Below are 57,671 nucleotides of genomic sequence, written 5' to 3'. Positions count from 1 at the left end.
CTCCGCGGCGGCTTCTTTCGGCACCACCAGCAAATGCCCGTCGGCTTGCGGCATCAGATCCATGAAGGCGAGGGCGGCATCGGTTTCGGCCACCTTGATGCAGGGCAGTTCGCCACGCAGAATCCTTGCGAAGGGATTGCTGTCGTCGTAGTTCATCGCGTTCCTCTTATCGTGGAAGGTCATATCGGGTAAGGCGCTGTTGCCGACATTGTCCATCACCTGTGTTACAGCACGCCCACGCGCGCTGCGCGTTTGATCGCCTGTGGCGGCTGGCCGAATGCGCGCAGAAACGCGCGCCGCATCCGTTCGGTATCGACGAAACCCGTTTCCACGGCCACCGCCTCCATGGAGTGGCGGCCCGCTTCCAGCATGGCGCGCGCGGCCTCGACGCGCAATGCCTCGATGGCTTTGGCCGGCGATTGGCGGGTTTCGTCGCGAAACGCGCGGCTGAACTGGCGCGGGCTGAGATGCGCGACGTCGGCGAGTTGCTCGACAGTCAACGGTTCGCGCAGATGGCTTTTGGCGTATGAAAGCGCGTTCTGAATGCGGTCGGATTTCGGCTCCAGGTCCAGCATGGCCGAGAACTGCGACTGGCCGCCGGTGCGACGATGGTACACAACGAGCTTTTTGGCGATTGCGCGCGACACTTCCACGCCGAGATCGTTTTCAACCAGCGCCAGACATAGATCGATGCACGCGGTCATGCCCGCCGACGTCCACACCGAACCGTCGACGATAAAGATGCGGTCTTCATCCACGCGCGTTTGCGGAAAGCGTTGTTGCAGATCGCGGGCGTGAAACCAGTGGGTCGTCGCGTGGCGGCCGTCGAGAATCCCGGCCTCGGCCAGCACGAATGCACCCGTGCAAATGCTCGTGGTGCGCCGCGCCGCACCGAGCACCTCGTTCAGAAACGCCAGCAATCCCGGCGATGACGGCGCGATCTGCATCGCGCCGGTGACCACCACGGTGTCGTACGCCGGATCGCCGAACGGCCGGGTGGCGATCTCGACGCCCGCCGAACTGCGCACCATGCCGCCGTGCTCGGAAATGATCTCCACCTCGTACTCAGGCTGGCCGGCCTCGAGGTTCGCCAGCTCGAAGATCGAGACCGCCACCATATCGAGAATCTGGAAGCCCGGAAAAACCACCACGCCGACGTGTCTCATCGCAATGTCCTAAAACGAGGTAAATACGACATTTGAGACGACAGGCTACGCGCCTAGACTTGCCTCGTCAACACCGCAATGCCGCACAACAGATCGGCGGCGGCGGAGTTTCCCGGGTTTTCCCATTCGCTTATCGGACAGGGCACAGGCGCGAAGCGTCACGCCCGCAAGGAGAGATTCAAATGGCAACGCAAACAGGCAAGGGCACGGCATTGGTGACGGGCGCATCGTCGGGTATCGGCGCGGTGTATGCGGATCGCCTCGCGCGGCGCGGCTACGACCTGATTCTGGTGGCGCGCGACGTGCAGCGGCTGAACGGTCTGGCCGAGCGTCTGACGACGGAAACCGGCCGCCACGTCGAAACGATTGGCGCGGACCTGACCGTCAAGGCCGACGTGCGCCGCATCGAAGAAAGACTGCGTGCGGATCGTGACATCACGATGCTGGTCAACAACGCCGGCGTCGGCGCGACCGCGTCGCTGATCGATTCGGACGTCGATGCGCTCGAAAAAATGATCGACCTGAACGTGACCGCGCTCACGCGCCTGACGGCGGCGGTCCTGCCGGGCCTGGTGGAGCGGGGCAACGGCATCGTGATCAATATTGCGTCGATCGTCGCGCTATCGCCGGAACTGTTGAACGGCACGTACAGCGGCACCAAGGCCTACGTGCTCAACCTGACGCAGTCGCTGCATCACGAAGTGGGCGGCAAGGGCGTGCAATTGCAGGCTGTGTTGCCGGGCGCCACCAGCACGGCGTTCTGGGACCGCGCGGGTCTCGCGGTCGAACATCTGCCGCAGCAGATCGTGATGACCGCCGAAGACATGGTGGACGCCGCGCTCGTCGGCCTCGACGAGGGCGAACTGGTGACCATTCCGTCTTTGCCGGATGCGGCGGATTGGGAGCGCTTCAACAGCGCGCGTCAGCATCTGCAGCCGAACCTGTCGCATAAGCTGCCGGCCGCACGCTACACGCGCGGCGCCGCGGCGGCATAACGCCAGGACGGACTCAAAAGCGTCTTCAGCGCCAGTCAGTCGACACGTCGTCGGGATCGATCAACGTCAGTCCCGACGACGGCAACGGCAGCGCAGTCTTGTAACGCACCTGCTTGAGCGCGAAGCTCGAGCGGATATTGGAGATGCCCGGAATCTTCGTCAGATGATCGACGATGAAGCGCTCCAGCGTCTGCATGTCCGGCATCACCACGCGCAGCAGATAGTCGGCGTCGCCCGTCATCAGATAGCACTCCATCACCTCGGGGCGCTCCGAAATCGCCTGCTCGAAACGCTGCAGCGCGTCTTCCACCTGCTTTTCCAGACTCACCTGAATGAACACGTTGATGCGCAGCCCGAGCGGCTCCGGGTTCAGCAACGTGACCTGCTGCTTGAACAGACCGAGCTTTTCGAGCGCCCGCACGCGGTTGAAGCACGGCGTGGGCGACAGGTTCACCGAGCGCGCCAGATCTGCATTGGTGATGCGCGCGTTCTGCTGCAACTGGCTGAGGATGCCGATGTCGATGCGGTCCAGCCGTCTGGGTGGCGTGGTCATAGATGAAATATTCTGTCGTGGTGGCGAAATCTGGAATAAATAGCCTATCGCAGCACGGGATCACAAGCAAATGAGACGCTCATTTTGTGAGCACATGGTTACCATTGACTCACTCGATCTTGAACCGAACGCGTTGATGCGGGAGTGGTGCCATGACGGATTTGTCCAGCGGTAGCGAGCAGTTGCGGTTATCCAATCCACAACGCGTTGAAAGCGCGGAGCGCGCGGATACGGATCCGCAGGAAACCGCCGAATGGCTGGAAGCGCTCGATGCGGTCGTCGCGCATGTCGGCCGCGACCGCGCGCAGTTCCTGTTCGACAAGCTTGCAAGCCATGCACTGTCGCTGGGTGTCGAATCGGCGCGCACCAACGTCACGCCGTACCAGAACACGATCCCGTTCGAGCAGCAACCGCGCTATCCGGGCAATCTCGAACTCGAAGAACGGCTCGCCGCCGCGCTGCGCTGGAATGCTTTGGCGATGGTGGTGCGCGCGAACCAGGCCTACGGCGAACTCGGCGGCCATATCGCGAGCTACGCGTCTGCGGCGGATCTGTTCGAGGTCGGCTTCAATCATTTCTTTCGCGCGGCCGCGCCGGGCGGAGAAGAGGGCACGGGCGACCTCGTGTATTTCCAGCCGCATTCGTCGCCGGGTGTGTACGCGCGGGCTTACCTCGAAGGGTTCTTAAGCGAGCAGCATTTGCAGCACTATCGCCGCGAGATCGGCGGCCCGGGTTTGTGTTCGTATCCGCATCCGTGGCTGATGCCGGACTTCTGGCAGTTCCCGACCGGCTCGATGGGCATCGGCCCGATCAACGCGATTTATCAAGCGCGTTTCATGCGCTATCTGGCCAATCGCGGTCTCGTGCAAACGGAAGGCCGCAAGGTCTGGGGCTTTTTCGGCGACGGCGAAATGGACGAGCCGGAATCGACCGGTGCGCTTTCGATCGCCGCGCGCGAAGGGCTCGACAATCTCGTGTTCGTGATCAACTGCAATCTGCAGCGGCTCGACGGGCCGGTGCGCAGCAACGGCCGCATCATCGATGAACTGGAAGCGCACTTCGTCGGCGCCGGCTGGAATGTGATCAAGGTGGTGTGGGGTTCGGACTGGGACGCGCTGTTCTCGCGCGACCGCACGGGCGCCTTGCTGCGCGCGTTCGCGCATACCGTCGACGGCCAGTTCCAGACCTTCTCGGCCAACGACGGCGCGTACAACCGCGAACGCTTCTTCGGCCAGAACCCGGAGCTTGCCGCGCTCGCCGCGCAATTGAGCGACGACGACATCGACCGCCTGCGCCGCGGTGGCCACGACGTGCGCAAACTGCACGCGGCCTACGCGAAGGCGCTCGAACATCGCGGCCAGCCGACGGTCATTCTTGCGAAGACGATGAAGGGTTTCGGCATGGGCACTTCGGGCCAGGGCCGCATGACCACGCACCAGCAAAAGAAGCTGGGCTTCGACGACCTCAAGGCGTTTCGCGATCGCTTCCGCCTGCCTCTCACGGACGAGGACGTCGAACAGGTGAAGTTTTACAAACCCGCGGAAGACAGCCCGGAAATGCAATACCTGCATGCACGCCGGGCGGCTCTCGGAGGCTATCTGCCCAGAAGGCGGAGAGTTGCATCGAAGGGGCTGACCGTCCCGCCGGTGTCCTCCTGGGGGCAATTTTCGCTGGACTCGAACGGCCGCGAGATGTCCACGACCATGGCGCTCGTCCGCATGCTGACCGCGCTGCTCAAGGATCAGGAAGTTGGCCCACGCGTGGTGCCGATCGTCGCCGACGAAGCACGCACTTTCGGCATGGCGAACATGTTCCGCCAGGTCGGGATCTATTCGCCGCTCGGCCAGTTGTACGAGCCTGAAGATCTCGGCTCGATGCTGTACTACCGCGAGGACACGAAAGGCCAGATTCTGGAGGAGGGCATTTCGGAAGCAGGCGCCGTGTCGTCGTGGATCGCGGCGGCGACGTCGTACAGCGTGCACGATCTGCCGATGCTGCCGTTCTACATCTACTATTCGATGTTCGGCTTCCAGCGCATCGGCGACCTGATCTGGGCCGCGGCGGATCAGCGTGCGCGCGGCTTCCTGATTGGCGCGACTTCGGGCAAGACGACGCTCGGCGGCGAGGGCTTGCAGCACCAGGACGGCTCGAGCCATCTCGCGGCATCGACGATTCCGAATTGCCGCGCGTACGACCCGGCGTTCGCGTACGAAGTTGCCGCGATCGTCGACGAGGGCATGCGTGAAATGGTCGAGCAGCAGCGCGACGTGTTCTATTACGTCACGGTGATGAACGAGAACTACGCGCAGCCTTCAGTGCCGGGCGGCGACTTGCAGGCGCTGCGTGAAGGGATTCTCAAGGGCATCTATCCGCTGACGGCGCGAGTGCCAGTGCAGGATCAGGAGAGCAAGCAAGCTCAGGTGCAATTGCTCGGCGCGGGCGCGATTCTCGGCGAAGTGATCGCGGCGCAGCAGATGTTGAAGGGCGATTGGCAAATCGACGCCGCCGTATGGAGCGTAACGAGCTTCACCGAGTTGCAGCGCGATGGGATGGCGGCGGAACGTCTCGCGCGTCTCGGCGAAGCGAGCGCGGCGCCGTATGTCACGCAAGCGCTCGATGCATCGCAAGGTCCGATCGTCGCCGCGACCGACTATGTACGCGCCGTGCCGGAACTGATTCGCGCGTATGTGCCGCGCCGATACGTGACGCTCGGCACGGATGGTTTCGGCCGCAGCGATACACGTCAGGCCTTGCGCGAGTTTTTCGAAGTGGACCGCAAGTCGATTGTGATCGCCGCGCTGAAGGCGTTGGTGGATGAGGGCGCAATCGATGCAAGCGTGCTTGTCGAAGCACGCAACAAGTATCGCGGCGATGAGCCGGTCGGTGCCGCGTCCTGGCAATGCTAAAGAAGCGCACGCGTTAGAAACCGCCGTACGTAGTGCCACTGCCAGTGCTGGTGCTACTGTTACTGCCGCAAATGAAAACCCGCGCTGCAAACCGGCGCGTTTTCATTCCGTGTGAGTAGATCCGCAAGCCGAACAATCAATCACTCACCGCAACCTGATTCTTCCCATCCCGCTTCGCGCGATACAAGCCGACATCAGCCGCTTCGATCAGCTTCGTCACCGGTTCGGTGACCGACGGCACGAGCGTCGCCGCGCCGATGCTGATCGTCACGACGCCGGCTGCGGAGCCCGAATGCGGGATCGCCAGCCCTTCGATTGCAATGCGGATCTTTTCCGCGAGCAGACGCAAGCCGCCCGACGACGTGCCCGGCACCACCACCGCGAACTCTTCGCCACCGAAGCGCGCCGCGAGATCCGCCGAGCGCCCGAGGCACGACTCGACGGTATGCGCGACCGTCTTGAGCACTTCGTCGCCGGCAACGTGCCCGTAGGTATCGTTATAAGCCTTGAAGTTATCCACATCGATCATCAGAAAACCGAGGCCGGTCTTCTCGCGTGTGCTGCGGCGCCATTCGGCGGCCAGATATTGATCGAGGTAGCGGCGATTCGACAGGCCGGTCAGGCCGTCCGAATGCGTGAGCCGCTGCAATTCCAGATTCGTCGCGAGCAATTGCTGTTGCGATTGACGCAGCGCCTGATACGCCTCGTCGCGTTGAATCAGGTTCAGGTACGAACGCGAGTGATAGCGGATGCGCGCAATCAACTCAATGCGGTCCGGCAGCTTCACCAGATAGTCGTTCGCGCCGGCGGCGAAGGCCGCGCTTTTCACGAGCGGTTCTTCCTTGGTCGACAACACGATGATCGGAATGTCGCGCGTCGCCGGATTCTGCCGGTATTGGCGCACGAGGGTGAGGCCGTCGGTGCCCGGCATCACGAGGTCCTGAAGGATCACCGTCGCGCGCGTTTCGGCGGCGGAGCGCAGCGCTTCTTCAGGCGACGCGCAGTAGTGGAAGTCGACGCTCGGTTCGTCGGCCAGCGCCTGGCGAATCGCCTCGGCGATGATCGCCTGATCGTCGACCAGCAACACCATGATCGGGCACTCGGCTGCGGGCGGATTGCCGAGGATGCGCGCCAGGGCATCGTCGATCGCGAGATTGGGGGCGTCCACCGCGTCGGACGCGAAATCCTGCGCGGCGGCGTTCTGATGCGGCTTAGGAGTGTCCATGATGTTCAGCCAGAATGAATGTGAGTGAATCGAAACGGCTCATAAGTGGCGAGTGCGTGTTTAGCGCGCGTTGACCGCTGTCGCGAGCGCGGCGGCGATGCGCGGCAACGGCAGGATCGCGGCGGCGGCGTCGAGTGCCGCGGCCGCTTTCGGCATTCCGTACACGGCGCTGGTCGCCTCGTCTTGCGCGATCGTGTGATAGCCCTTCGTGCGCATCGCCTTAAGTCCGATCGCGCCGTCGCGGCCCATGCCGGTCAGCAGCACGCCGACCGCGCGCGCCGGCCAGCGCGCCACCACGCTATGAAAGAACACGTCGACGGAAGGCCGGTAAGGCGTCTCTTCCGGCACGCGCGTGTAGCCGAGCACATTGGGCAGTTTCAGATGCAGATGATCGTCGGTGGCGGCGAGCAACGCGACGCCCGCTTGCGGGCGGTCGCCTTCGTTAGCGATCCGCACCGGTACCGCCGATTGCTGGTTCAGCCAGTCCGTCATGCCGGCGGCAAACGCCGCGTCGACGTGCTGCACGATCACGATAGCCGCCGCGAAATCCTTCGGCAGGCCGGCGAGCAGTGTCGCAAGCGCCGCCGGTCCGCCCGCCGATGCGCCGATGGCCACCAGCGGCGTGTCGCGATTCGTCGCGCTGGCGGGCGTTGCCGCGGCCGCCGCGCCAGGCGCGTTGCGTTCCTTGACGAGCGCCGCGATGCGGTCGATCTTCGCGATCAACGTGGCGATGCTCTTGTGCGCGTCGGGACCGTTCAGCGAAGGTGTATCGACGGCGTCGAGCGCGCCCGCGCCCATCGCTTCATAGACGCGCCACGCGTTCGCGCCCACGTCGACGGTGACGATCAGGATCGCGCACGGCGCGCGCGCCATGATGCGGCGCGTGGCCTCGATGCCGTCGACGTTCGGCATCACCAGATCCATCAGCACGATGTCAGGCCGCTGCGCGGTGCAGAAATCGACCGCCTGCTGGCCGTCCTGCGCGATCCACAGCACTTCATAGTCGTGGCGCGCCGCAAGCGCGCGGCGCAGCGCCTCGACGGCAAGCGGCATGTCGTTGACGATTCCGATTTTCATCCTTTTCTCCCCGGGACTAACCGTATGCTTCGCCGATCAGATCACGCACCGCATCGAGCAGTGCTTCGTCATGAAAACTGCCTTTCGCCAGATAGTAGTCCGCGCCCGCGTTCAACCCGGCGCGGCGGTCCTCCTCACGATCCTTGTACGAGACGATCATCACCGGCAGCGACTGCAACTGTGGATCGCGCTTGATGAGCGTGACGAGTTCGATGCCGTCCATGCGCGGCATGTCGATGTCGGTGATGACGAGGTCGAAGCGCTCGCCGCGCACGGCGTTCCAGCCGTCCATGCCGTCGACCGCGATCGTCACGTCGTAACCGCGCGTGGCCAGCAGCTTGCGTTCGAGCTCGCGCACGGTGAGCGAATCGTCGACCACCAGCACGCGGCGCGTGGCACGCTGAGCCGCGCGCGCGGCGCCATGTTGCGTGTGCTTGAGATCGCCACCCGCCACGAGCCGTTCGACGGAGCGCAGCCAGTCGTCGACGTCGGCGATCAGCACCGGATCGCCGTTCTCCATCAGCGCGCCGGCGGTGATGTTGCGGATCTTGCCGAGGCGTGGGTCGAGCGGCTGCACCACGAGCATGCGCTCGCCGAGAAAGCGGTCGACCACCACGCCGTAGGTCTGCGAGCCTTCGCCGATGACGATCATGCTGACGGTGCTGCTTTCGTCCGCGGGCGGCGCGGCGTCGAGAATCTGATGCGCGGTAACGACGCCGATACGCCGCCCGGAAAAGGCGATGTGCTGATGCCCTTCGAGCAATTCGATCTCCGCGCGATTCACGTGAAGCGTGCGGTTCACATGCGCGAGCGGCACTGCATATGGCTCGCCCGCGACTTCGATCAGCAGGCTGCGGATCACCGAAAGCGTCAGCGGCAACTGCAACTGCACGCGCGTGCCGAGGCCGGGTTCGTGCGTGATTCGCACCGTGCCACGCACGCGTTTGACGACGTCGTGCACCGCGTCGAGTCCGACGCCGCGGCCCGAGACTTCCGTCACCTGATCGCGTAGCGAGAAGCCAGGCAGCAGCAGGAATTCGAGCAGCTCGGCTTCGGACAGGCGAGCGACCGTTTCCTCGCTCGCGAGTTTCTTGCGCACAATCGACGCGCGCAACGCATCGAGATCGATGCCCGCGCCGTCGTCGGACACGGTGATGAGCAGTGCGCCGGCGGTGTGACGCGCGTCGAGCGTGAGCGTGCCTTCTTCCGGCTTGCCGCGCGCGACGCGCACGGCGGGTGCTTCGATGCCGTGGTCGAGCGCATTGCGCAGCATGTGGCCGAGCGGCGCTTCGAGCAGATCGAGAATGTCGCGGTCTACCTGAGTCGATTCGCCGACCAGTTGCCAGCGCACTTTCTTGCCGAGCGAACGCGCGACGTCGCGCACCATCCGCGCGAGGCCGCTGGTGCCGTCGCCGAACGGGCGCATACGGCATTGCAGGGCGGCGTCGTACAGTTGTTGCGACAGGTGCGTCGAGCGGCGGTCGAAGCTCTCCAGATCGGCGAGACGTTCGGCCAGCAAATGCTGCGATTCGGCGGTCAGGCGGCGCACTTCTTCGAGCGCGGCCTGGGCGCGCGGATCGAGCTTGAGGTCGGCGAGCGTTTCGTGCAGTTGATCTAGCGCGCGAGTGCCGTCGCGCTGGACGCGTTTGATGCGCAGCATCGATTGCGCGAACGGTTTCAGCCAGCGTGATTCGACCAGCGATTCGCCCGATAGCGATAGCAGACGGTCGAGATTGTCGGCACGCACTCGTAGCATGCGGCCGGGTTCGGAGGTGGGTTGGATGGTTGTGCTGTTCGACGCGGACGGGGCTGCGGCCGGGTCGTGCTGCTTCTGCGCGGGTGCGAGGGCAGCGTCGTTGTCTTGGGTGGGGGCCGACGTAGCGTTGGCCGGTGTGGCTTCCGCGCGCAGTGCATTGGCTAGCGAGTTGAATACGGCGTCGGGGTCGGGCTCCGCGCTCGGGATAGCCGGCGTGCCTTCGGCGCGCAGTGCGCGGGCTAAATCGTTGAACGCAGCGTCAGGGTCCGGGTCCGCATTTGCGCCGGGAGCAACGGCAGGCGGTTCGGCGACCGCCGCGGCCGCTGGCGGTGTAGCGTCCCGCCGTATTGCCGCGCCATGCGGCAGCACACCCGCCATCCGCGCCTGCAATGCCGCCACACATGTGCCGACCGCGTCGCGAGCCGACTCGTCTTCATCGTTGCCGATGCGCGCGATGATATCCACCCCGCGCAGCAACTCGTCGATCCAGGCCGCGTCGAGCAACGCACGTCCTTCCTGCGCGGCGACGAAGCAATCCTCCATGGCATGCGCAAGCTCGACACCAACCTGCACGCCGACAATGCGAGCGGCGCCCTTCAACGAATGCGCGGCCCGCATGCAGGCCTCGAGCGCGGCGGCATCGCGCGGCGCGCGGTCGAGTGCGAGCAGGCCGTCGTTGAGCACGCGCGCCTGGGTCCGCGCTTCTTCGCGGAACAGATCGATCAGGGACGGGCGGCGTGGGTCGTCCGTCATCCGAGACTCCGGTTCAAGGTGTCGAAGAGCGCGTCGGCGTCGAGCAGGCCGACGCTCATGCCGCGCCACGGCGCGACCGCTCGCGTATGGGCAGCGGCGGCATGCGAAAGCGTGGCGGGCGGCGCGCAAAAGCTGGCCGTTGCGATCCGGTGCACGCCGTCGACCTGATCCACCGGGAACACCGCGTGTTCTTCAGCGCGCGAGACAACGAGGAAACGCGGCAGATCGTGACGCGCGCGATCGTCGCGTGCGTTGGCGCCAGTTTCGAAACCGAGCAGGTGCGCGAGCGAAAGGCACACCAGCAATTCACCTTGTACATTCACCACGCCCAGCACCGCGCGGTGTTGCCGATGCGGCAACGTATGAATCGGCCGCGTCTGCACGATGCGTTTGAAGATCGGCGTGGGCAGCGCGAGCCATTCGTCGCCGATGCGAAAGACCAGAAACGATTCGCTCGCGCCTTGCGCATTTTGCTGCGGTTGTGCCCGCGCGCGCACGTCGTGTTGCGAGAGGTCCACCAATGGAATCGGCCGTTCCAGCAGTTTGGCCGCGGCCGTTTCGAACACTGGGCAATTGAGGCAGCGCACGTACTCGACAAGACGCTCGCACGACGAATCGCCGCGCACGCCGATGCGATTCCAGCAATCGTCGAAGCTCACCGTTTGCGCATCAGCCACGTTGCGCTCCCTGCGCGCGACGCGCGTTGCATCAACAGGCGCGCGGCATCGCGGTCGCCTTCGAGTTCGAGCAAGGTCGCGAGATGCGCCAGCGCTTCCGCGTGCTGAGGATCGAGATACAGCGCCTTGCGATACTGGCTGCGCGCAAGGTTTGCATCGCCGTTGGCATCGGCGAGCACGCCAAGCAGATAAAACGCGTCGGCATGCGGGGCGTGATGTTCCAGATAGGCGTTGATCGCCTTGGCGGCTTCCGCGAGGCGGCCGGCGTCGGCCAGCGCGTGCGCGGCTTGCAACGTGTCGCGTGCGGCGTTGATCGGCGCGGTGACTGGCGGCAACAACGGGTTGTGTGCCGGCGGCGTGGTGGCGGGCATCGGCGTCTTGCGCGCGTGCGCCGCGATGTTCTCACGGGGGGCGAACTGCGTCGCGCCGCCGAACGGCGTGCGCGCAACCGGATCGGGCCACGCGAAAGGCTCCGCGGAAAACACCTGCGGCGACGAGAGTGCGGGAACCTGCGAATGCGTTATCGCAAGCGCGGCGGCGGTAGCGAGCGGCGCGGTGTGCCAGCTATTCCACTGCGTTTCCTCGGGCGCGCCGTGATGAAACGCGAAGGCCAGCGGGATCTTCGCGGACTGCATGCCGTAGCGCATCAGCAGCCCGGTTTCCGCAGGGCCGACGAACAGCGTGCCGTTTTCGGCCAGCACGCTTGTGAGCGCCTGCAGGGCTTTTTGCTGCGCGTCGCGGTCGAAGTAAATCAGCACATTGCGGCAGAACACGAAGTCGTAGACGCCAAGCGACGACGCGTCGAGTTGCATCAGATTGGCGCGAGAAAAACGCACCGCTTCGACGATGCGCGATGCGAGACGCCAGCCGTCTTCGGTGCGCGTGAAGTGCGCATCGCGAAACGGAAACGCATTGCCGCGAAACGAATTGCGTCCGTAGACAGCGCGTTGCGCGACGGCGAGTGAGCGGTCGCTGATATCCATTGCGTCGATGCGCAACTGCGCGGCGTCAAAGCCTGCGTCGAGCAGCGTCATCGCGATCGTGTAGGGTTCTTCGCCGGTCGAACAGGGCAGGCTCAGGACGCGCAGCGGCAATGCATTGCCGCGCTCGGCGAGACGTTCATGCGCGAGACGCGCCAGTGCCTTGAACGCGTCGGCGTCGCGATAGAACCAGGTTTCGGGCACGACGACTGTTTCGATCAGGGCCTGCACCATCGAAGGTGAACATTGCGCGGCTTCCCAGTAGTCGGCGAGCGTGGCTTCGGCGTGGCCATCGGCGCACCACGCTGCCGCGCGCTGATCGACCGCGCGCTCGATCGCACTATGGCCGAGCGATGCCGCATCGAGCCCGATCGTCCGATGCAACAGCTCGGCGAAGCGTCGATAGAGCGGTGCGTTGTCGTGATGCGCGTTCATGCGTGCGCCTCGGGAAAGAGGAGCGTTTTCACGTCGTCGGGCAGCAGATGCTCGATGTGGATCCACTGCACGAGGCCGCCGGCTTCGCTCGCGACCGGGCCGAGATATCGCGCGTGCGGCATGTCGAGGCCGGCATCGTGAAACGCCGCCACGTCCAGTCGAATCGTGCGTGTTGCGCCTTCGAGCAGGAGCGCGAGCTGGCGCGTCGTCCCCGCGTGCGGATAGCGCACCAGCACAATGCGCGTCGACATCAATTGCGCGGCGGGACGGCCGAGCGCGAGCGCCGGCAGGTCGATCAGCGGCAACGGCGCGCCTTCGTGATCGAGCACGCCCGCGACCCACGACGGCGCGCCGGGAATTGACTTCGGCGGCGACTGCGGCGTGAGCGGCATCAGACGCTCCACCTGCGTCGCATCGATCACGTACCGTTCGCTATCGAGCGTGAAGAGGATGAAGAGCATCGGCGTGTGCGTGGGCGGTGGATGGGCGCGCGGGTGTCGGCGTCGAGCGGCGCGCCGTGGCGCGTCAGGCCGTCACCTTGAAACGCGACACGCCGGTGCGCAGACTGTTGGCGACGTGCGTCAGATCGTCGATCGCCTGGGTCGACTGACGCAGCGACTCCGCCGTCTGCTGCGCGGCCTCCGAGAGTTGCGTCAGCGCCTGGGTGATCTGCTCGGCGCCGGTGGCCTGCGTCTGCATGCCTTCGTTGACCATCGAGAAGCGCGGCGCGAGCTGCTGCACCTGCTGGATGATCTGCGTGAGATGGCCGCCGACGTTCTGCACGTCGAGCATGCCGCGCCGCACTTCTTCGGAGAACTTGTCCATGCCCATCACGCCGGCGGCCACCGCGGACTGAATTTCCTTCACCATCTGTTCGATGTCGTAGGTCGCCACGGCGGTCTGGTCGGCGAGGCGGCGAATCTCGGTTGCCACGACCGCGAAGCCCCGGCCGTATTCGCCGGCTTTTTCCGCTTCGATCGCCGCGTTCAGCGAGAGCAGGTTGGTCTGGTCCGCGACCTTGGTGATGGTGGCGACGACCTGATTGATGTTGCTGGCCTTCTCGTTGAGAATCGCGAGCTTCGCGTTGACGGAGCCGGCCGCTTCCATCACGAGACGCATGGTTTCTTCCATGCGCGCGAGCCCGGCGTGGCCGGTGCCCGCGAGCGCCGCCGACTGGCCGGCCACTTCGGACACTTCGTTCATGGTACGCAGCAGGTCGCGCGAGGTCGCGAAGATTTCACGCGACGTGGCGCCGATCTCGGTGGTGGTGGCGGCGGTCTCGTTCGCGGTGGCTTGCTGTTCGCGCGAGGTCGCGGCGATTTCCGTCACCGATGTGGTGACCTGCACCGCCGATTTCTGCGCCTGGCCGACCAGTGCGGTGAGTTCGTCGGTCATGCGGTTGAAGCCCGCTTCGAGCGCGCCGATTTCGTCCGCGCGATTCAGTTGCAGGCGCTGGGTCAGGTCGCCGGTGCGCATCACGTCGACAACGCGCAGCACTTTGGCCATCGGCGTGGTGACCGCGCGCAGCAGCCAGTACCCGGCCAGCACGGCGACGATCGCGGCGATCAACAGCATGACGAGCAACACGATGCGGGTTGCCTCGACCGAACTGCGGATGCTTTCGGCGGCTTTGTCGGCGTCGGCCTTGTTGTTTTCGACCAGTTTGCGCGCCGAGAGGCGGCCCGCTTCCCAGATCGGCGTCAGTTGCGTGTTGAAGATACGCACGGCGTTCTCTTTCGAGCTCGGCAGGGCGTTCAACAGCGATGCCTGGATCGGCAGGTACTGGGTGTGTTGCTGGCGGAAGTCGTTGAAGAACTCGCGATCGTTGTCGCGGAAGATGGTCGTGCCGTATTCGCCGAGAAGCTTCTGAAGTGTTTGCTCGGTCTCTTGCAAACGTTCGGTGTCGCGCTTGACGGACTCGGGATCCGCGTCCACGTAGACGAGGCGCTGTGTGACGGTGTAGTTCTCGAACCAGGCCGCGCGCATCGCGGTCGCGTAGTAGAGGCCGGGCATCGAATCTACCTGCTGGCTCTTCGCGTCGCGGTCGATGCCGCCGAGTTGTTCGAACGTGACGATTGCCATCGCCAGCATCACGATCAGCACGATTCCGAAGCTGGCCAGAATCCGTTGCCGGATGGTCCATTGTTTCACGCGCACGCCCCTTACTTTTTTCGCTTGTCTCGACCCGTGTTGTCGACGTGGTCCGGTCCTTCAATCGACGGGCTGGAAAAGCTTTGCGGGTTGTCAGAACTATCCGACAGGTTATGCGGCGAATTTTACATTGATCGGTGGAATGGGGAAGCGGGGTAATCACTTCGATGCACGGCTGGCCGTGCGACCCGCCGCGTTACACGGGTAATGTCCCGTTACCACTTGCAGCATCTATTTCTACGCGCGCCCGCCACAATCTGTTCCATGCCTGAACGGCGGGGAGTCAAACATGAACAAGATCGCAGTGGCGTTGGTGATGGTGGGAAGTCTGAGCGTGGCCGGGCAAGCATCGGCGCACGGTAATGGCGGCGATGTCGTTGGTGCGCTGATCGGCGGGGCCGTGCTCGGGGCGGTGGTGACCTCCGTGCTGAATCCGGCGCCGGTAGTGGCTTACCAGCAGCCCGTGTATGCGCAGCCGGCGTATCAACCCGCGCCTGTCTATGCGCAAGCGCCACCGGGATACTGCTATGACCAGTACCAACGTGCCTATGTGGCGTGCGGCGCGCCGCCGCCGTCGGCTCAATACGGATATCCGCAGCCTCAGCAGGGTTGGTAATCAATCGCGGGGCGCGCGTATCGTTGCGCGCGCCGCAGACAAAAAGGCCGTCGTGTTACGCGACGGCCTTTTCATTTCAAGCGCGACTCAGTGCCTGTGATGCAGCCACTCCGCATAGTGCGTGTCGAGCCAGCGCTCGAGTCTTTGCGGCTTCGTCTTCTGGTGGTAATGGGACGCGGCCCAAATAGCAACGCCGACCAGCAGCATGACAGCAGGCCCCAACAAATAAGCGATCAACGATTCAGACATGGGAGCCTCCGTATCGGGTTGCGTCCACCATTCAGTTTAGGCGATGAAACGCGGGAGAAAAGCTCCGTGTGATGCGATTCTGGCGGGCAGTTCGGTGGCGTCTTGTTCCTCACCTTTGAAACCTAGCGGAAGATATGATTTCTTATTTTTAACAGTGAGTTGGGTTAGATGCGGCGGGGTTTGTGTACCATTGAAATACCTTATTTCAAATGCTTGGTGCCCGACGAGGCCCGTTCAAGGCGCACTGGTCGAGGCTTTACGCGTGCCTTCGATCTGCGCATCCACAAAATCCGCCCACCGCTGCATGACCCATCGCTGCTTAGCGGCATTTTCCGCGCTCGCATCTTGCTCGGTACGCTCGGGCGTCGTCACCATGTTCTGGTCGAGCGCGTCTGACGGCTGCGTCAGCTCGCGCAGATGCGCCGTTGCGGTGCGCCGGAAGTCATGCAGGACGAAATGCCCCACGTCCAGACCGAGTGCCTTGACCGCCTGATTCAGCGTACTTTTGGCAATCGGCCGATCGTCGCCTCTGACGCTCGGGAATACGAACTTTCGGCTGGCCTTGCCGTGGTCGAGTTCGCGCAGCATCGAGACGGCCTGCTGGGAGAGCGGCACGCGCTGATCGCGGTCTTTTTTCAGGCGCGCAGCGGGGATCGTCCACATCGCCTTGTCCAAGTTGAATTCGGCCCACGTCGATTCGACCAGGTCCGACTTGCGCACCATCGTCAGCACCAGCAGGTGCAGCGCCAGCTTCAAAGGTCGGCGAATGCTCGACGCATCGATCGAGCGGAACATGGCGCCGATCTCGTCGCCGGATAGCACGCGGGTGCGGCTGTCGAACGTAGCTATGGAGCGCGCCGGCACGACCTCCGCCGGATTGCTGGATGCGAGTTGCCGGGCAATCAGATATTCGTAGAGACGCTTCACCACGTTGCGCGTATGCAGCGCCATTTTCGGCGAGCCGCGACTCTTGATTCTGTCGCATATCGCGACGATGTCGTCGGCGGTCACCGCTTTGATCTGCATGTGGCCGATGGCGGGCAAGACGTCTTTGTCGAGCGCCCGCCGCGTGGTGCGACGGTATTCCTCCGACTTGCCGGCCATTTCCGTTGCGAGATAAAGCTCGGCGGCTTCGCGCAGGACATCGGCCTTGCTTTCCGCGCCGCGGTCGCGCCGCGCCGTGGCGACCGGCGAGATGCCTTGCGCGACCATCTCCGCATACTTCTGCGCCTTGGCGCGCGCGACACGCAGCGAGATCATCCGGTAGTCGCCGATGGTGGCGAGCGGTTGGCGTTTGCCGTTCAATGTGTAGCGGAAGCGCCAGATCTTGGTGCCGGTCGTCATGATTTCGATGACGAGACCATTGCCGTCAGCGACGCAATAACGGGTGTCGCGCGGTTCGAGCGCGCGGACTTGGGCTTCGGTGAGCGGGACGGCCAGGCGGGGCATGTTCGGATCGCGGGTGCTCGGACAGCAGCGATTTTAAACCTTATGGTGGCTGTGTACCAAAGATTTGGCGATTTTTGGGTCAACGGAGTAGGCGTCGTCGTCGGTTAGGCTGCGCTTGGAATCATAAGAGATGCCTTTGTAATGGGATCGAATAGCCCGGCCTCGATCCTCGCTCACTTCCCAATACAAAACCTGCTAAAAATCACTCCGAGCAAGTCGTCCGAACTGAACTCGCCGGTGATTGAATTCAACTGATCCTGCGCGAGCCTGAGTTCCTCGGCGAACAAATCAAGCGCCTGCGAGTTCTGATCGGCGTGCGCGGCCGCAGTCGCCAGATGTTCCTCGGCCGCGCGCAATGCAATCAGATGCCGCTCGCGCGCCAGGTACACGCTTTCCGCGCCCGCCTGCCAGCCGGCGATCCGCAACAGTTCGTCGCGCAACAGCGCAACGCCGTCGCCCTGCTTGGCCGACAGCCGCACTTCGCTCAGTTCGAGGTCCGCGTCGAGCGCTTGCGTCGCGGGCGCGAGGCCGGTCAAGTCCGTCTTGTTCAGCACGCGTACCACCGGCACGCCGCCCGGAAAGCGTCCGGCAATCGCATCGTCTTCAGCCGTCATGCCGGTGCGCGCGTCGAGCAAATGCAGCACCACATCCGCGCGCTCAATTTCGCTCCATGTACGCGCGATGCCGATCTTTTCAACTTCGTCCTCGGTATCGCGCAGGCCGGCTGTGTCGATCACGTGCAGCGGAATGCCTTCGATCTGAATCGTCTGCGCGACCTTGTCGCGCGTCGTGCCGGCGATCGGCGTGACGATCGCCAGCTCTGCGCCGGCCAGCGCGTTCAGCAGCGACGATTTGCCGACGTTCGGCTGCCCGGCCAGCACCACCGAGAGCCCTTCGCGCAACAACGCGCCTTGCCGCGCTTCGCTCAGCACGTGCGCGAGACGCTCGCGTATGCGCGTGAGCTTGCCTCGGGCGTCGGCGGCTTCGAGGAAGTCGATCTCTTCTTCGGGGAAGTCCAGCGTCGCTTCGACCAGCATGCGCAGCGTGATCACGTCTTCGACCAACGCGTGAATGTCGCGCGAGAACGCGCCGTCGAGCGAGCGGCCCGCTGAGCGCGCGGCGGCCTCGGTGCTGGCCTCGATCAGATCGGCGACCGCTTCGGCTTGCGCCAGATCCAGCTTGTCGTTGAGGAAGGCGCGGCGCGTGAATTCGCCGGGCTCGGCGAGGCGCAGACCGAACGCGCGGCCCGCGTCGATGCAACGCTGCAGCACCAGTTGCAGCACCACCGGACCGCCGTGACCTTGCAGTTCGAGCACATGCTCGCCCGTGTAGGAATGCGGCGCCGGGAAGTACAGCGCGATGCCGCGGTCGAGCGCGTTGCCGCTGGCGTCGAGGAACGGGACGTAGCTGGCGTGGCGCGGCGCCAATGTCTGGCCAGTGAGCGCCTGCATCAGTGGCTGGGCTGCCGCCTCTCCCTCGCGGCCGAACGAAATTCGCACGACACCGATGCCTCCCCGACCGGGCGCGGTGGCAATGGCGACGATCGGATCGGAATCGGTGGTGAGCATAGAGAGCGTGGCAAAAAACGGAGAGGAGGGGAGGGCGGCGCCGGTCAACGCGGCGCGAGGCATTGTAACGCGGGCGCTTTCGGTGCCCGTGTCGCGGCGCTCTTGTTGATGGCGGAAGCCGACTTATTCGGGCGGTTGGGATTTATCTCAAACGGGCTAGGATTGCTACTGCGCTTCTTAAGAATAAATGAGAAGTTATAGGACGACGAAGTCGCAGACAGGCAAGCCAGACAAGGAAAAACACCAAAATTCTACAAATTCGGCAGACCCATTGCCTGAAGCGCCTCGCAAGCTAAAAGTATCTCAAATACGCTAAAACTAAACTCGCCCGGTTGTCAACTGTTTGAACGTTGAATTGCACAATCCGGCCCATGCCGACCAATAAAGAAAAAGCCGCCTTCGCCAAACGGTTGAAGGACTTACTGGAGCCGCTGAAGATTCGCGGCGGGACCAAGCTCGCCGAGCAATTCAACCTTCGCTATCGAGGCGAGCGGGAGGTTACGCCGCAAACCGCTCATAAGTGGTTATCCGGTACGACGATTCCCAAGCCGGATAAGTTGCGTACGTTGGCCGAATGGCTGAACGTGAAGGAGCATTGGCTGCACTACGGCCCGTCGCCGGGCGTGAACGCGAGGCCGCTGGCACGTGGCGAGAAATATCCACCGTCGCCCGAAACAATCGAGCTCGCTTCCAAGATCGCGTCGCTCACGCCGAAGGACCGCTTTCTGGTCGAAGAGATGATCGTGCGCTTTTACGGTGAAGACGCGGACCCGGAAGAGGAATAAGCGCGGCATCGCGTGGCGTGTTTTGCCGCAAGCATGAAAAAAGCCGCCCGGTTTTGCGCCGGGCGGCTTTTTTTTTCTACTGCTGCTATCTGAGCTTCAGCCGAGGGTGGGCGCTTCCGCCCACCTCAGGCAAATATCATCAAGCCGCTTTGGCCTTCGTCTGCCCCATCATCCGCGTGATGTAGTACTGCTGGGCGATCGACAGCACGTTGTTCACGACGTAGTACAGCACCAGACCGGCCGGGAAGAAGAAGAACATGACCGAGAACGCGATCGGCATGAACATCATCATCTTGGCTTGAACCGGGTCCGGCGGCGTCGGGTTCAGCTTGGTCTGCAGGAACATCGAGACGGCCATCAGCACCGGCAGGATGAAGAACGGATCCTGCTGCGACAGATCGTGAATCCACAGAATCCACGGCGCGCCGCGCATTTCCACCGACGAAAGCAGCACCCAGTACAGCGAGATGAACACCGGAATCTGAATCACGACCGGCAGACAGCCGCCGAACGGATTGACCTTCTCGGTCTTGTACAACTCCATCAGCGCCGAGTTCATCTTCTGCGGATCGCCCTTGAAGCGTTCGCGCAGCGCTTGCATGCGCGGCGTGATCGCCTTCATGCGCGCCATCGACTTGTAGCTCGCAGCCGAGAGCGGGAAGAACACCGCCTTGATCAGCAGCGTGAGCAGCACGATCGACCAGCCCCAGTTGCCGACATAGCTGTGGATCTTCTCGAGCAGCCAGAACAGCGGCTTGGCGATGATCGTCACCCAGCCGTAGTCCTTCACCAGTTCCAGACCCGGTGCGATACCTTCGAGCATGCGCTCTTCTTCCGGACCCGCGAACAGACGCGCGGACACGTCGACGGTTTGACCCGGGGCGATGGTCGGCACCGGCTCCTTCACGCCGACGCGATACAGCGTCGGATCGATCTTCTCGACGTAAATGTCGCGCTTCGCACCTTGCTGCGGAATCCAGGCCGACGCGAAGTAATGCTGGACCATCGCAATCCAGCCGTTGTCCGCCGAGGTCGCGTAATCCTGCTTGTTCTTGTCGATGTCGCCGAACGTCATCTTCTGGAAGTGATGCTGGTCGGTGTAGACAGCCGGTCCGATAAACGTGTGCGAGAAGCGCGGCGTTTCCACCGGCTGATCGTCACGCACCAGTTCCATATAGACCGACGGGCTCACCGGCGTGGTGCCGACGTTCTGGATCTTCGTGTCGACGCCGATCACATAGCTGCCACGCGTGAACGTGTAGGTCTTGATGACCTTCACGCCACCCTTCACCGGCGATTCGAAGCTGAGCTGGAACGACTTTTCGTTGCCCGTCAGATCGTGTTGCTGGTTCGGCAACGGCGTGTAGATGTCGTTGTGATTCGGGAAATCGCCGCCGAGCAGGCCCGTGCGCGCCAGATACGTGTGGTTCGCGGTGCGGTCGAACAGCGTGATGACGAGATCCGGCTGCTTGCCGTCGCCTTGCTTGACGAGCGACAGCTTGGACAGCGTGCCGCCGCGAGTGTCGATTTCGCCGCTATAGACGTCGGTGTTGAACTTGATCAGTTGCGATTGCGTGGCCGCCGGCGCGTTGCCCGGTGCGGCTGCGTTCGTGGCCGGCAGATCGGCGGGCTGGGTTCCCGGCGTCGTGGTTCCCGGTGCGGCGCTACCGACGGTCTTGGTCGGCGTGGCGCTCGGGAAGAACATCGACGGGCGTCCGTGGTCGCGTTGCCAGTTGTCGAACAGCATGACCGCTGACATGAAAAAGATGACCCATAGGACGGTGCGTTTGATATCCATGCGTTGTCTCAGTGTCGATGGAACGGCGCGTCAGCGCTTTTCAGAAGTGGGAGGCGGGACGAGATCGATGCCGCCCGCGGAAAACGGGTGGCAGCGGCAAATACGCCTGGCGGCGAGATAAGTCCCGCGCGCGGCGCCATGATACTGGATTGCTTCGCGCGCGTAATCAGAGCAGGAAGGGTAAAAACGGCATCGGTTGCCGAGCATTGGGCTCACGGCAACCTTGTAGAAACGCAATAAAGCGATGAGTACCGTTTGCATGGCTGGTGCGGCCGGACGGCGCCGCGCAACGTGGAGTACCGGGCGACGCCCGCGCAGCACGGCCGCCGGAGCGGTCTGAACTGCAAAGCGGGCGGTCACTTGAGCGTCATTCCGTCTTGGGCGCTTCCGCGGGCGGCGCTTGGCGACGGTTCACTTCGCGCGCTGCCTTGTCGAGCAGCGCCTCGATTTCGCTGCGGCACAGCGCCCTCAACGGCGGCGACGAGGCGCTCGGCAAAGCTTTCTTGTCGAAGCGCGTGTGCAAACGCAGCAGCACATCCCAACCGCCGAATTCCGCGCGACGCAGCCGGAAGGCTTCACGCGCGATTCGACGTACCAGATTACGCGTAGCCGCGCGCGGCGCATACTTCTTGCCGATCACGAGGCCTAGGCGAGCTTCGTTGCCGGTGGGCCGGCCGTACACCACGAAGTGAGCGGTGCGGCGCCACGGGCGCAAACGAAAAACGGATGAAAATTCATCCGTTTTCAGCAGCCTTGCGGCTTTGGGGAAGGCGGCTTGCGCTCGCAACGGAACCGAGCCCAGTTGCTGCGCCTCAGCCGTTCCCGCTTCACCGCGGGCTTCACTACCCGGCATAAGCGTCGCGTGCAACGCCTGCCTTAGATGGCGAGGCGCTTGCGGCCCTTCGCGCGGCGTGCGTTGATGACCTTGCGGCCACCTGCGGTCTTCATGCGAACGCGGAAGCCGTGGGTGCGCTTGCGACGGGTAACGGAAGGTTGGTAAGTACGTTTCATGTTGCTCTCACTTGATCGAAAAATAACCGCGCGATCATCGCTGAAAGCGCAATGGCCGGTGGTTCACTGAATTGGTTTTCGCGGAACCCGCTATTTAAACCGGTTTTTCGTTGACCGTCAATAGTTTAGCCTGGTTCGGGCCGGCCCCACGAGGAGCAAGCCTTGTGATCCGTCCCTGTGGATAACTCCCTTGCGGGTCCGTTTTGGCGTTAGAATCTCGCCTTACTTCCCAAAAATCCTGCACGCCGCTCCGGCTCGCTCGTCCCGCAAACCCTTGTGGCACAAGCGCCTGGGGCCATTGCGCCTGGTTAGCCTGGCTGCTCAGGGCCTTGTTGCGTGCGCGCGACAGGGGCAGCGGCAACCGCCGTGCACACCATAACGACAGCAACTCGATGAACGATTTCTGGCAACACTGTTCCGCATTGCTGGAGCGCGAGCTGACGCCCCAGCAGTACGTGACGTGGATCAAACCGTTGGCCCCGGTCGCCTTCGACGCCGCTGCGAACACGCTTAGCATCGCTGCGCCGAACCGTTTCAAGCTCGACTGGGTCAAGAGCCAGTTTTCCGGGCGCATCGCGGATATGGCCCGCGATTTCTGGCAGGCTCCCGTCGACGTTCAATTCGTGCTCGACCCGAAGGCCGGCATGCGCGCCCCTGCCGCAGCCGCGCCGGCCCCGGCTTCTGCGCGTCCGGCTTCCGCGCCTGGCTCGATGGGCGGCAGCGCCGGCAATGGTGCTGCGGTGGACGCAGCCGTCGGCGCCGTGCAAGCGGCGCAGGCCGCGCGCACCGCTGGTACGAACGGCGCGAACAACGCGATGGCCAATCTCAACGCCAATGCCCGCGCCGCAGCCGAACAAAACGCGAACGCACGCGCCGCGGCGGCAGAAGATTCCGCCGACCTCGATCTGCCAAGCCTCGACGCGAACGAAGCCGCAGCCGCCCGCCGCACGTGGCGTCCCGGCCAAAGCGCCGGCTCGAGCGGCAACGGCGACACCGACTCGATGTACGAGCGCTCCAAGCTGAATCCGGTTCTGACCTTCGACAACTTCGTGACCGGTAAGGCCAACCAGTTGGCGCGCGCCGCGGCGATTCAGGTCGCGGACAATCCTGGCATCTCGTACAACCCGCTGTTTCTGTATGGCGGCGTGGGCCTCGGCAAGACTCACCTGATCCACGCGATCGGCAACCAGCTTCTAATGGATAAGGCCGGCGCGCGGATTCGCTACATCCACGCGGAGCAGTACGTGTCCGACGTGGTGAAGGCCTACCAGCGCAAGGCGTTCGACGATTTCAAGCGCTACTACCACTCGCTCGACCTGCTGCTGATCGACGATATTCAATTCTTTTCAGGCAAGTCGCGCACACAAGAGGAATTCTTCTACGCGTTCGAAGCGCTGGTCGCGAACAAGGCGCAGGTGATCATCACCAGCGACACGTATCCGAAGGAAATTTCGGGTATCGACGACCGGCTGATCTCGCGCTTCGACTCCGGCCTGACCGTGGCGATCGAGCCGCCCGAGCTGGAAATGCGCGTCGCGATTCTGATGCGCAAGGCGCAATCCGAGTTCGTGAGCCTGAATGAAGACGTCGCGTTCTTCGTCGCGAAACACTTGCGTTCGAACGTGCGTGAACTCGAAGGCGCGCTGCGCAAGATCCTCGCGTATTCGAAGTTTCACGGCCGCGAAATCACGATCGAAGTGACGAAAGAAGCGCTGAAAGACCTGCTGACGGTGCAGAACCGGCAGATTTCGGTGGAAAACATCCAGAAGACCACGGCTGACTTCTACAGCATCAAGGTCGCGGACATGTATTCGAAGAAGCGCCCCGCGAACATCGCGCGGCCGCGGCAGATCGCCATGTATCTGGCGAAAGAGCTGACCCAGAAGAGCTTGCCGGAAATCGGCGAACTGTTCGGCGGACGCGACCACACCACCGTGCTGCACGCGGTGCGCAAAATTGCCGATGAGCGCAGCAAGGACGCGCAACTGAACCACGAACTGCACGTGCTGGAGCAGACGCTGAAGGGCTGAGCGGTCTGTCTGGAAAAAACGACCTGTTTATTTCCAAACTCGCCCCCATTTTAGTGAGGCGGTTCCGTTTTCAGGCACAATACAGGTTTAACCGCCCGGCGGCCGCGGGCGGATTTCACGCCGTGACAGGCGCAGCGTGGCGCCGGCGGGGAGTCGTGGCTGCGCGCGGAAAAGCTTGCCTGGCAAGGCGCGCAGGCCGTTATATCAACGAAGGAACTCTATGCAACTGGTCAAGACCGAACGCGATAACCTCCTCAGGCCGCTGCAAACTGTGAGCGGCATCGTCGAACGCCGCCATACGTTGCCGATCCTCGCCAATTTGCTGATTACCAAGAACGGCCCCGATGTGTCGTTCCTGTCGACCGACCTCGAGTTGCAGATCACCACGCGCGCCGATTTCGGTGTGGGCGGCGATTCGGTGGCGACCACGGTGGCAGCGAGAAAGCTCCTCGACATTCTGCGCGCCATGCCCGACGGGCAGGTCACGCTCACGCTGAACGACAAGCGTCTGACCGTGCAATCCGGCAAGAGCCGCTTTGCGCTGCAAACGCTCGCCGCGGACGAATTCCCGACGGTCGCGCAAGCTAAAGACTACGGCGCGAACCTCGTGGTTCCCCAAAAGACGTTCCGCCAGTTGCTCGGCATGGTCCATTTTTCGATGGCCCAGCAGGACATCCGCTACTACCTGAACGGCATGCTGCTGGTAGTGGACGGCGACCAGCTGATGGCGGTCGCAACGGACGGCCACCGTCTGGCGTTCTCGTCCATGAAGATCGAAGGCTCGTTCCAGCGTCAGGAAGTGATCATCCCGCGCAAGACGATTCTGGAACTCCAGCGCCTGCTGGAAGATATCGACGACACGCTGAAGATCGACATCGCGCAGACGCAGGTCAAGTTCACGTTCGGCCAGGTCGAACTGGTGTCGAAGCTGGTGGAAGGCAAATTCCCCGACTTCCAGCGCGTGATTCCGAAGTCGCACAAGAATCAGTTCGTGATCGGCCGTGAAGAACTGCAGCGCTCGCTGCAACGCGCCGCGATTCTGACGTCGGACAAATTCAAGGGCGTCCGCTGCATCATCGAGCCGGGCCAGTTGAAGATCATGTCGACCAACGCCGATCAGGAAGAGGCGCAGGAAGAACTGGAAATCGCATACGACGGCGACAGCGTCGATATCGGGTTCAACGTCACGTATCTGCTCGACGTGCTCGCGAACCTGAAGGTCGACACGTTGCAAGTGAGCCTGGGCGACGCCAGCTCCAGCGCGTTGATCACGATTCCCGAGAACGACGAATTCAAATACGTCGTGATGCCGATGCGCATCTAATGCGTCCAACACCAACGAACACACCAAGGGGCGCAGCGCCCCTTTGGCGTTTTTATGGTGATTTGAAAAGTCCCGAGCAGCAACCTTGCAGCAACGCAGAACCGGAAAAAATCCATGACTGAAACGAACAATTCGCAACCCGACAACAGCTACGGCGCATCCTCGATTCAGATCCTCGAAGGTCTGGAGGCGGTGCGCAAGCGGCCCGGGATGTACATCGGGGATACATCGGACGGGACCGGTCTGCATCACCTCGTATTCGAAGTGCTGGACAACTCCATCGACGAAGCGTTGGCGGGGCATTGCAACGACATCCAGGTGATCATTCACGCGGACAACTCCATTTCCATCACCGACAACGGCCGCGGCGTGCCGACCGGTCTGAAGATGGACGACAAACACGATCCGAAGCGCAGCGCCGCTGAAATCGTGATGACCGAGTTGCACGCCGGCGGCAAGTTCGACCAGAACAGCTACAAGGTGTCCGGCGGCCTGCACGGCGTGGGCGTGTCGTGCGTGAACGCATTGTCGGCGTGGCTGCGTTTGACCATTCGCCGCGACGGCAAGAAGCACTTCATGGAATTCCACCGTGGCGTGCCGCAGAACCGCATTATCGAAGAGATCGACGGCGTGGCTGTTTCGCCGATTCAGGTTGTCGGCGAGACCGAGAACCGCGGCACCGAAGTGCACTTCCTCGCCGACGAGACGATTTTCGGCAATATCGAATATCACTACGACATTCTCGCCAAGCGGATTCGCGAACTGTCGTTCCTGAATAACGGCGTGCGAATCAAGCTGACCGACCAGCGCACCGGCAAGGAAGAAGATTTCGCGTTCGTGGGCGGCGTGAAGGGCTTTGTCGAGTACATCAACAAGAACAAGTCTGTGCTGCACCCGAACATTTTCCATATCAGCGGCGAGAAAGACGGCGTGGGCGTGGAAGTGGCGATGCAGTGGAACGACAGCTACAACGAAAACGTGCTGTGTTTCACGAACAACATTCCGCAGCGCGATGGCGGGACGCACTTGACCGGTTTGCGTGCGGCGATGACGCGCGTGTTGAACAAGTACATCAACGATCACGAAGTCGCGAAGAAGGCGAAGGTTGAGACTTCGGGCGACGATATGCGTGAAGGGTTGTCGTGCGTGTTGTCGGTGAAGGTGCCGGAGCCGAAGTTTAGCGCGCAGACGAAGGACAAGCTGGTGTCGTCGGAAGTGCGCGCGCCGGTGGAGGATGTGGTCGCGAAGGCGCTCGAAGAGTTCCTGCTCGAGACACCGAATGACGCGAAGATTATTTGCAGCAAGATTGTCGATGCCGCGCGCGCGCGGGATGCGGCTCGGAAGGCGCGTGAGATGACGCGTCGCAAGGGTGTGCTCGACGGCGTGGGTCTGCCTGGGAAGCTGGCGGATTGCCAGGAGAAGGATCCGGCGAAGTCCGAGATTTATATCGTCGAGGGTGACTCGGCAGGCGGGTCGGCGAAGCAGGGTCGGGATCGGAAGTTTCAGGCGATTTTGCCGCTGCGTGGCAAGGTGCTGAATGTGGAGAAGGCGCGGTATGACAAGCTGCTTTCTTCGGAGCAGATTGTTACGCTGATTACTGCGCTGGGTTGCGGGATTGGTAAGGAAGACTACAACCTCGATAAGCTGCGTTATCACCGCATCATCATCATGACCGATGCTGACGTTGACGGTGCGCACATTCGGACGCTGTTGTTGACGTTCTTCTATCGGCAAATGCCGGAGATGATCGAGCGTGGGTATATCTATATCGCGCAGCCGCCGTTGTTCAAGATCAAGGCGGGTAAGGATGAGCGGTATTTGAAGGATGAGGCTGAGGTTAATGCTCACATTCTGAAGCTGGCGTTGCAGGGGTCGGAGTTGTTGGCTTCTGAAGGTTCGACTCCGATTACAGGCGATGCTTTGGGTGAGTTGGCCCGGGCTTATTTGCTGGCTCAGGCTGTTGTTAATCGGTTGAGCCGGTTGTATGACGCTGGGGCGCTTGAGGCCATCATGGATGGGATTGCTATTGACCTGTCTAGCGAAGAAGCGGCTGATGCGTCGGCTAAGGCTCTCGAAGCGAAGCTAAGGGATGATCCGTTGAAGCCTGAGGTTAAGGTTACGACGATGTATGACCCGGTTCGTGAGTTGCGCTCGCTGCGGGTTGCGCGGACGCATCACGGGAATCAGAAGATTTCTGTGTTGGATCAGGATTTTCAACTTACTGCGGATTACCAGCAGCTGATCAATACCGCTAATACGTTTAAGGGGTTGATTGGGACTGGCGCTGTCATTAAGCGTGGTGAGCGGAGTATGGCGGTTACTGACTTTAAGTCCGCTATGAAGTGGTTGTTGGCGGATGCTGAGCGGAATATTTCGAAGCAGCGCTATAAGGGTCTCGGTGAGATGAACCCTGGGCAGCTTTGGGAAACTACGATGGATCCGACGGTGCGTCGTCTTCTTCGTGTGCAGATTGAGGATGCTATTGCGGCTGATGGCATTTTCACTACGCTCATGGGGGATGATGTGGAGCCACGTCGGGCGTTTATTGAGTCGAATGCGTTGCGGGCGGGGAATATTGATGTTTGAGGTGTCGGGTGCCACCGTAGGGCGCCAGAGTAAGTGCGACTGCCGCCACAGTTTTGCGACTGTGGGACAGAGTTAATGCGACTGGCCTATTGCGATGAGACGGCGATGATTGGTGTCCGGGTTGCCGCGTGCGACAGAAAGTGAAAACTGTGCCAGGTAAGTGAAAAACCGCTGACGCAGATCGCAAAAAATCAGGCAAGTTTGCGCTAGCCTTCACATTCGCCGCTCGAGAGTTTGGTCGAGCGAAGTGGCCGCACGCACGGACGTCAGTTATTGCGAAGGACTGACGGGGCAAGAGCGGAGCCAAGAGCGAGGGCCTCTTAATCCGTCGCATGACTCTTCCAGTCATTCTTGCTCACCAAGAATTTGAAAGATTTACAAGCGAATCGCTTGTAAATCTTTTAGTTTTTCGGACATCTTCTTGATCATGATGTACCGGCGTTGCTATGCGTGAGGCATACGTGAGTTAATTAGGACCATTAAAGATTGATCGCGGAATGTCGGCACGCTCGGAGCTCGTCGACCAATGTGTTCCAAGCCATAACCACACAGCGCGATGGCTGGCTTCGTTGTCGGAAAGCTCAGATTCTGCTTGGTATTTGAACCTTTGCGATTTTGTTGAGCAGAGAACGATAAAAACGCCCGACCTTCGCATTGCGAATGTAAAAATATTACCAGCAAAACCAAGGCTTCTGGCGCCGAATTCGATTATTTGCCACAATCTCGCCACACTAAGTTTGAGCGAGAACTGAAAATGCCAACCATACGTAAGCGTGGGCAGTACCAATGGGAGGCACAGGTCCGCCGACGTGGCTACCCGGCACAAAGCAAGACCTTCACCACCAAGGCCGAGGCGGAAGCTTGGGCCAGCATGATCGAATCGGAAATGTCGCGCGGCGTATGGGTCAGCCGCACTGAAGCCGAAGCGACAACGCTCTATGAAGCACTGAAGCGCTATGAGGAAGAGGTTTCGCAGTCAAAGAGGGGGGCCGCGCAGGAAACTTCTGTCCTCAAGACCTGCAAGGCAGTTGAACTAGCGAAACGACCGCTAGCCACGATCCGCAGCGCAGATATAGCCAAGCTCCGCGACGAATGGCTGAAGGAGTACAAGCCTGCGACAGTGCTGCGCCGCTTAGCTGTACTGTCGCATGTGTTTAACATCGCCCGCAAAGAATGGGGCATGGAAAGCCTTTCGAATCCTGTCGAGCTAGTGCGAAAGCCGCAGCCCAACAACGCGCGCACGCGGCGCATTGCCGTCGGCGACGCACCTGTTAGCACGCTAAGCGGAGACGATTCCGAGTCGGAACGCCGGGCGCAGGACGGCGAGCTTGAGCGCGTAGCAAAGGCTAGCAGCTCGGCGTTGCTACCGTCCATCATCTGGTTGGCCGTCGAAACGGCAATGCGTCGGGGCGAGATCGTCTCGCTGTTGTGGGCTAACGTAGACCTCAAACGCCGCGTCGCGCACCTACCGTCGACGAAGAACGGAGATGCCCGTGACATACCATTGTCTTCGCGCGCTGTTTCCGTACTTCAGACGTTGGGAGACGCGCGGGATGACGACAAGGAGAATAGTTCCGACGAAGGCGACGAAGGCGACGAAGGCACCGATCGTATTTTCGAGATTCGCAGCGACGCAGTTACTAGAGCTTTCGAGCGCGCAGTGGCACGCGCCCGCAAGATTTACGTCGATGAGTGCAGGGCTGCCAAACTGAAGCCAGATAGCAAGTTCCTAACCGATCTTCGCTTTCACGACTTGCGACATGAGGCTACTTCCCGCTTGGCGTCGATCTTCCCCATGCATGAACTTACAAAGATAACCGGCCACAAAGACCCACGCATGTTGATGCGTTACTACCACCCACGTGCCGAGGATCTAGCAAAGAGATTGTCGTAACTCCAACACATCTTGCGGGCGTCATGTCATGCCCTCATGAAATGCCCCCAGACGCTCCTCTCCATCGGGAGTCAAGTCAAGGCAAGGCAACTTACGTGTAGCCAGCAGCATTTGACTCGACTGACACTGTCCGATGAGTCCTCGTCCAATCTTGCGGACCGCTCTTTCCGTGCAAGCTGTTTTTTTCCGGTCAAGATGGAGCACTCGGACCTCATGAGCGATGCCACCAGAGCGAAACAGACGACACTGCATCGGTCACTGTCTGTTTGGTGGAGTATCGGTTAATACAACTTACGTGAGCCGTTGTGAAGTCCGACGATTCCCACCCTATTGTAAATTAAGTGAAATTCCCTATTAAATTCATTAGCTTATGGATGCACGTATCTCGGGTACCATGACTAACACCATGTTGGCTGTTACCTCGTACTCAGCAGAGGGCATCAAATAGCTTCTTCAGATAGGCGCTTCCGCCCTCTTCCATGAACAACACATGGCGGCTCTCCAATTCGGCCTTCTTCGTGAGATCACCCACGTTGAGCAGATCCGCAAACTTCGTCGGCGACAGGACGAAGGCATTCAAGACCAGCGGCGGTTCGCCCGGCTTGGCCTGCGCCGCCAGCGTTGTTTCCAGTGTCTTCACTTCCTTGTACAGCCCGAGCTTGGGATGCGACAGGTCGAGATTGCGCAGCCCCTTCGGATCGACGAAGGTCAGCCATTGTTTGCCGCTGGCATCGTCCACCAGCCACAGCAGGAAGTCTGGGTAGAAGTTGCCTGCCAAAGCAAAGCCAAGGCCCTTCTCTTCCCGATCCGCATTGCGCAACAGATACAGACTGCGCGGGCCAATCGCTTCCTTGCCTTCGCCTGAATTGTAGAACGCCTCCAGATCGCGGACGAAGGCCCATTCGCTCGGCGCATCAAAGGCCAGTGGGCGAAGCTTCAACGGCAACGCGTCCTTGTCCTCCAGTGCCAGCAAGGGGTAGTACAAATGCCGGTCGAAGCTGATGGCGACCATATGCGGGGCGTTCCACTGGCTCGCCTCGCCGATCTTGCCGTCGGTCACCAGCTTCTTCAGCACTTCCAGCTTCTTCTGGTACTCCAGCCCGTCGTCGTTGTTGTCGATCTCGAACTGGTAGAGCTTGAGCATCGACCCGTGACCTTCGTCGATGTGAGTGATGTTGTAGAACTGGCCCTCGTAGCCCGTTTTTAGCGCCTTGTAGAAGCGGTCGGTGTAGTCGGTCAGCAGCCGGATCAGGATGTCTTCTTGCTTGCGGATATCGGCGAACGTGTTCACGGCCAGCTCCGCCGCCGGAATGAACAACGTGTACCAGTCCTGCGCGCCCGCGCAGAAGTCGATCAGCTTCTGGCGATCCAGTCGCAGGTTGCTCCAGCTGCGTTGCAACTTGTAGTCCTGCAAGGCTAAGTAGATGCGGTCCCAATTGAAGACCGAAAACAGACCGGCGTTCAGCTTGCCCTTGTGCCGGGCCTCGGTCGTGGTGACAGCCGTCTTTTCCTGCGTCGCCAGCGCCTCCACGCGCGGGTAGAGATCCAGCGCCACATGCGGCGGCTTGATCTTGCCCTGGAACTGCGCGGGGATCTCATACAGCCAAGGGAAATGCGTGCGCTTGAAGCCGAGCTTCTGGTTGTCCTTGTAGCCATCCTTCAGCGCCAAGGTCTTGAGCTTCCCCTTGGGCAGATTGGCCCGAGTATGGAAGTTCAGTTCCAGCACTTCGTCACTGGGCGTAATGCCTTCCTCGCGCAGGTAGTCCTTGAACGCAGCCATGTAGCTGGCGCGCACGCCGAAGATGTTGAGCGCCTCCAGTTTGTCCAGATGCACGCCCTTGGGCCGATCGTGCGGAAGTGTGCGCTTGAGCGAGAAGCCCTTGCCCTTGAGACGCACCCCACGTCCGAACAACTGGATGATCTGCGACCCCTCGCCCTGACCCATGTTCAGCAGGCCCATGGTGGAGACGCGCCAACTGCTCCAGCCCTCGGTGAACTTGCGCGAGCCGATCAGCACATTGAGCCGGCTGTCCTTTTTGTTCAGCGTGCCGAACAGCGCACCGCCGAAGTCGTCGCGCTCGCTGTCGAAGGCCTCCACATCCTCCGACATGCCGAAGAAGCCGGCATCGTCACCAATATTGATCAGCCCAAAGGGCTCCGCGTCACCCACGCGCAGCGCAAGCTCGCCCTTGCTGCTCTTGATGTTGACCAGTTTCAGGCGCTGCCGCGCCGGTGCATTAAACACGCGCAGCAGGATGTCGGCGTACAGGGCATCCACCTTGTCGGTGTATCCCATCAGGGGCGTGAAGCGCCCCTTGAAGATGTTGTTGCCCTTGGCGTCCAGAATCTGCGCGCGGTCGGCAATCAAATCGGCCAGCCAGGCCTTGATCTGCGCCTCGTTGTTGACGAAGTCGGCGAGGAAGTTCACCACTTCCAGAATGTCCGATTCCTCGCCCGACACCGTATTGCCCACGAACACCCACAGCGGCTTTTCGATGTTGAAGTCGGTAAGTTTGTCGCGGTGAGTGCTCCACAGCCACAGTTGCTGATAGAAGGCCAGCAGACAGGCGGTGAAGTACTTTCGGGCGTTGTCGGCCTGTTCGTAGGCTTCTCCTTTCATGTTGAGGATCAGCGATTCTTTACCGTAGCCGTCCTCATAGAAGAACTTGTACGAGTAATCGAACAGGATGCACTTGGCGTAGATTTCACGCGTGGCGGTGATGCGCGCCCGGCGCTTGTCGTCGGCCGTGAGCGCAAGCTGTGCCAACTGCCCGTCGTCCAGCTTCTTCAAGCTAGTCGTATCGAACAGCATCTTGGCGCGCTTCTTCTGGATGTCCTCTTCCGCCGCCGCCACGGTCATGCCCTTGGCCACGGCCTGCCCGAAGGTGGCCGAGTACTCGAAGGCGAACCCGCCACGCACCAGCGCATCGCGCCGCGCCATCCAGGCCCCGGCTGCCGTGCCGGTGCCGCGGTGTCCTTCATCCACCAGCACCAGGTTGTTGCCTTCGAAGGCATCGACAGCGACGGTCTTGTCGCCCATCTCATCGCCCAGCTTGTTGATATCGATGATCTCGATGGTGCCGCGCGCCGGGGTCTGCGCCTTGTTGAAGAACTGCGCAAAACCGAAGCCCGACAGATGCAGCTCATCCAGATGTTGGCGTGACAAGCCCTCATTCGGCGTAAGCAGGATGATCTTGCTCGGATAGTGATCGAAGCGACCGGCCTGGAAATAGTGCAGGTACTGGCGGATGTTGACGTGCAGTAGCAGCGTCTTGCCGCTGCCGGTGGCGTTCCAAAAGGCGATCTTGTTCAAGTCGTCCGCCTCGAAGTCGCGGAAGGGCTCCGCGCCGTTCTCCGCGCGGTAGCGCGCAATCTCTTCGTTCAGGCCGTCCAGCAGCGCCTGCCGCTTGTTGAAGTACCAGTCCAAGTAGATCTCGGTGAACAGCAGCGACAGATACTGGAAGTACTTCATCTGCAGCGCATGGCCTTCCAGCTTGTTGCGCTGCTCGGTGATGGTCTGCCAGTGACTGACGATGGCCAGGTCGTAGCGCCGCAGTTCGGCTTCCGCCATCAGGTTGGGGTTGAACAGACCGCGCACGAGCTCATGGAAGAAGTCGGTCTGCCCGTCTTCGTCGATGCCTTCGTGCCGGTCATCGCCCAGCCGCAGCTTCAACGCGCTCAGATGCTCGACATTGAAGAAACGCAGCATCCAGCGATTGAGTACCAGCTCCTGGTGAAAGCTGCGCTTCTTGCCACCGGCGCGCGCGGCCGACACAGCACCCGCAGCGGTGCCCGCCTTGCGTGGTCGTGCCATCAGATGTCCTCCACCGAGAACATGCGCTGCAGGAACTCCGGTTCGATCTGGCGCAGCTTGAGTACGCGAGTTGCGCCGCCTTCCTCGGCGGTCTGCGTCAGCACGGTGGGGATGTTGTGGTCACCGTTGAGGTAGACCACGTCGAACTCGTTGTCCGCCGGGTTGATGGCCAGCTTGTCGCACAGCTTGCTGATGCCGTCGTAGTCGAGCACAGCGCAGTCGCGCCAGAGCACAAGGCAGGTCTCACCGCCGGGCAGCGTGCCGGTGACGGTGACAAAGCCGTGCTCGGGCTGGGCGTCGATGTGCTTAACGCGCAGGCCGATCAGGAAATTGAAGGTTTCGACCATATCGATCTTGCGCGGCTCGAACGCGCCAGCCGAGTCCACGGCCACGTTGAGGGTGTAGTCGAAGGGTCTCCTGAAATCCTCCACCGACAGCAGCGAGCCACGGCTTTCCACATCCAGCAGGTAGTTGAGTAGGTAGTCGTTCTTGGCTTGCTCGGGCAGCGCGTTCAGCAGCTCGCCTTGCGCCTGCGTGCGGCGCAGTTGCAGATTGTTCAGGGTGTCTTCGTAGCTTTCGAGTTTGAGGACTTTGAAGCAGTGGGAGATGCCGGTCTCAGGTGCGGCCGGCTTTCCGTTTTTCCACTCGACAGAGAATACAACCTTCTGCAAACGTGGCTTGAGCACGGTATCGAAATACTCTCCCTGCTCAACCAGTAGATACCGCCGTCTGCCCCCATCCCTGCGGTTCAAAGTGATGACGGCATGTGCTGTCGTTCCGGACCCGCCAAAATAGTCCAGCACCAGTGCATCCGTTCTGTTAGCGCCAGAGATATAAATCGCGTCCACAACGGCGTGAATCGACTTTGGATATGAGAAGGGATTAACTCCGAACAAGGTTTTCAGCAGAGCGGTCCCATGCTCGGTCGCCGAGTGTTTTGCGTCTGCCCACGTCGACACAGATACAACGCCATCATCATTGGGCCGCCTCTTGCAATACACGTAACTCTTGCCAGAACGATCATTTCGCACTGCGAGTTCGGCTTTTTTAGCTTCAACTGTCTTCCATTCCCATCGCCAGCGCTTTTGAACTCCGTCTTCGTTGTCGGGGAACACAATTGACTCATCGCTCCGGGGCTTCTCGAGCGCTACCCACTCTTCGGTGTCAGCCCGCCACTCAAGTGGGGGGACTCTCAGAGATTGATTGGATATGTAGATCGGATAGTACATGGAACGGCGTGCGTTTCTGTCCGAGTCTGAACCCTCACGGCGAAGGTTGCGCCATTCAAACACCCCCTCGTCATCTTTCTCCTTGAAGCGTGCCATCTGAGCTGGCGTGGGCGGCAAGCGTTGGATTTTCGATTCTTCTGAATTTCCAGCGAATAGAAGGTACTCGTGCGATACGGCATATCCGCTTTGCGTGGGGCGCCCAGACGGGTTGGAGCGAACCGTTATTACACCCAGCACCTGGTTGTCGAAAATTTCAGATAGAAGGATGCTCAATTCCCTTTGCTGAGCATCGTCAATTGCGGCAACTAATACGCCCGCATCCTTCATGAGAATACGACTTCGTTGAAGGCGACTCTGCATTAACGAGACCCAACTCGAAGACTTATACCCATTCTTGTACAAGATCGAACTTGCATCAGAGTTGTAGGGCGGATCGATATAAACGGAGTCTACGCTACGTGAATATTTGCTTTCCAGCAGACCAAGCCCTTGGAAATTGTCGCCGTGAACTAATAGCCCATTAACGGCCAGTTCAAGATCATCAATGCTACTCAGCAGCCTATGGTTGAAGTCAGCATTGAAGAGGCTAGTGTCAACCATACAAAACTGATGCTCTTTCAATGTATCTATAGAGAACTGAGTATCCCGTTTTAGGATGCCCAGACTTATCCACTGCTGCCACTGCTTATCGTTTGCCACTACGTCCGTCCACAGCGCCTCCGGCACCCGATCCAGCGTGATGCAATAGTGGCTGGACACCACGAACTTCTTCTTCAGCCACAGCTTCTTCTGGAAGTTTTCTAACTGCGCCAGAAAGGCGATCAGCTCCAGCGCGATACTGCGCAGGCACTGGATCATGCGCAGATTCTTTTCAATGTCGGTGAACGCACCCGCGTTTTGCACATCGTCTAGGTGCATGACTTCGTTCTTGATGTAGAAGTCCAGCTCGCGGCGCAGGAAGCCACCCAAATCCTTATGGATGAAGTAGTCGGCGGTATTCTTGGTGGTGTAGTCCGACAGATGCTTTTCCAGCAGGGTGCGGTGTGGGGTTTTCTCGGTGGGCGCACGCTTGCCCAAGTCCAGCCAGCGCGCCTTGACCGCAGCGTCGTCGAGCACGGTGGCCACGGCCTTGGTAACCAGCGCATCCTGCTTGGTACCTTTGGGCTGGGCGGCGTATTCAAAGCGGATGATCAGTTCCTGTGTGCCGTCCTTACCGTCCACTTCCTCCACCGGCAGCAGTTCTTCTTCGACCTCGTCACCCTGTTCGTCGATACGGGTCACGATTTTCTGTTCGACGAGCGCGAAGCGGCGCTCCTTGTCGTTGTCCTTGCGGTTGTCCTTGGCCGTGTCGGCGGCTGCGAGGCGGAAATGCACGCTGCGGCTGGGCTTGCCGTTCACGCCCGGCAGTTTGAAGCTGTAGTTGGCGAAGTTCTCGCCGCTCTTGGTGTAGTACTGATCCTTGTTGGCCCAGTGCAGCATGACTTCTTCGCCGGCGTAGGAGATGGCGTACGTGTCGCCCTTGTAGCGGCGCTGGCTGATGAAATCACCTTGCTCGTAGTAGCGCGAGAAGAAGGCGAGTAGGTGCGAGAACACGGCGTTCTCGTGCTCACTGGCACCGGTAGTGGCTTCCTTCAGTTTGGCGCGCAGTTCCAGCACCTTGGGAACACCGTCGGGGCTGACGCCCAGGGCCTGGGCGTTCTTTTCGGCCTCGTGCAGCTCGGCCTGCAATTGCTGGCTGCTGGCGGTGTTGCCGGCGGTCAAAGCCGCCTGCACTTTTTCGGCCAGCTGGTTTTCCAGGTAGTCGTTGATCTCGCCGGCGCGGGCGTTGAGGATGCGGTAGATGCCGAAGTCCAGCTCCGGGCGGTCGATCTGGAAAATCTCGCGCAGCTTGGCCACGAGGTCCTGAAATTTGACGTTCTGCTTTGTGGTCATGGTTCTGTCTTGCTCTCGTTTTTCGTGCAGCGCTACACCACCTGCCAGCGCAGGGTAAACAACGTTTGGGTGTCAGTTTTCTCCTGCAGCCGTTGCTGCAGTAAAGCTATGAGCTCATCGCGTTTAGCGATAATTTCGTCCTCGACGGCAAAAATCTCCTGCCGCAGGCGGCGCTGTTTGCGTTCCAGTTCGAAAAGCTCGCGCTGGATGCCGTCCTGCTCTTGCAGGGTGGAGGCCTTGCGGGCGTCGCGCTTGAGCTGGGCGATGCGCGCCTTGGTGTTCTTCAGAGCTTCTTCGGCAGCCAGCAGTTTGTCGTCTGCCCAGCGTTCGAGCTTGTCGCGCTCTTCATTGAACAGGCGATGGTTGGCTTCCAGCACTTCGACGATGGTGGCTTGCACACGGCGCTGGCTGTTGGCTTCAAGGCTACTCGGTACCGCGTCATGAACCGGGCCTGGCTTGCCCGCCGCCGGGATGCTCATCAGCTTTTCGCAGGTTTCCTGATCCAGCGCCTCGCCGTCATCGGTGAGGCCGGAAAACAGCAGCGCCTCGGTGGTCTCGAAGGCGGTGACCTGCAGCCGTGCCAGTGCGAGCCAGCCGGATTTGCCGCGAAGTTTCTCGATGACGGAAATGCGCGCGACGTGTTTGCCGTAGTCCAGCTTCAAGGTGGCGGTGGGCGTCGCCACATTTAGGCTTGCAGCTATGCTCCATTCCCCCAGCGGGTGGCTGAGCCGGTAGGCGTGGGCAAGCATGTCGGGTTGCGCCGCGCCACGAATGAGCTGATAGCGGCCCGGCTGAATGGCTGTGCCGTTCGGCGGGGTGGTTAGGGAAAAGGCGTACGAATGCTCATCAAAGTGTGCGCGACCCTCTAGGGCCCAGCGGGTGACGCCCCAGAACCAGCGACCCAGTCTGTCGAGCCGGGCTTCGGCTTCGTCCAGCCGCAGCTTGAGGCGGTCGTGAACATCCTCGTCAAAGTTTTCCAGCAGCTGGGACTGGGTGGTCTTGATGCGGTCGGCGATGGCCTCTTCCAGCTCGGCTTGCAGGGTGTTGAACGCGGCTTCGATTTGCTCCGGCTGGCGACAGGTGTCGTAGATCTGAAGAATTCGCTTCTCGAAGTCGAGGCCGCCCTCAATGCTGCCCAGCACTTCGTCGCTTGCGCCGAACACGCCCGAGAACAGGCTGAACTTCTCGGTGAGCAGTTCCAGCACGCGCTGGTCGGCCTGGTTGCGGGTGTTGAGGAAGTTGATCACCACCACATCAAAACGCTGGCCGTAGCGGTGGCATCGGCCGATGCGCTGTTCAACGCGCTGAGGGTTCCACGGTAGGTCGTAGTTGATGATGAGCGCACAGAATTGCAGGTTGACACCTTCGGCGGCCGCTTCGGTGGCGATCATGATTTCCGCGCCGGTACCGTCGTCCCTGCGGAAGTGGTCGATCAATGCAGTGCGGCGATCCACCTGCGGCGAGCCGGTGACGCGATCCGTGCCTTTGTACTCTTCCAGCCAGTGCTGGTAGATGGCGGTGGAGTCTTCATGGTTGTTGGTGCCGCTGAACAACACCAGCTTGCCGGCATAGCCGTTCGCCGAGAGGAAACGGTGCAGATACTCCTGCGTGCGCTTGGATTCCGTGAAGATGATGGCTTTACATGGCGCGCTCAGTTCTACCATCTTGCTGAAGCCCAAGGCGAGCGCCTTCAGTAGCGCCTGCGCCTTGGTGTCGGTCTGCAGGGCCTGCGCGGCATCGATGAATGCAGTCAGCTCGTCGATCTCGGCACTGATGGCAGCGCGCACAGCGTTGATGTCGGGCTGGTCGCTTTCGGCTGGTGTGCTAATGAGTGCTTCGGCGTCATCTTCGGCCTCGCTGACTTCCTCTTCCAGATAGTCCTGCTCCAGATCGTCCTCGGCGATGAGCTGTTCGACCAGTTGACTGCTGTCGTCTTCTGTCTCGCCTACCACTAGCAAGCCTTGCAGGCGCTCACGGATGGTTACCAACGTAGCGGCGACGGCGTGGGAACTGGATGCCAGCAGCTTGCGCAGGATCAGCGCCGTGAGATGGCGCTGCTGTTTGGGTAGGGCGTACGATTCCTCCTTCTGCAGAAAGGCCGAGATGCGCTCGTACAGCGCCTGCTCGTCGTCCGTGGGGTTGAACGGTTGGGTGAGGGCCTTGCGCTCGGTGTATTTGATGTACTCTAAAACGTCGCGCCGTAGCGTGCGTTTGGCAAAGCTGGCAAGGCGCTCGCGCAGCTCGTCCATGCCTGCACCGCTGTTCATGAACTGCTTGCGGAAGGCAGTTTCGTCACCGAAGAGATGCTCGTCGATCAGCGTGGACAGGCCATACAACTCCATCAAAGAGTTCTGCAGCGGCGTGGCGGTCAGCAGCAGCTTCTTGCGACCTTGCAGGGCGCGCTTGAGCGCCTGCCCTGTACGGTTGCTGGCACGGTGCGCGTTGCGCAGCTTGTGCGCTTCGTCGATAACCACCGCATCCCAAGACACGGCACGCAGTTCGGCCTCCAGTTTGGCGGCAAACTGGTAGGACATGATCACGACTGTCTTGCCAACCAACCGTTGCAAGGTGGCGGGCATGTCGCCAGCGGACTGCTTGCGCAGAGAAACGGCATCCACTACGGTCGTGGGTACGGCAAACTTGTCGTGCAGCTCCTGCGCCCATTGTTTGCGCAGGCTGGCTGGGCAGATGACCAGCAGCCGGCGGCTGCGCTCGGCCCAGTACTGGCAAATCACCAGCGCGGCTTCAATGGTTTTGCCCAGCCCCACCTCGTCAGCCAGCAGAATGCCTTCCTGAAGTGGGTTCCGAAGGGCAAAAAGCGCCGCCTCGATCTGGTGTGGGTTCAGATCGACGCTTGCATCGAACAGCGATTGCGAAAGGCGATCTACGCCATCGGCAGCGTGCCGCCGCGTCAGCTCGTGGGCATAGTACTTGGCGTGATAGGCTGAATACACAATCAGTCGCCTCGACCACGAGGAGCAATCACACCAACATGCTTGTAAAGCGTTGTGCGAGAAACCCCGTACCGCCGCGCCACATCCGCCACCTGGATATCGGGATCGCGCAGGAGTGCCTTAATCTCGCGCACCTGCTTTTCCCCCAGTTTGGGTTTACGGCCACCTGAGCGGCCTCTGGCACGCGCCGCGGCGAGCCCGGCGCGAGTCCGTTCACGGATCAGGCTGCGCTCAAACTCCGCAAGGGCCGCGAAGACGTGAAAAACCAACTTACCCGCTGCGCTGTTCGTTTCGATCTTCTCGGTCAGGCTCTCGAAACCGACGCCCGAGCGTTCCAATCCGGCTACGATCTGGACAAGGTCCGGCAGGCTGCGACCGAGCCGATCCAGCCGCCACACCACCAGCGTATCGCCGCTGCGCAGCGCCTTCCGGCATTGTTCCAGTTCCAGGCGCGCAGCGTTCTTGCCACTCGCCGCTTCCTCATAGATGACACGGCAACCGGCCTGCTGGAGCGCATCGCGCTGCAGGTCTAAATGCTGGTCCTCCGTGGAGATCCGCGCGTAGCCGATCCGCTGATTCATTGACACAACCGGGACGTTGAAAAATTGACGCGAATGTTAACTCGATAAAGAGGGTTGCGATAGTCCGGAATAGGAATTTTTGCGGTGTCCAGAAAACCACCGTTTTGTGGACACTCGACAGATAGACGCCGTCTCGCCCCGGCACATTCATGAATAGAAGTCCCGTCACCTCACGGCCTCTGCTGACGGCCGTGCTTCACGCGCAAGATCGCCACCACTTCGTCGCTCGCACGATAAGACACGACGCAGTTGCGGTGAACGACATCTGGGAAATTGTCATCGAAATGAAACCTCGCCAGAGTGTCGCCAGCTTTAACGAGAATTAGTGGTGGAGGAGAGGATTCATTTCGGATTGCAGCAAACGGCCGCTTGGCTATCTTTCTTGGCAGGACTGGCAACGACCGGCCCGTCAACCGAACTGACTCTCCGTCTAGAGAAAATTGGTCCAAAAGGAATGTCAAGTAAAATGACCTTGCTGAACGGCCCGTTAGTCTAGGAGACGCTTGATCGTGCAACGGTCCGGACATCTAGCGCGAAAAGGCTGACGCATGCAGTCCAGCCCGGTCGGTCAAAGCGTAGGTTACGATGCCGTTTCGAAGAACGGCGCGCGTAGTTAGCCGAGCGCCCAGCCCTCTAAGTATTGCTCAAATGGTACGTCCTAGGATAGCTTCAATGAACGAACGCAATATCTTCGAAGCTCTGTCATTTCTTGCGTCCCGTGGAGTCGCGAGCTCAACGGAATGGAGCGACTTTCTACGCAAGCAACTCGAAATAGACGGATTACCGGAGAGAAAGCAGTTTCGCGAGCATTTGATGAAGTTGTCCCTCGTTGAAGTGCAAGAGCAAAACGACAACCGGGTCCTCGCGCCGACCAGCGCCGGGAGGGAGTGGCTCCAAGGAAACGGTGAAGCGTATGGCGTTGAGAACGAAGAAGTTGAAGCCGATGAGGATCTGCAGCCAGCTTCCGTCGCGGAATTTGGGGAAGACGAGGAGTTTCCAACGCATCCCTACGACGTTAGGAAGCTGCGGGTAACCAGCATCAACTTGTCGGTCTTTCAGACCTTGCGCAAAATCGACAAAGGCGAAATCGTTCTGCGACCGTCATTTCAGCGCGCATTTGTTTGGGACAATGTTCGGCAGAGCCGGCTGATTGAGTCATTGTTGATAAGAATTCCCCTGCCGGCATTCTATATCGACGCTACGGACGATGAGAGATGGGAGGTCGTCGATGGGCTGCAGCGGCTATCCACACTCCACCGTTTTTGGAAAGACGAGCTACCGCTGCGTGGACTTCAGTTTCTCACAGAGCTTACAGGAAAGACCTTTACTCAGCTTCCAAATAGATATCGAATTCTTATCGAGGATAATACGCAGCTTCTTCTTTATCAACTACAAAGCGGTACTCCGGCACAAGCCAAATTCACGATTTTCTCTCGCCTAAACACCGGCGGTATGTCACTGACGCCCCAAGAGATTCGCCATGCGCTGTACCAAGGCCCTGCAACTGATCTTCTTGACTCTATTGCAAGTAGCGAATCGTTTAGAGAGGCTACAACCGGCTCGGTGCCGACTAGGCGGCTAGAGGATCGCGAGACTGTGTTACGAGCGGTTGCATTCATTGACGGGTGTGGCGACTATCGTTTTGCGGACTTCGATGGGTTCCTTAGCGATACTATGGAGAGAATAAACAAAATGTCGATCACCGAGATCAGCTCCATTGAAAAAAGAATTCTGCTGTCGCTGCGAAAGGCCACAATACTTTTCGATCGGCAAGCTTTTAGAAAAATATATGCGAATGCGGAGCGTCGATCAAGCTTTAATAAGGCACTTTTTGAGGCTTGGGTTTCTGCGTTAGACAACCATCAATTAAGCGACATTGAATGGTACAAATCAGAGATAGTGGAAAGTTTTATAAATCTAATACAAACGGACTCTGCTTTTGTTCGATCAATAACTTACGGAACAGGTTCTGTTCTGGCTGTTAGAACACGCTTCCAGAGGGTTGACGATCTACTGAAAGGAGCAGTCGCATGATGCGAGGAATGGAAATAAAGGGGTTCAAGAGTCTTTTGAATTTTAATAGTAGATTCGCGCGGCTCAACGTACTGGTTGGAGGTAATGCAGCTGGCAAATCGTCGGTCGTGCAGGCAATGCTCTTGCTGCGGCAATCTTGTGACAGCGATGGAAATATTGCTTCGCTCAAATTGAACGGCCCACTATTCATAGGGGGAAAAGCGACGGACGTTTGCCACCCAGCAGCCGGCCGCGAAATCACATTAACGGCGACGATGGACGGCGAGAATGGCGTCGAGGAGTCGTTGTCGGTGGTCGCAAGGTACGAAGCTGACACGCCAAACAGTCGCGAGTTGGTTATCGCCGACGCTCCTCTCAAAGCAATCGGTCCGCTTGTCGTGAGAAATAACGGCAGTTTCGCGTACCTCAATGCGGAACGCATTGGGCCTAGGGTCAGATATGCGCTGCCAGTGGATGAAGCGCCCATCGCGGGCGTTCTCGGCGTCCAAGGCGAGTACGTGGCACACGCGCTGACGTCGAGCACGTTTGCCCGCAGTCAAGCCTACGCCGCATCTTGGTCAACTAAGCTTGTCAAGCTCGCCGGCGATGATGAGAGCGTAACCTCTGACTCTCTTAAGGAACAGGCGCGCTTTGCACTGGAATATGTGATCCCCGGAGCCGGCGTCGACGGTAGACGGTACGAAGAAGTTGATAACGCGGGGCTATTCTATCGCCATGGCGACATTGACAACATTCGGCCCACGCATATCGGCTTTGGTCTTTCATATAGCCTTCCAGTCATAGTTGCACCGCTAATTGTTGAATCGCCAGGGGTGGTTATCGTTGAGAACCCAGAGGCTCACTTACATCCTTTGGGGCAATCCAGAATTGGCCGGTATTTAGCACTCGCCGCTTCGGACGGGCCTCAGATATTTATAGAAACTCACAGCGATCACGTGATTAACGGTATCCGGCGAGCGGTAAGAATGGGATGGATAGCTCCAGACGAAGTCCTATTCCATTTTTTCGAGAAACAGCCGAACGAGGAAGCTTCGAGCCACACGGTTATTGAGATTGATAGCGCTGGAGCTCTTAGCGCATGGCCTCAGGGATTTTTTGATCAAATTGAAAATGACCTAGCTCAGCTCTAGAAAATATAATGAAAATTACAATATTAAATCATTGGTCTGCTGACGCGCAGTACTGGGAGGGCCACGAAGCATTGTTGAGCATTAAAAGGGTTCTCACATGCATGGAGCGAATCCGACCAATGCTCCATCGAAAATTGGTCTTGCTGAAGATGGAGCAAAATGCACTTGATCACCGGGAACTGATTAAGGATGAATCATTCGTAAAAACATTGAATTCGGCGGATCGAGATATCATCAAGCGCTGGTATTTTTACGCTAAGAATTTCGGAGCATCATCCGCACCGTGGGACATTCAATATGTTGTCAAGGACAGAAACGGGGAAGCGCAGCCCTACCCCTTTTGCCAAGAAATAGGGGACGAAAGTGTCCTGGTCGGCTTTTCCGACCATGCTTTGTTTGAGCCGGGAATCGTCGTTCTTGAATCAGAGGAAGGGGGAGAGGTACATGTCCCGAACGCGACGAATGATGCCGAAATGAATTTGCATCTACGTCGTTTCGAACCTCACGACGACAAACATCATCCGAACAGCAGGGGAGACATCAGTATCATGGATCTCAAGCAGGAATTGGGGCAGCGAGTCTTGGACTGTTCGATCGGATTTGCGGGTGAAAAACGCCGGATGGGTTGTTACCGACGCTCGATCTATGAGTTTCTTCCTCACGAAAACGGGGCCTATCATGGATGGAAACTTTCTGTAGCCGACGGTAATGCGCTCAATGACGAACTGCGAAAGACGCTTTTTGCGCTAGATGCTTACGAGGGGCCAACGTAGTTCCGTCAAAACGACGCACGCATATGTATTTGCCACCATTGGGCGAACAGATAGCTGTGCTACTACATGAGCTCGTGATACGTCTGGACGCCGGCCTTGTTCGACTCGCGATCTTGATGCCTCGTTGTAGTGGTCATTCGCCTGTCCGGGCCACGTCACGCAAAATCGTTGTAACTAAGGCGCGCCGTCGACCGCGTTGGGGGAACACAAGCATTTGCTATACGTGGATCCGCTCGACCTCGTCGAGGCTGATGTCATCCCGGCGCCGGTCGTAAAGCTGCGTGGTGCGCGTCGACGCGTGATTCGCCATCACCGCAGCGTTTTCGAGCGTACCGCCATTCTTCAGATACGCGGTGATGCCCGTCGCGCGGAAGGTGTGGTTGCCGATCGCCGTGCCGATGCCGGCCGCGAGCGCGCGCCGGCGCACCATCGCATACGCATTCGCCTGCAGCAGCATTCGCGGGCTCAGCTGCCCGGTGCCGCGTGCAATCGTGCGAAAGAGGGGCCCCTTCGGTTCATCGCACAGGCCGGTCTGTTCCAGATAGTCGTGCAGGTACGCCTCCAGCGTGTGGTGACACGGCATCGCATGCGCCTTGCCGCCCTTTTCGCGCAGGCGCACCCACAGGCGCCGCTGCTCGGTGTATACATCCTCAACGCGCATCGCGAGCGCCGCCCCCACCCGCGCGAACGAAAACACCATCAGCGCGATCAGCGCGCGGTCGCGCAGGCCAATCGGTGTCGTTACGTCGATGCTGTCCAGTAACTGCCGCGCTTCCGTCGCATCGAGCACCGGCGTCCTGCCTTTTTTCGTCGAATGGGCTGGGCCGCGCACCGAGGCGGCCGGGTTGTGCGGCACGATCTGGCCCGTGACGAGCCAGTCGAACAGGTGGCGGATCGCCGCCAGCCGCTGTTTCACCGTCGGCGCCGACGACGTCTGCGTCTGCAGTTCGATCCACGCCGCGACGTGCAGCGGCTGCACCGCCGTGATCGACGTCACGCCGGCGCCGGCACACCACGCGAGAAAATCCCCCGCGGCCCGTGCATACGCGCGGCGTGTGTGCGGGTTGCGGATTGCCGACGCGAAGAACTCCATAAAGCGCACACCAGCGCGCTCGCCGGCAACGGTGACCAGCACAGGCATGGAAGTGGCGTCGAGCGCGACAAGCGGATTCACAGCGAAAACGCCTTGTTCAGATCCACCTCGTGACCTGCGGCCTTGAGTTCACGAGCCAAAGCCAGCTTCCAGCCTCCACCGTCATCCATCTTTTCCCAGACGACGCCGACATAATCGCTGGGGAGCTCGACGTCGCCGCGCTTGAGTGCAGACACCTTGTTACGCCCGAGACGGCCGATGAAGTACCCGAGCTCAAGCAGGACGTTCTGTCGAGCACGCGGCTTCAGCTCTTCCTCTTTGAGGCTGCGGCCCAGATCGTCCGGGGTCAGCAGCACCACGGCAAACCCAACATCGCTGTTGGCTTCGAACTTCTCGATGACGGTGCCGCCCTGGTTCGCCTGCTCGTGCAGGATGACGGGCTCGAAGGCCATCGCTTTCAGAAAACGGGCAACCGTCTCGCGTGCCTCGCCGTCGTGGCCATGGACCACGAATACGCGCCGGGAAAGAGCCGTCGAAGGAAAAACCTGCTCCGGCGCTACATGCGTGGCATCCTCCATATCTTCGCGAAGTGCTCGCTGTGCTTCCTGCAAAAGCGCAACGGAACGCGCGCAATTTTCGCGGACCTCTTGCCGGAAATAGAACTCATTGCTGTAGCTTTTGGACTGTATTGGCCTCAGCGCAGTAGCCGGCTTGTATCGACGATACGTCGTAGTGTCCTTGCCGAAGCATCGCTCAAGCGTGTCCGCGATTGCCGCCGACAGTGCAGCCAGCTCGGGAGGCATGATTTCTTTCTTTAGAGCCTGAACATCGAATGACGTAAGCGTGTCAATTCGTTCCTGCAGGCGTCCGATCCCGCGCTCAATTACCTCGGGTGAACGTGTGGGCATGGTCCCTCTCTTTATGTTTGATAAAGGACATTATCATATATAGAAATGCCAATGGAAGCCGCAACAGGTCAGTGGCCAAAAAATTCACCGACCCGTCACGGACTGCTGGGTGACGGAGAGAAAGATCGGGATTGGCGCTTAGTGAATGAGGTGCTGGATCTGGGTCACCGTGATCGCCTCATGCGCATGAATCGCGGCAACCGTGATTGCCTTGATCGCATGGATGAGGGCGACAATGACCAGGGTCCAATTGACCTTTTTCATTTTGCTTTTGCCAATAAAAAAAACCCGCCTCGATGGGCGGGTCAGAAATGCAAAAGGCCGCACGAGGCGGCCTTTTGCGAAAAGCGGGGCGCACGAAGGCCCCACTACGGAAATGCTACTGAAAAACAGCGGTTCTGGCCAGTCCAAACCGGCGGGTTAGCGCCCAGGAATCACAATCCTGGACTCTAGGCATCTGGTGTTAGCTACGCCGTTCCGGCTCGCGGATTACCTAGCGGTAGGCTGTTGACGCGATCCGCTCGGCAGTCAAACGGTCATAATTCAGGGCGAACGCCCGCAATGAGGCCGTGAGACTGGGCGCCATACAGGCCGCAGCTTCCTGCAACGCCAGCTGTCGACTGACGATGTCGCAACGCGTCGCGCTGCCAGGACCTTGAATCTTCTTCCGCCGGCCAAGTGGGCAGGCGCTCGCGCACGATGACGCAACTTGAACTAAGCACATCTCCCCTGTCCGAAGATCAGCGGCGGCGGCTTCTTTTGCCGGCGCGATCAAAGCTCAGGGCGCGTTATTTTTATCGAGGGTATTCGCTGGTTATCCGGGGATTGCCGTTTGTCTACGGTAGCGCCTGCCGGGCCGGGCTAAATACTATTGGATTCGCTTGGTGCAATTACCGCACCATAACAGCAAAATCATATCATGCCGCCACGAAAGCGCCATTATTCCCAGAATTTTTTGCGGCCGCTCAGCGAAGTCGATGGTTTCCTTTTTTGCTCCAGCTCTTTTAAGGCACGAGCCATCCGCAAAGTCTGATAACACGAGAGACAATATCTTCCCCGAATCCCCCCCAAACTGAGCCGCCTGCTCGCGTCTGAGAACACCCAGTTCAGGCAATGCTCGCACTGCAGCCGACGCTGGGCTCGCGGTAGGCCTTTGCCGGTCTTCGTTTCCTTCTTGATCCCCCAAGCTTGGCAGGCCTTCATGAAGTCATCCCACTCGTATGCCTGCGGTTGCGGTAGCACGTCCGCCAAGGTCATAAAGGCGTAAGGCCGAGGCCAGTGGCAGCTCATCGCCACCCGCCATTGAAAGCCGCTTTTCAGACGCCATCCATCGGGACTCCAGAAGCGCTCATAGGCGAGCAACATGCCGCGCCAGGGGAAAGTGCCAAGCAACAGCAACTGCCTTTTACGTTCGGTCGTCAGCGTTCCATCAGTCTCGTGATGAGCCAGTTCCGGCGTGCCCATCAATTCGATCAGGTCCGGGAAAAAATGACGTTGGCGCAACTGCTGGAAGGCCTTCTGGTGTGCGCTCAGTCCGACGATCTGTCGATAACCGGACTGAGCGTGCCACACCGCGTCCACGAACGTGGCAATCCGTTTGGCTTCGATGGTGGGATCCCCAGCCGGGTTTGCTGCCCATGACACAAATTGGTCCACCCGCTGCCGCCGTGCGAGACTCTCACTGGCGCGATCAGTATTTGGCATGCAGTCGAGCATCAGATGGGTCGACCATTTTTGCCCGAGAGCTCTTGCCCGCTCCTTTTGCCATTGCATCAGATTGCCGCCGGCACACCATCCCTTCTGCCAGGCGTACTGCTCCTTGCGATCCTCGTACTCGTCGAGTAACCCGCGATGGGTATGCTTGCGGCTGCTCTTTTTCAGCTGGTCGCGTTTCTCGTCGGATAGCGAATCGAAGTAGGCAAAAATTCGCTTTTCGAGTTTTTCGATCAGTACGTCTTCCTGGCGCCTTTCAAGGTTTCCATCCAAATGGACGCGTTCCAAGAGGAACATATTCATCGTTTCCTCACCGGTACGGGACCGCTCCTGCCGACGAACCTTATATAGCCGATCAAGCGTCTCGATCGCGCGGAAATAGCTGGCCGCGGATTTGATCGGTGCCCGGGATACACTGCTCGTCATACGCTGATACCCTCATCGCTCAGTGAAGAAATTAGGCATGACATTGACATAAAACCTGATTGGACTCACAGAGACGCACATGAACAGTGTACGAAAATGGCGTACGAATCCTAGGCGCTCTACATAAAGTCCCAAGCTATTTTTCGTACACGTGTAAGAAGGGTGTACGCAATCGATCGCTTTCGGATCGACGCAGGCGCCTTTTGGGACAGCCGGCGTTCGTTTCGATTGACGCGCCTGCATGGACGTGCAAGCCACGCTGTTCTTATCGAAGCTGATCCGACCGTCGAGAAATGCCCGAAACCGGAACGCGCCGAGCTTCAAATCCAATATTCGCGCGGGCGGCTACTATGCGGCCGAATTTGTCCCCGAGACTCGTGACGCTCTATTAATGCGCGAAGTCATCGTTTGCAGGAACCCAATAGGGAATATTTGCCGTGCTCGAAATCAGCTAGGAATATCGGATCATTGCCGGCCGGTCGGCAGCTACTAAATCTTTTGTGACTAACCGCAAAAGTGGCTGGATTGCATGAAAGTGCCCAACTGAGTGATCTTGCCCTCGTGCCTCTCGCCGAAATCTTTACGTACGTCGGTCAGTAGCCTTGGCACACCCTCTGCAACATGCTCGTCTCTTCCGAGCACTCGTTCGAAATTTGAGCGCACGCCATCTGAATTCTCTCCGTGAACTTCCCGGCCATCGGTCGCTAGACTACCTTCACCGTTGGATAGTCAAAAACATATATTAATTTGCACTACAAAATAGATGTTTCTATACATTGCGGACGATGAATCCTTCAATGTGGCATTCGTATCAAAACTGATTCAAAAAAATATCCGAATACTGACTTTGCGAAAGCGACCGAATCCAGCTACCCTCGGTATTCATCTCAACATCACTCTGCTGTCGATATCAACGTGACAAACCTTGGAAATTTCGTGCGTACCCGTCGACGAGAGCTTCGCATCTCACAGACCGAGCTTGCTCGCCGAGTGGGCGTCGACGACGGCTACATCAGCGCGATTGAACGAGGGATTCGCACGCCCGACGGCGTCGCATTCATTGAACAGTTAGGAGACGCGCTGAACCTGGACGCGAACGGCAAGCAGGAGCTTGCGATTGTGGCTACATGTTCTCAGCGTTACATTCACTTGTCAGATCCGTTGCCCGTGTACAAATACCGAGTCATCGCCGCGCTTGTGCGCGACGACGGACTGTCAGAGGAAGATATGGAGGCGTTCGCTCGCGTGCATGCTGCGATTCGACGAAACCGTACGGCCGCGATCGATGCAACCAGTGCAAGCAGCCAAGGAGGAGCAATGTAAAAAACAAAAGCGCCACAAACCCGAAGGCCTGCAGCGCTTTGGATCGGAACCAGTAGCGATTCGTCTCCCGACAAAGCCGAGTCTCTACCTATCTGACCTCAGCGTCAAGTCCCTCTTTTTCCCTACGATTTGCGCCACCAAGAAGTTCGACCAAATCTGATCGAATTTGCGCCGTCGCCCGTCTATTTGCGACGGCGTTTTAGACATCACATTGCTGTCGAATGGAGGCGCATTCCCTAGACGTAAGCGTCTCGTTGAGACACGCGATGGAGAAGACTCGTGCCCAAAATCTCTCAAACCTTAGCGAATCATCAACCCTCATCACGTCGGCCGCGCCGCATCGTGACCGTCTCAGGCCGTGGCGTGCGAGGGACTTTCCCGAGCCGTAAGTCAGCCAAGGCAGCTCAGTTCGAAAGCCTCATAGAAGAGATGATGCTGCGAGCCTTGGAGGGAGCCCCATCAGTCAAGGTATTCACAACCCAGCCACGGGTATTCGAATACAAAGACGGCACACGCCAGCGGCGTTATACGCCTGACGTGGAAATTCAGATCGAGACTGCCGACTCAACGGTGTTCCTTGAGGTCAAAGACGACAGAACGTTCACATCACACTCAAAATCTGCCGCCCGGATACGGGCGGTTTTACCGCATCTCCGCGAACGTGGCCACCGTTTCCATATTGTCTTGCGGTCCGATCTCCTCGCGGACGATCTCCAGGGAAAGCTCGCACTCCTCTTCAGAAAGCGCCCACTTCGCGCCAGGTTCCACCCAGACATCGACGCATCCCTGTGGGATCCGGAAAACGGTACGCTGCCTCCGGCAGACATACAGCAGCAGTGGGAAGACGTAAAGTGCCAATGTGACGATTTGCTTCGGCGGATCATGAAGCGTGATCCGGATGGTCTCCTGTCAGTCACAACTCGCTAGGAGGGGCGCCAACCATGGCCAATTTCAAAATGGATCAGGTTATCTTCCGCGGCGAGGGAAAGTTCCGACTCGTTCGAGTACAGGAGGACATTGCTCATCTGGAAAACCTCGTGACTGGTGCGTTTTCCAGCCACAGTGAAGCGGATCTTCTGGAAGAGTATGTGCGGGGATACCTTCGCACAGTTAACAGCAGGCAGTATCAACGCCCTCCAATGCGCAACGCTTTCAAGGACGCGCTGGAAGCCGCCGCACCACCAGCCAGTCAAGGTGACTTCGAGACGCGACGGCGTGTGAACTATCTCGTGGCGCTTGACCGCGTGGATGCGTTCAAAGGTTCTCGATCCACACTGTGTCAAACGATTAAAAAAGTAGCGATCGATCTGGACGATCCGAAGCCGCCGCACGTCACGACAATATACCGCTGGCGTGCGCAGTACCGCATTGCACGGCTCGATGTGCGTGCATTGCTTGATCGAACAGATTTACGGGGAGGCAAAGGGAAGTCACGCCTCGACCGCATCGTCGAAGGTATCGTTCAGGAAAAAATCGAAACCGCATTCCTCAACAACAAAAGGGGATCTGCCGAGGATGTCCTTGACGCGACGTTCCTCGAAATCCAGCGTCTAAACGCGACTCGTATCGAGTCTGAGAGGCTGAAAGTTCCCGCACTCCGGACTATTCAAAGACGAATCGGGAACATCAACGCATATGAGAGAACGATCACCCGTTATGGTGAACGAGAGGCACAGCGTCGATTTGCCGACCAGCTCTGCGCGCGCAAAGTAACCAGAATCCTTGAGATCGTCGAGATCGATCACACGCCAATCGACCTTATCTACTCGGACACCGAGGGCAGAGCGATAGATCGCCCATATCTGACCGTTGTACTGGATCGGTTTTCGCGATGCGTACTGGGATTCTGTATCAGCTCTGCCGGACACGGCGTTCACGCTGTATTCGAAGCTTTGCGTCACGCGATGATGCCGAAGAGCTATCTGAGAGAGCGATTTCCCGAGGTACTTTTGGAATGGCCTTGCCACGGTTGGCCAGAGCGCCTGCTCATGGACAACGGGAGAGAATTTCATGCCCATGCGGTAGTCGATGCTCTAACAAATCTGGGCGTGGTGTGCGAATACGCTGCATCTCGCGATCCGAACGATAAGCCATTCGTTGAACGCTTTCTCAGAACATTCAACTACTCCTTCATCCATCAACTCCCTGGAACGACCCTCGCGAAGGTTCATCAACGAGTGGGCTTCAAGTCGGAAGATGAGGCTTGTATTACGTTCGAGCAACTCAACGACATGGTCCACGTCTGGATCACGTCTGAATATCATCTACGACCTCATAAAGGCCTATTAGGGCGCGCACCAATCGATGTGTGGAAGGAGAGTGCCGCGGCATTTCCGCCGGTACTTAAATGTAATGCGGCGGACCTCGACATCGAATTCAGTGGTGTCGACGAGTGTGCCCTACAGCACTATGGCATCGACTTCAATACGTTCAGATACGTGTCCACAGAATTGCTCGCTTTACGCAGGATGCTACCCGCGAAACAGAGGGTACTAATCAAAGCTCCCTACGAAAACGCTGGCTTGATCTGGGTGTGGAATCCACTTAACAGAGAATATATCCGCGCTGTCAACTCCGATGACCAGTACAACAATTTGACAGTAGAGCAAGCGAAAGCCCTCAAGCGTGAGTACGCAAACTCCGATCCTCATCAACGAACCAGGGCAAATGGAAAAGAAATGATCCGCGAGAAGGCTCATGAGGCGATGCAGTCGAAGAAGTTGAAAGCGCGTAAACACGGGGCCCGTCTGGCGCATACCACGTCGAAATCCGCCAATCGCCCCCAACCTGCCATGCCCGCACCGCAGATTACCGTTCCGGCTGCCACGTTCACTTCTGATTCAGACGATCTCTCCGATTTTGAAGTCGAATCCATCAACGCCGAGGTGAACCGTGAAACATGAAAATTCTTGCACTGACATCGTTATGGATATCAAATCAAGCTTCATCCACTTCCCTCACGTTAAGAAGATACAGGTGGCGTTGGACCGTATGCGTGAGTACCGGTGTGGCGACGAGGAGGCCGAACACCTCATGCTGCTTGGCGAGTCCGGGGTTGGGAAATCGACGTTGCTCAAGAGGTATGTTCAGAAGTACCCACGCATCGTGCACGAGGAGTTTACTGAGATCCCGGTACTTTTCGCAACACTTCGTCAGTCGCCTACTCCAAAGAGATTGGCCAGCAGGTTATTGAAGGTGCTGGGAGACTCCAAGTGGCATAGCGGACCGGAGGACGAGTTGACTGAGCGGCTTATCTTCCTGATCGAAAAGTGTCGGGTCAGGCTCGTGATCGTCGACGAGGCCAACCACCTGACTGATCGCGGTGGCGAGAAAACATTGCACACTACTGCTGATTGGCTCAAGGGCTTGGCGGATGCGACACGAGTGTCGTTTGTGTTAGCAGGCATACCCCGGACCAGGAGCTTGCTCGCGATCAACGATCAATTTCGCGGTAGGTTTCGGGAGGTCATTGAAATCGACAGGTTTTCAGTGGCGAACAAATCTGCGGAACGGGAGTTCCGTAGCGTCCTCAAAGCCTTCAAAGGATATCTGCGGGAACTTCCCACCATAGACCTCTCGGAAGCTGCAATCGCTCGATTGTTTACATTTGCAACCGATGGGCGTCTGCGTGCTATCCGAAGTCTTCTCGTGCGAGCTGTGGAACTGGCATACGAGCAGCCTGTTCCAAGATTGACAGGCGCGGTTCTGGCTGAGGCCTTCCGGACGGTCATCTACCCGGGATCGCCAGATACACGGAATCCCTTTCACAAGGCATTCAACGAAACGCCACTTGTGAACGGTGATGAACCATTTGCACCTGTCGAGCGCTGAGATGAATACTTACTTCAATTCTGGACTACCCCTGTGCCGTCCGAAAATGCTTCAGGACGAGTGGGTCGAAACCTACCTCTTCCGCGTTGCAAGGGCAAATGGCATTCACCGTCCGCGACTAAGCGACACTGAGCGTTTTCGGCCAACATTGCCAGCTACCGCGGTGAGCAAGCCAAACGGCTATCCGATCTGGAGCGAAACTACGTTGCCTCGATGGAGCGTAGTCACACGTGCTAACAAAATCCGGTATTGCCCTGAGTGCATGACGCAGTCGAGACACATTCGATCTCGTTGGCGCCTCACAGTATTTGATGTCTGCACTATCCACCATATCCGTCTGAAGGACGATCTGGCCGAGCCCGTGATGACGAAAGGCTACAGGCAAGAGAACAGGTATTTCATTACGGAGGTTACGGATGAACAACTTTGGGCCGGCGCAGTTTGCCCTATGCCCAGCGAGCGGCGGCACGTAGAACGATTGTGGTCGGGATTCGAACGGTCCATCGTTGAGAACGACATCCCTGGCGCTTGCGAGCAACTCACTTGCATTCTGTTTCTGGAGGCGTTACTCGACGCGTTTGCGACTGAAGTGCGTGAGTATGAAGGTGCCTCGATAGGTGCTACACGGCCAACCGAACTTGCTCAGCTTGTCGACAGATACCAATTTTCCTTGGAGACCAATCTCGACGGAATTCGCAATTTTCTGGACCAGATTACCGTGGGCTCGCATCGCGACAAGGTGCTCGCGCGGTTGCGTCGAATGTTGATCGACGAAGCACACAGACCCACGTGTTTCTCCAAACTGCCGATTGCAGATTTGCGGAGGCGACTTCTGATTGGATTCGAGAAAAGCATCAGGCCGGCTGATGAAATTCTCCGTCCAGATCACGACCAACCCGTTGGATATGTGAGCCTCGAAAGCGCCGCATCTCTCATTGGCTGCCCATCAAGGCTCGTGAAGCATCTCATCGATAACGACATCTGCCAGGGTGTTCGCATTGCGCGGCACGGCCTGAAGCGATATACGTTCTTGCCCTCTCACGCAGTCGAAACATGCAGAAGATGGCATGCCTCGAACGCAACACCAGAGCAAGTGATTAATGAACTGCACATCGATCGACGAGGATTTGTTGCTCTATTGAGGGCAGGTTTGCTTCGTCCCATTGCGGTTGATCCGTATAAATTCTTTCAACGGTCAGACCTGACTGATCTATGTCGACGACTAGAAGTTATATCTCAGCCATTTCCAACAGAAGCTGGTCACCTATACCCCTTGTTGGGTGCGTGGATTCCGAAGAGCGGGCGCTACAAAAAGGCATCGCTAGAAGTGTTAAAGGAAGCCTTTACCGGCAAATTTGCTATCTTCCGGCAGAGGGAAAGCGCCGGTCTGTCCGCCTATTTTGTCGATTGCGCTGCGCTTGAACGCGCTCACCGACTCAGAAAGGGCGAAATAACTGGGTGTACGCGCCAGAAGTACGCCTCTCAGCAGCTTTCATTGTTACCGGAATGAACTACGAACAAATCCATGGTGTGGACTGGCGCACCAAAGGAGCCGCACTGTTCAACGAGCGGCTTCTGGTGCGTCCCGTTGTACACCCGGATGAAAGCTTCCTCGGTTACCGCCTGCGGGTCGCCGCTGCCAACGGATTGTCTAACCCCAACTGGCTCAACTATGCTGAGAATAGCCTACCGAAAACACACGGCATTGCCCGTTGGTGTCCTCATTGCCTGGCAGAATCTGACTGCTACTGGCGGGAAAACTGGTACTCCGGGCCCGCGGCGTGCTTTGAACATCGCTGCTGGCTCACCTCGTCGTGCAATGGCTGTCACCGTATCTTGCGCTGGAAGCGTATCCGCTTTGCAAACTGCACGTGCGCCGCACCATTACAGGATGCACCGGCAACGATCTTTTCAACCGAACTCCAGCGGTTAATTGCCGATCGAGCGGACTCAAACGCTGGAACGTTATCTGTTGGCGAGCGATGGAATCTCGCGCGGTTTTTGGGAGCGCTGGCGCAGTTCGGGCTTCAAGGCAAGCCATTAAAGAAGGCCACACGTCAGACGGAAAACGTCGAACAGTTACTCGTGACTGCTGGCGCGTCATTGATCGCTGATCAGTCGGCCTGTTTTGACTTGCTCGATCGCCTTCGTTCGCCTCAGGCAGGCGAGAACAATGTCCCCTTGCTGTCGCAAGTCTTCCCGCGTTTGCTCACCATGCTGCGCAGGCAGTTACATGATGCTGAACGTGGTTGGATGGTGAACCTGCTGGAAGCATACGTTGCGATTTCATTGCGGCATGGATCTGTGGTCCTATGGGAGCGCAAAGGTGCTGCCGGGCAGGCAGACGAGGAGCCGCATAAGCGGCAGAAGACACGAAACCCTGCCATTGCCAACATGCTTGCGCAGACGGGCTCGACAGTACCGGTCAGGCGAACCCGGTCCGGACGGCAGAAATTCGTGATCAGTCGCGCGGACCTGCAGCGTCTCCGGACAACCCAACGTTCGCTGATCCCATTGAAGGCAGCAGCTCGATATGCCGGGATGTCCACCAGACGTATCGAGGCGCTAGCGAAGGCAGGCCTGATTGCTTCAACCGGAACCCGGATCGACACGAGGTCCATCGACCGCCTGCTCGGCAGCATCGTGGCGACCTGTGTCGAGGACGCACCGCTGTTTGACGACCCGGTCAGCTTGGCCGACATATTGCGTCTGTACGTTCCTGTTGAAGCGTCAGTGGCATTCTTCAATGGGCTCTTGAACGGTACCGTACGCCTGGGCTTCGGCCCGGACAAGGTGCCGGCGTTGCGGGAGATTTTCGCCGATCGTGGTGAGGTGGTCTCTGCCACACAGGCGCGTGTCGAATCGGACCGCCAGATATCTATTGTTGAGGCTGCCCGTCGGCTCGGCGTCAAGCAGGAAGTGATGTACCACCTGATCAACATAGGCCTGATCAGGACCCGAATGGGTAAGCTGCGGCGGCGAGCAGCGCGGGTCGTCGATGTTGATGACCTGCAGATGTTCACTGAGCAATTTCTGCCGCTGTCCACGGTGGCGAAGACGATCGGCATCTCCGCTAGTGAAGCGCCCGGCTGGGCCAGGCAGCATGGCATTGAGATCGTCACTGGGCCATCAGTCGATGGCGGACGGCAGTATTGGATCCGCAAACCAGTCGGCGCGGAAATCTCCTTGAGGTAATGCTGAAGACCGTGAAATTCTGGACATCTTGGTTGGTTCGAACGATGTCCCGTTGCCGGGACGGGCGATGCCATGTAGACCATTTACGACGGAATTGCTATGAAATTTTATCTAGTCTCGTCCGACGTAGCGAAGCGCAGGGCGAAGCTTTTGCGTAAGTTGGTGAACGATGAGCAGTTGAACCACCAACGCGCTTTGGACATCACCGCGTATGTATACGGCTACAAAAATTGGAACGATCTTCTAGCTACATTCGATCAGCAGTCTCCGAGCCCGCCAGATGATAGCCTGTCCGAGTCAGATGCCAACGCGCGAAGGCGATGGCAAATGGATCGGCTCTGCGAATGCTCTGGCTGGCAGCGTGAACTGGCGGAACGTCTTGTCGCGGAGTGGCGCCTAACGGCGTTCATGCTGAACCGTACCAACGCAAAAGACGAAGCGGATTCTGGATCGACTTCTGTGTTGGATTGTTCTAACGCGCAAACGGTACCTGAGCCTGGCAAGAAAAGTGAAACCGTTGTCACCGTGCGACGTCGCAGAGCGCGCTCTTGAACCACCGGAACAGTGAGCGAAGGCATCGATCGGTTGGGGCTGTTGCGCCCTCAATTGGTCTTTCCATTCTTGAAGTGACGCTTTTCCCATCGAATGCATTGCACTGGACTGTAGCCAGGCAGGCAACGAGAGGGACACGCCGATCTGGCAGCCGTCAGCGAGTACGAAAAGAATTCGTACACTTGTATTCGTGTAAATT

The 57,671-nt window shown here is 59.3% G+C and carries 43 protein-coding genes (1 of these 43 only partly in view); 18 read left to right on the top strand and 25 right to left on the bottom strand.

The features are described from left to right. On the bottom strand, positions 1 to 156 hold the start of the coding sequence (locus tag B0G75_RS08230; protein WP_106284957.1) for an HIT family protein. Its footprint begins 270 nt before the window's first position; the window shows 156 of its 426 coding nt (coding positions 1-156); the start codon lies at positions 154 to 156; its stop codon lies beyond the left edge, outside the window. A 68-nt stretch (positions 157 to 224) separates the two neighbouring features. Further along, the gene (locus tag B0G75_RS08225; RefSeq protein ID WP_106303006.1) at positions 225 to 1,166 is read right to left on the bottom strand and encodes a GlxA family transcriptional regulator; all 942 of its coding nucleotides are present in this window, start codon (positions 1,164 to 1,166) and stop codon (positions 225 to 227) included. Between the two features lie 182 nt (positions 1,167 to 1,348). Here B0G75_RS08225 and B0G75_RS08220 point away from each other — a divergent pair, with 182 nt between their 5' ends. Then, positions 1,349 to 2,161 (top strand): SDR family oxidoreductase, encoded by an 813-nt coding sequence (locus B0G75_RS08220; protein ID WP_106303003.1) that lies wholly within the window; start codon positions 1,349 to 1,351, stop codon positions 2,159 to 2,161. A gap of 25 nt (positions 2,162 to 2,186) precedes the next feature. Here the strand turns inward: B0G75_RS08220 and B0G75_RS08215 are convergent, their stop codons facing one another. Next, positions 2,187 to 2,714 (bottom strand): Lrp/AsnC family transcriptional regulator, encoded by a 528-nt coding sequence (locus B0G75_RS08215; protein ID WP_012434873.1) that lies wholly within the window; start codon positions 2,712 to 2,714, stop codon positions 2,187 to 2,189. Between the two features lie 152 nt (positions 2,715 to 2,866). Between B0G75_RS08215 and mdeB the strand changes: the two genes are divergently transcribed. Beyond that, entirely contained in the window at positions 2,867 to 5,620 is a 2,754-nt protein-coding gene (gene mdeB / locus B0G75_RS08210; protein ID WP_106303000.1) for an alpha-ketoglutarate dehydrogenase, read from the top strand. Positions 5,621 to 5,756: 136 nt separating this feature from the next. On the opposite strand, the gene B0G75_RS08205 is transcribed toward mdeB, so the two are convergent. The 7 genes from B0G75_RS08205 to B0G75_RS08175 form a co-directional block, all read right to left on the bottom strand. After that, on the bottom strand, positions 5,757 to 6,845 hold the full coding sequence (locus B0G75_RS08205; RefSeq protein WP_106302997.1) for a PleD family two-component system response regulator: 1,089 nt from the start codon (positions 6,843 to 6,845) through the stop codon (positions 5,757 to 5,759). Between the two features lie 60 nt (positions 6,846 to 6,905). Next, on the bottom strand, positions 6,906 to 7,922 hold the full coding sequence (locus B0G75_RS08200) for a chemotaxis response regulator protein-glutamate methylesterase (RefSeq protein WP_106302994.1): 1,017 nt from the start codon (positions 7,920 to 7,922) through the stop codon (positions 6,906 to 6,908). 16 nt (positions 7,923 to 7,938) lie between these two features. Then, on the bottom strand, positions 7,939 to 10,431 hold the full coding sequence (locus tag B0G75_RS08195) for a hybrid sensor histidine kinase/response regulator (protein WP_106302991.1): 2,493 nt from the start codon (positions 10,429 to 10,431) through the stop codon (positions 7,939 to 7,941). Beyond that, entirely contained in the window at positions 10,428 to 11,108 is a 681-nt protein-coding gene (locus B0G75_RS08190) for a chemotaxis protein CheW (RefSeq protein ID WP_106302988.1), read from the bottom strand. Before B0G75_RS08190 ends, B0G75_RS08195 begins: the two co-directional genes overlap by 4 nt. After that, positions 11,087 to 12,523 (bottom strand): protein-glutamate O-methyltransferase CheR, encoded by a 1,437-nt coding sequence (locus B0G75_RS08185; protein ID WP_106302985.1) that lies wholly within the window; start codon positions 12,521 to 12,523, stop codon positions 11,087 to 11,089. Before B0G75_RS08185 ends, B0G75_RS08190 begins: the two co-directional genes overlap by 22 nt. Continuing rightward, the gene (locus B0G75_RS08180) at positions 12,520 to 12,984 is read right to left on the bottom strand and encodes a chemotaxis protein CheW (RefSeq protein WP_106302982.1); all 465 of its coding nucleotides are present in this window, start codon (positions 12,982 to 12,984) and stop codon (positions 12,520 to 12,522) included. The genes B0G75_RS08185 and B0G75_RS08180 overlap by 4 nt, the downstream gene beginning before the upstream one ends. Before the next feature lie 64 nt (positions 12,985 to 13,048). Further along, on the bottom strand, positions 13,049 to 14,674 hold the full coding sequence (locus tag B0G75_RS08175; RefSeq protein ID WP_106303708.1) for a methyl-accepting chemotaxis protein: 1,626 nt from the start codon (positions 14,672 to 14,674) through the stop codon (positions 13,049 to 13,051). Between the two features lie 289 nt (positions 14,675 to 14,963). On the opposite strand from B0G75_RS08175, the gene B0G75_RS08170 reads away from it, so the two are divergent. Further along, positions 14,964 to 15,290, top strand: a complete 327-nt coding sequence (locus B0G75_RS08170) for an ecotin precursor (RefSeq protein ID WP_106302979.1) — start codon at positions 14,964 to 14,966, stop codon at positions 15,288 to 15,290. An 87-nt stretch (positions 15,291 to 15,377) separates the two neighbouring features. Here B0G75_RS08170 and B0G75_RS40555 read toward each other — a convergent pair whose 3' ends face one another. From B0G75_RS40555 to mnmE, 3 genes are all read right to left on the bottom strand, one after another. Continuing rightward, a complete protein-coding gene (locus tag B0G75_RS40555) occupies positions 15,378 to 15,539 on the bottom strand; it encodes a hypothetical protein (protein WP_012434883.1) in 162 nt (53 codons plus the stop codon). 234 nt (positions 15,540 to 15,773) lie between these two features. Next, positions 15,774 to 16,988 (bottom strand): integrase arm-type DNA-binding domain-containing protein, encoded by a 1,215-nt coding sequence (locus B0G75_RS08165; RefSeq protein WP_106302976.1) that lies wholly within the window; start codon positions 16,986 to 16,988, stop codon positions 15,774 to 15,776. A 173-nt stretch (positions 16,989 to 17,161) separates the two neighbouring features. After that, positions 17,162 to 18,556, bottom strand: coding sequence for a tRNA uridine-5-carboxymethylaminomethyl(34) synthesis GTPase MnmE (gene mnmE / locus B0G75_RS08160; protein WP_106302973.1), 1,395 nt, complete (start codon positions 18,554 to 18,556; stop codon positions 17,162 to 17,164). 371 nt (positions 18,557 to 18,927) lie between these two features. On the opposite strand from mnmE, the gene B0G75_RS08155 reads away from it, so the two are divergent. Further along, positions 18,928 to 19,341, top strand: a complete 414-nt coding sequence (locus B0G75_RS08155; protein ID WP_106302969.1) for a transcriptional regulator — start codon at positions 18,928 to 18,930, stop codon at positions 19,339 to 19,341. A gap of 139 nt (positions 19,342 to 19,480) precedes the next feature. Here the strand turns inward: B0G75_RS08155 and yidC are convergent, their stop codons facing one another. The 4 genes from yidC to rpmH all read right to left on the bottom strand — a co-directional run bounded on the left by yidC (position 19,481) and on the right by rpmH (position 22,150). Continuing rightward, positions 19,481 to 21,139, bottom strand: a complete 1,659-nt coding sequence (gene yidC, locus B0G75_RS08150; RefSeq protein WP_106302966.1) for a membrane protein insertase YidC — start codon at positions 21,137 to 21,139, stop codon at positions 19,481 to 19,483. 30 nt (positions 21,140 to 21,169) lie between these two features. Beyond that, positions 21,170 to 21,400 (bottom strand): membrane protein insertion efficiency factor YidD, encoded by a 231-nt coding sequence (yidD, locus tag B0G75_RS08145; protein WP_007180115.1) that lies wholly within the window; start codon positions 21,398 to 21,400, stop codon positions 21,170 to 21,172. 106 nt (positions 21,401 to 21,506) lie between these two features. After that, entirely contained in the window at positions 21,507 to 21,992 is a 486-nt protein-coding gene (locus B0G75_RS08140) for a ribonuclease P protein component (protein ID WP_106302963.1), read from the bottom strand. Positions 21,993 to 22,015: 23 nt separating this feature from the next. Further along, positions 22,016 to 22,150: a 50S ribosomal protein L34 gene (gene rpmH / locus B0G75_RS08135; protein ID WP_004198824.1), complete on the bottom strand. Its 135-nt coding sequence runs from the start codon at positions 22,148 to 22,150 to the stop codon at positions 22,016 to 22,018. Positions 22,151 to 22,542: 392 nt separating this feature from the next. Here rpmH and dnaA point away from each other — a divergent pair, with 392 nt between their 5' ends. From dnaA to B0G75_RS08115, 4 genes are all read left to right on the top strand, one after another. Continuing rightward, positions 22,543 to 24,180: a chromosomal replication initiator protein DnaA gene (dnaA, locus tag B0G75_RS08130; protein ID WP_219908270.1), complete on the top strand. Its 1,638-nt coding sequence runs from the start codon at positions 22,543 to 22,545 to the stop codon at positions 24,178 to 24,180. Between the two features lie 220 nt (positions 24,181 to 24,400). Beyond that, entirely contained in the window at positions 24,401 to 25,504 is a 1,104-nt protein-coding gene (gene dnaN / locus B0G75_RS08125) for a DNA polymerase III subunit beta (protein WP_007180118.1), read from the top strand. Between the two features lie 114 nt (positions 25,505 to 25,618). Then, positions 25,619 to 28,090, top strand: coding sequence for a DNA topoisomerase (ATP-hydrolyzing) subunit B (gene gyrB, locus B0G75_RS08120; protein ID WP_106302957.1), 2,472 nt, complete (start codon positions 25,619 to 25,621; stop codon positions 28,088 to 28,090). 754 nt (positions 28,091 to 28,844) lie between these two features. After that, positions 28,845 to 29,984 carry a site-specific integrase gene (locus tag B0G75_RS08115; RefSeq protein WP_181309200.1) on the top strand — a complete coding sequence of 380 codons (1,140 nt, stop codon included), beginning with the start codon at positions 28,845 to 28,847 and terminating at the stop codon, positions 29,982 to 29,984. Positions 29,985 to 30,411: 427 nt separating this feature from the next. On the opposite strand, the gene B0G75_RS08110 is transcribed toward B0G75_RS08115, so the two are convergent. The 4 genes from B0G75_RS08110 to B0G75_RS08095 are packed head-to-tail and all read right to left on the bottom strand — an operon-like array spanning position 30,412 to position 40,494. Further along, positions 30,412 to 33,798, bottom strand: coding sequence for a DEAD/DEAH box helicase family protein (locus B0G75_RS08110; protein ID WP_106302954.1), 3,387 nt, complete (start codon positions 33,796 to 33,798; stop codon positions 30,412 to 30,414). Then, positions 33,798 to 36,959 carry a site-specific DNA-methyltransferase gene (locus B0G75_RS08105; RefSeq protein WP_106302951.1) on the bottom strand — a complete coding sequence of 1,054 codons (3,162 nt, stop codon included), beginning with the start codon at positions 36,957 to 36,959 and terminating at the stop codon, positions 33,798 to 33,800. Before B0G75_RS08105 ends, B0G75_RS08110 begins: the two co-directional genes overlap by 1 nt. A gap of 32 nt (positions 36,960 to 36,991) precedes the next feature. Next, positions 36,992 to 39,913, bottom strand: a complete 2,922-nt coding sequence (locus B0G75_RS08100; RefSeq protein ID WP_106302948.1) for an SNF2-related protein — start codon at positions 39,911 to 39,913, stop codon at positions 36,992 to 36,994. 2 nt (positions 39,914 to 39,915) lie between these two features. After that, entirely contained in the window at positions 39,916 to 40,494 is a 579-nt protein-coding gene (locus tag B0G75_RS08095; RefSeq protein ID WP_106302945.1) for a recombinase family protein, read from the bottom strand. A gap of 672 nt (positions 40,495 to 41,166) precedes the next feature. Between B0G75_RS08095 and B0G75_RS08090 the strand changes: the two genes are divergently transcribed. From B0G75_RS08090 to B0G75_RS08080, 3 genes are all read left to right on the top strand, one after another. After that, positions 41,167 to 42,528: a DUF262 domain-containing protein gene (locus B0G75_RS08090; RefSeq protein WP_181309199.1), complete on the top strand. Its 1,362-nt coding sequence runs from the start codon at positions 41,167 to 41,169 to the stop codon at positions 42,526 to 42,528. Then, on the top strand, positions 42,525 to 43,658 hold the full coding sequence (locus B0G75_RS08085; RefSeq protein WP_106302939.1) for a DUF3696 domain-containing protein: 1,134 nt from the start codon (positions 42,525 to 42,527) through the stop codon (positions 43,656 to 43,658). The genes B0G75_RS08090 and B0G75_RS08085 overlap by 4 nt, the downstream gene beginning before the upstream one ends. Before the next feature lie 119 nt (positions 43,659 to 43,777). Then, the gene (locus B0G75_RS08080; RefSeq protein WP_146142487.1) at positions 43,778 to 44,431 is read left to right on the top strand and encodes a hypothetical protein; all 654 of its coding nucleotides are present in this window, start codon (positions 43,778 to 43,780) and stop codon (positions 44,429 to 44,431) included. 217 nt (positions 44,432 to 44,648) lie between these two features. On the opposite strand, the gene B0G75_RS08075 is transcribed toward B0G75_RS08080, so the two are convergent. From B0G75_RS08075 to B0G75_RS08065, 4 genes are all read right to left on the bottom strand, one after another. Further along, positions 44,649 to 45,572 carry a tyrosine-type recombinase/integrase gene (locus B0G75_RS08075; protein ID WP_181309211.1) on the bottom strand — a complete coding sequence of 308 codons (924 nt, stop codon included), beginning with the start codon at positions 45,570 to 45,572 and terminating at the stop codon, positions 44,649 to 44,651. A 29-nt stretch (positions 45,573 to 45,601) separates the two neighbouring features. After that, the gene (locus B0G75_RS08070) at positions 45,602 to 46,432 is read right to left on the bottom strand and encodes a TIR domain-containing protein (protein WP_106302933.1); all 831 of its coding nucleotides are present in this window, start codon (positions 46,430 to 46,432) and stop codon (positions 45,602 to 45,604) included. 138 nt (positions 46,433 to 46,570) lie between these two features. Next, entirely contained in the window at positions 46,571 to 46,696 is a 126-nt protein-coding gene (locus B0G75_RS41200) for a hypothetical protein (RefSeq protein WP_258194248.1), read from the bottom strand. 675 nt (positions 46,697 to 47,371) lie between these two features. Then, a complete protein-coding gene (locus tag B0G75_RS08065; RefSeq protein WP_258194247.1) occupies positions 47,372 to 48,571 on the bottom strand; it encodes a hypothetical protein in 1,200 nt (399 codons plus the stop codon). 915 nt (positions 48,572 to 49,486) lie between these two features. Between B0G75_RS08065 and B0G75_RS08060 the strand changes: the two genes are divergently transcribed. The 7 genes from B0G75_RS08060 to B0G75_RS08030 all read left to right on the top strand — a co-directional run bounded on the left by B0G75_RS08060 (position 49,487) and on the right by B0G75_RS08030 (position 57,472). Further along, positions 49,487 to 49,894, top strand: a complete 408-nt coding sequence (locus B0G75_RS08060) for a helix-turn-helix domain-containing protein (protein ID WP_106302930.1) — start codon at positions 49,487 to 49,489, stop codon at positions 49,892 to 49,894. A gap of 279 nt (positions 49,895 to 50,173) precedes the next feature. After that, the gene (locus tag B0G75_RS08055) at positions 50,174 to 50,821 is read left to right on the top strand and encodes a TnsA endonuclease N-terminal domain-containing protein (RefSeq protein WP_258194246.1); all 648 of its coding nucleotides are present in this window, start codon (positions 50,174 to 50,176) and stop codon (positions 50,819 to 50,821) included. A gap of 14 nt (positions 50,822 to 50,835) precedes the next feature. Then, entirely contained in the window at positions 50,836 to 52,797 is a 1,962-nt protein-coding gene (locus B0G75_RS08050; RefSeq protein ID WP_106302927.1) for a DDE-type integrase/transposase/recombinase, read from the top strand. A 22-nt stretch (positions 52,798 to 52,819) separates the two neighbouring features. Continuing rightward, positions 52,820 to 53,725, top strand: a complete 906-nt coding sequence (locus B0G75_RS08045) for a TniB family NTP-binding protein (RefSeq protein ID WP_106302924.1) — start codon at positions 52,820 to 52,822, stop codon at positions 53,723 to 53,725. A gap of 1 nt (position 53,726) precedes the next feature. Next, positions 53,727 to 55,235: a TniQ family protein gene (locus tag B0G75_RS08040; RefSeq protein ID WP_181309198.1), complete on the top strand. Its 1,509-nt coding sequence runs from the start codon at positions 53,727 to 53,729 to the stop codon at positions 55,233 to 55,235. Further along, positions 55,232 to 56,920, top strand: a complete 1,689-nt coding sequence (locus tag B0G75_RS08035) for a hypothetical protein (RefSeq protein ID WP_146142486.1) — start codon at positions 55,232 to 55,234, stop codon at positions 56,918 to 56,920. Before B0G75_RS08040 ends, B0G75_RS08035 begins: the two co-directional genes overlap by 4 nt. A gap of 99 nt (positions 56,921 to 57,019) precedes the next feature. Beyond that, positions 57,020 to 57,472 (top strand): glyoxalase superfamily protein, encoded by a 453-nt coding sequence (locus B0G75_RS08030; protein ID WP_106302915.1) that lies wholly within the window; start codon positions 57,020 to 57,022, stop codon positions 57,470 to 57,472. The last annotated feature ends 199 nt before the right edge of the window (positions 57,473 to 57,671 follow it).

It is taken from the genome of Paraburkholderia sp. BL18I3N2 (genome assembly GCF_003001875.1).
Lineage (GTDB): Bacteria > Pseudomonadota > Gammaproteobacteria > Burkholderiales > Burkholderiaceae > Paraburkholderia > Paraburkholderia phytofirmans.
This window is presented reverse-complemented; position numbering and strand designations above follow the sequence as displayed.

Coding starts and splice junctions, on each gene's coding strand:
- B0G75_RS08225 (WP_106303006.1), bottom strand. CDS start 1,166: ATGAGACACGTCGGCGTGGTGGTTTTTCCGGGCTTCCAGATTCTCGAT.
- B0G75_RS08220 (WP_106303003.1), top strand. CDS start 1,349: ATGGCAACGCAAACAGGCAAGGGCACGGCATTGGTGACGGGCGCATCG.
- B0G75_RS08215 (WP_012434873.1), bottom strand. CDS start 2,714: ATGACCACGCCACCCAGACGGCTGGACCGCATCGACATCGGCATCCTC.
- mdeB (WP_106303000.1), top strand. CDS start 2,867: ATGACGGATTTGTCCAGCGGTAGCGAGCAGTTGCGGTTATCCAATCCA.
- B0G75_RS08205 (WP_106302997.1), bottom strand. CDS start 6,845: ATGGACACTCCTAAGCCGCATCAGAACGCCGCCGCGCAGGATTTCGCG.
- B0G75_RS08200 (WP_106302994.1), bottom strand. CDS start 7,922: ATGAAAATCGGAATCGTCAACGACATGCCGCTTGCCGTCGAGGCGCTG.
- B0G75_RS08195 (WP_106302991.1), bottom strand. CDS start 10,431: ATGACGGACGACCCACGCCGCCCGTCCCTGATCGATCTGTTCCGCGAA.
- B0G75_RS08185 (WP_106302985.1), bottom strand. CDS start 12,523: ATGAACGCGCATCACGACAACGCACCGCTCTATCGACGCTTCGCCGAG.
- B0G75_RS08180 (WP_106302982.1), bottom strand. CDS start 12,984: ATGCTCTTCATCCTCTTCACGCTCGATAGCGAACGGTACGTGATCGAT.
- B0G75_RS08170 (WP_106302979.1), top strand. CDS start 14,964: ATGAACAAGATCGCAGTGGCGTTGGTGATGGTGGGAAGTCTGAGCGTG.
- B0G75_RS40555 (WP_012434883.1), bottom strand. CDS start 15,539: ATGTCTGAATCGTTGATCGCTTATTTGTTGGGGCCTGCTGTCATGCTG.
- B0G75_RS08165 (WP_106302976.1), bottom strand. CDS start 16,988: ATGCCCCGCCTGGCCGTCCCGCTCACCGAAGCCCAAGTCCGCGCGCTC.
- mnmE (WP_106302973.1), bottom strand. CDS start 18,556: ATGCTCACCACCGATTCCGATCCGATCGTCGCCATTGCCACCGCGCCC.
- B0G75_RS08155 (WP_106302969.1), top strand. CDS start 18,928: ATGCCGACCAATAAAGAAAAAGCCGCCTTCGCCAAACGGTTGAAGGAC.
- yidC (WP_106302966.1), bottom strand. CDS start 21,139: ATGGATATCAAACGCACCGTCCTATGGGTCATCTTTTTCATGTCAGCG.
- yidD (WP_007180115.1), bottom strand. CDS start 21,400: ATGCAAACGGTACTCATCGCTTTATTGCGTTTCTACAAGGTTGCCGTG.
- B0G75_RS08140 (WP_106302963.1), bottom strand. CDS start 21,992: ATGCCGGGTAGTGAAGCCCGCGGTGAAGCGGGAACGGCTGAGGCGCAG.
- rpmH (WP_004198824.1), bottom strand. CDS start 22,150: ATGAAACGTACTTACCAACCTTCCGTTACCCGTCGCAAGCGCACCCAC.
- dnaA (WP_219908270.1), top strand. CDS start 22,543: ATGAACGATTTCTGGCAACACTGTTCCGCATTGCTGGAGCGCGAGCTG.
- dnaN (WP_007180118.1), top strand. CDS start 24,401: ATGCAACTGGTCAAGACCGAACGCGATAACCTCCTCAGGCCGCTGCAA.
- gyrB (WP_106302957.1), top strand. CDS start 25,619: ATGACTGAAACGAACAATTCGCAACCCGACAACAGCTACGGCGCATCC.
- B0G75_RS08115 (WP_181309200.1), top strand. CDS start 28,845: ATGCCAACCATACGTAAGCGTGGGCAGTACCAATGGGAGGCACAGGTC.
- B0G75_RS08110 (WP_106302954.1), bottom strand. CDS start 33,798: ATGGCACGACCACGCAAGGCGGGCACCGCTGCGGGTGCTGTGTCGGCC.
- B0G75_RS08105 (WP_106302951.1), bottom strand. CDS start 36,959: ATGACCACAAAGCAGAACGTCAAATTTCAGGACCTCGTGGCCAAGCTG.
- B0G75_RS08095 (WP_106302945.1), bottom strand. CDS start 40,494: ATGAATCAGCGGATCGGCTACGCGCGGATCTCCACGGAGGACCAGCAT.
- B0G75_RS08090 (WP_181309199.1), top strand. CDS start 41,167: ATGAACGAACGCAATATCTTCGAAGCTCTGTCATTTCTTGCGTCCCGT.
- B0G75_RS08085 (WP_106302939.1), top strand. CDS start 42,525: ATGATGCGAGGAATGGAAATAAAGGGGTTCAAGAGTCTTTTGAATTTT.
- B0G75_RS08080 (WP_146142487.1), top strand. CDS start 43,778: ATGCTCCATCGAAAATTGGTCTTGCTGAAGATGGAGCAAAATGCACTT.
- B0G75_RS08075 (WP_181309211.1), bottom strand. CDS start 45,572: ATGCCTGTGCTGGTCACCGTTGCCGGCGAGCGCGCTGGTGTGCGCTTT.
- B0G75_RS08070 (WP_106302933.1), bottom strand. CDS start 46,432: ATGCCCACACGTTCACCCGAGGTAATTGAGCGCGGGATCGGACGCCTG.
- B0G75_RS41200 (WP_258194248.1), bottom strand. CDS start 46,696: ATGAAAAAGGTCAATTGGACCCTGGTCATTGTCGCCCTCATCCATGCG.
- B0G75_RS08065 (WP_258194247.1), bottom strand. CDS start 48,571: ATGACGAGCAGTGTATCCCGGGCACCGATCAAATCCGCGGCCAGCTAT.
- B0G75_RS08050 (WP_106302927.1), top strand. CDS start 50,836: ATGGCCAATTTCAAAATGGATCAGGTTATCTTCCGCGGCGAGGGAAAG.
- B0G75_RS08045 (WP_106302924.1), top strand. CDS start 52,820: ATGGATATCAAATCAAGCTTCATCCACTTCCCTCACGTTAAGAAGATA.
- B0G75_RS08040 (WP_181309198.1), top strand. CDS start 53,727: ATGAATACTTACTTCAATTCTGGACTACCCCTGTGCCGTCCGAAAATG.
- B0G75_RS08035 (WP_146142486.1), top strand. CDS start 55,232: ATGAACTACGAACAAATCCATGGTGTGGACTGGCGCACCAAAGGAGCC.
- B0G75_RS08030 (WP_106302915.1), top strand. CDS start 57,020: ATGAAATTTTATCTAGTCTCGTCCGACGTAGCGAAGCGCAGGGCGAAG.